Source organism: Rhodococcus sp. P4_F5 (assembly GCF_056401315.1).
The window spans coordinates 279484-337154 of sequence record NZ_JBFUJP010000001.1; the positions used below are offsets into that span (position 1 = coordinate 279484).

Sequence of the window (57671 nt, forward strand, 5' to 3'; positions counted from 1 at the left end):
GCCGCCCGCGACGAGCTGGTCGAGCGAATAGTTCACAGCTTCAACGAGTTCCGGTCGGGGGAACCCGTGCGCGGCCTGCGCGTCGTCAACGAGCGCCAGTTCGACAGGTTGGCCGGCTACCTGGCGAACACCGAGGCCACAGTCGCGCTCGGCGGTGGCACCGATCGGGCCGCGCTGACGGTCGAACCCACCGTGCTGGTGGACCCGAGCCCCGAGGAACCGGTCATGCGGGAGGAGATCTTCGGGCCGATCCTGCCGGTGCTCTCCGTCGACTCGCTCGACGAGGCGATTGCCTTCGTCAATGCACGGCCGAAACCCCTGGCCGCGTACGTCTTCACGAGGTCGGCGCGGACTCGCCGTCGGGTGCTGTCCGAAGTCAGCTCCGGAGGTGCGGTGGTGAACCACCTGATGGTGCACTACCTGACGCCCCAGTTGCCGTTCGGCGGCGTCGGGGCCAGCGGCATGGGGAGATACAACGGCAGGTGGGGGTTCGAGGAACTCAGCCATCGAAAGGCCGTGCTGCTCAAGCCGTTCAAGCCCGATCCCCGGTTTGCCTACCCGCCCTACACCGACCGGGCGGTCAAGCTGATCCGCCGGATGTACCGGTCCTGAGACGACCGAAGACCTCGAGGAGGCTCACGATGACCACCAGCAACGCGTCACCCCGGACCGGGTGCGAGGCCTTTCAGGCCACGGTCGCTCAGCACCCCGACGCCGTCGCCCTCCGCACCCCCGGCGACGGCGTCGTGATCACCTGGCGCCAGTACGGCGAACGGGTCCGCCGGATAGCCGCGGGCCTGGCGAAACTCGGTGTCCGCCACGGTGACACCGTCGGGCTCATGCTGACCAACCGGCCCGAGTTCCGCCTGGTCGACACCGGTGCCGTGCACGCCGGGGCGACCCCGTTCTCGGCGTACAACACGCTGGCCCCCGAGCAGTTGAACTACGTGCTGACCAATGCCGGGAACCGAATCATGGTCTGCGAGGAGCAGTTTCTTCCGGTGATACGCGAGGCGGTGGAGGGCACCGCGGTCGAGCACATCGTCTGCGTGGACGCGGACGCGGAGGGCACGACGAGCCTGCGGGATCTCGAGGCGAACGGTGACCCGGACTTCGACTTCGAGGCGTCTTGGAAGGCCGTCGAGCCGGGCGACCTCCTCACCATCGTCTACACCTCGGGCACCACCGGGCCGCCGAAGGGGGTCGAACTCACGCACGCAAACCTGCTCGCTGCCCGGGATGCAGTCATCGAGTTCGTCCCGGACCGACCGGACCACCGGATCGTCTCGTACCTTCCGGATGCGCATGTCGCGAACCGGGCGATCGCGCACTACTTCGCTGTAGTTGTTGCGGCGCAGGTCACCACTCTGGCGGACATCAAGCAGGCGATCACCGTGCTGCCGGAGGTCCGCCCGACGATATTCCTCGCCGTGCCGCAGGTCTGGTACCAGCTCAAGGCCGCGATAGAACTGGCGCTCGCCGAGGAGTCGAGTCCGATCAAGAAACGGCTTGCGCATTGGGCGATCGACGTCGGGAAACGGAAGGTGCGTCTCGAATCCGACGGCGCACCCCTGCCTCGGACGCTGCAGGTCCAGCATTCGCTCGCGGACCGACTGGTCCTCGGCGCGGTCCGGAAGAAGCTCGGGCTCGATCAGGTGCGACTCGCGGTGACGGGCGCGGCCCCGATCTCACCGGACGTGCTGGAGTTCGTCCTGGGTCTCGGCATCCCGTGCTCCGAGGTCTGGAGCATGACCGAGACGAGCGCCGCCGCGACGATCAACCCCCCGGATTCCCGCCGGATCGGCAGCGTCGGGAAGGTTGTCCGCGGTGCGAAGCTCAGGCTGGCCGAGGACGGCGAGCTCCTGTTCTCCGGTCCGATGGTCATGAAGGGCTACCGAGGCGACCCCGCCAAGACGGCCGAGGCCATCGATGCCGACGGCTGGCTGCACACCGGGGACATCGGGTCCATCGACGCCGACGGCTACGTCACGATCGTGGACCGCAAGAAGGAACTGATCATCAACGCCGCGGGCAAGAACATGTCGCCGTCGAACATCGAGGGCGCCATCCGCGCGGCCAGCCCGCTGATCGGCGGCGCGGCGGTGATCGGGAACGACCGCCCCTACGTCGTCGCCCTGCTGACGCTGGACCCCGACGCCGCGGCCGCCTTCGCGACCCGCAACGGCATCCACAACGGCTCGCCCGGGGACCTCGCGTCGAACCCCTTGGTGCGTGCGGAGATCGACCGCGCCGTCGCGGCCGCCAACGCAAAACTCTCCCGCGTCGAGCAGGTCAAGAAGTTCAACCTGCTGCCCGCGATCTGGGATCCGGGCGGCGACGAGTTCACCCCGACGATGAAGCTGCGCCGCAAGCCCATCGACGCCAAGTACGCCCGCGAGATCGAGGCGTTGTACGCGGGCTGACGACGACGGCCGGGCGTCAGTCCGGCCGCGGGCCGTAGGTGTCGAGCATGACGACGGGCCCGTCGCCGAACCGCCGCTCGACGTCCATCTCCAGCACCGCGGCGAAGGTCTTCGCCGTGTAGACGGGGTCGAGGGTGAGCCCGTGGTCGGCCCCGATCCGCTGCGCGGCGGTGCCCTCGGGGGTCGCGTACCCGTATCCGGGCCCGAGCCATTCCCCCGTCACCACCAGTGCGCCCGGTTCGAACTCGACCGGCCCGATCGCGGCGCCGCGGTCGCGCAGCAGCCGATGCGTCCGGCGKGCGAGCCCGACCAGGTCCCGCTCGGCCAGCGGCAGCGTGTCGTTCACGACCACGCCGACCACCCGGGTGCGCAGGCCCGCGAGCCGCAGCCCCAGCAGCAGTCCCGCCGCGGTGCCGCCCGAGCCCACCGCGGTCACCACGTGCGTCGGCTCAGGCATCACGCCGGCCTCGACCTGGGCGGCGAGCTCGAGGGCGACCTCGACGCACCCGAGGGTCCCGAGCGGCGAGGACCCGCCCGCGGGCAGGTAGTAGGGCAGGTGCCGGCCGCGCACGTGCCGCGCGAACAGCCAGGGCGCCGCCGCGATCGTCCGCGCCTTGGTCCGGGTGAAGTGCAGCGTCGCGCCGGCGCGCCGCAGGCGGTCCACCTGGGCGTGCACGTGCTCGTCCATCGGCTGGTCGATAAGCGCCAGCGCGGTGTCGATGCCCTGCTCGCGCGCGTAGAGGGCGGTGGCCAGGCCCCAGTTGGTGCCCTGGCCACCGACGCTGAGGATCTGCCGGGAACCTCTCGCGAGGACATCGGGGAGGATCCACTCCAGCTTGCGGACCTTGTTGCCGCCCCAGCCGCCCGAGCCGTAGGCGCCCTCGTCCTTGCACCACAGCCGGTTTCCGGTGCCCAGCCCGTCGAGGTGGACGATCGGGGTCGGGGCGGAGCCGAGCCTGCGGTACGGGGTGGTCGCCCCGAGTTCGGGGAACATGCGGTGCAGCGTGGGGGCGGTCGTCTGGTCCATCCGGTCGCCTAGACCGAGCCGAGCCGACGGCGGAGCGCACCGGCCAGGTAGTCGAGGTCGGGCCGACGCGCGGTGACGGGACGGCCGCGGAGACCGAACCCGTCGCCGGGGGTGCGCGGGACGACGTGCAGGTGCACGTGGAAGACCTCCTGGCCGGCGACGGCGCCGTCCGCGAGGTAGAGGTTCACCCCGTCGGCGCGCGGACCGTCGGCGGGCAGGCCCGCCCCGTCGGCGCCATTGTCCCGCAACGCGGCCGCCAGCTTCTGACCGACGGCGAAGATCCGACCGCCGTCCTCGGGATCGAGCTGCGCCAACCCCGAGGCGTGCCGCTTCGGGACCACCAGCAGGTGCCCCGGAGTGAACGGGCGGATGTCCATGAACGCCACGGTGTGCTCGTCCTCGTGTACGAGGCTCGCCTCCGCCTCGCGCGCGATGATGGCACAGAAGATGCAGTGGCTCATGGGGATTGATGATAGGCCCACTGGCCTTCCCGGTGGACGGACATTGCCCTTACCAGCGGCGACGGGGCGGTCCTACAGTGTGCCCACCGACAGTGGATGGGAGTTGCGAATGAGTGCACACAGTCCGGTGACGCCCCTCGATGCGGGCGACGTCGAGCACTTCGACCACGAGACCGACGTCCTCGTCGTCGGCTACGGCTGTGCCGGCGCGGCCGCGACCCTGGAGGCAACGGCCGCGGGCGCCGAGGTCATCGTCCTGGAGAAGGCGAGCGGAGGCGGCGGGTCGTCGGCGCTGTCCGGCGGCGAGATGTACCTGGGCGGCGGCACCGAGATCCAGCGGGCCTGCGGATTCGAGGACACCGCGCAGGACATGGAGGCATTCCTGCTGGCCGCCCTCGGACCCGACGCCGACAAGGAGAAGGTCGGCCTCTACAGCCGCGAGAGTGTCGCGCACTACCAGTGGCTGGTCGATCACGGGGTGCCGTTCAAGCCCTCGCTGTGGAACTCCCCCACCTGGGTGCCGCCGACCGACGACGGACTGATGTGGATGGGCGAGAACTCCTACCCCTTCGCGGAACTCGCGAAGCCGGCGCCCCGCGGGCACCGCGTCACCTCGGACGGGTTCGGCGGCAAGGTGCTGATGCAGAAGCTGTCCGAGGCGGTCTCGGCCACCGACGTTGCGGTGCACACCGACACCTACGCCACCCGGCTGATCGTGGAAGCCGGCGCGGTGGTCGGCCTCGTCGCCCGCCAGTACGGCAAGACGTACACCTACCGGGCGCGCCGCGGCGTGGTGCTCACCACCGGCGGGTTCGCCGACAACGCGGAGATGGTCGCGCAGCACGCCCCGCAGCTGGTGGGCCTCGGCGTCAACAGCGACGGCGGGGACGACGGCCGCGGCATCGTGATGGCCCAGGCCGTCGGCGCCGCCGTCAAGCACATGTCCGCCGGGCAGGTCGGCATCTCGCTGGTCCCGGGGATGATGGTGCGCGGCATGATCGTCAACAGCGTCGGCCAGCGCTTCATCAATGAGGACGTCTATCCCGGCCTCGTCGGGCAGGCGGCGTTGTACAAGCACGGACTGAAGGTGTGGGTGATCCTCGACGAGCAGGCCTACGAGGAGGTCCCGGTCGACGAACGCTGGGGCGTGCAGCCGCATTTCGTGGCGGAGACGCTCGAGGAGCTCGAACAGCAGATCGGCATGCCGCCCGGCGCGCTGGTCACCACCGTCGGCGAGTACAACCGGCACGCCGCCGAGGGCGAGGACCCGTACTTCCACAAGTCCGCGACGTGGCTGCGACCGCTGAAGTCGCCGTTCGCCGCGATCGATGTCCAGCGCGGCATCGCCCCGCCGGAGTACGGCGAGGCGGGCCGCGGCGGCGCGGAGGTGTTCACCATCGGCGGCCTGTGCACCACCGTCGACGGGCACGTCCTCGACCTCGACGGCAACCCGATCGGCGGACTGTTCGCGGCGGGACGGGCCACCTCCGGCCTGCACTCGTGGGGCTACATCAGCGGCACGTCGCTCGGCGACGGCACCTTCTTCGGCCGCCGGGCCGGGGTGTCCGCCGCCGAGCGCTGACGCGGGCGCGCTCAGCCGGCGAGGACCAGCGCGTCCGGTGCGGCGGTGCCCGCCTTCGCCAGCAGCCGCGCGTAGCGGCCGCCGAGCGCGCGCAACTCCTCGTGGGTGCCGCGTTCGGCGGCGTGGCCGTGGTCGAGGACCACGATCTGGTCGGCGTCGCGGATGGTGGAGAGCCGGTGCGCGACGGTGATGGTGGTGCGGCCCCGGCTGACCTGGTCGAGCGCGTCCTGCACGGCCCGCTCGGTCTCGTTGTCGAGTGCGCTGGTGGCCTCGTCGAGCACGAGAATTCTCGGGTTGCGCAACAGGGTTCGGGCGATCGCGATCCGCTGCTTCTCGCCGCCGGAGAACCGGTGACCGCGCGCGCCGACCATGGTGTCGTAGCCCTCGGGGAGCGACTCGATCAGCTCGTGCACCTGCGCCGCCCGCGCCGCGGCCTCGATGTCGGAGTCGCTCGCCTCGGGGCGGGCGTGCCGCAGGTTTTCCCGGATCGTCGCGTGCAGCAGGTAGGTCTCCTGCGAGACCACACCGACCAGCTCGGACAGCTCCGCGAGCGAGATGTCGCGCAGGTCGACCCCGTCGATGGTGACCCGACCGGACGTCGGGTCGTGCAGTCGCGCCACCAGCGAGGCGAGAGTGGTCTTGCCCGAACCGGTCTCGCCGACGAGCGCCAACGAGGATCCGGCGGGCACGTCGATCGACACCGCGGCGAGCGCGTCCCGGTCGGCACCCTCGTACCGGAAGGTGACGTCCTCGAAGGCGACAGCACCGAGCGCATGGTCCATCGCCACGGGCCGCTCGGGGTCGTCGATGTCCACCGGCAGGTCCAGGTACTCGAAGATTCGGCTGAACAGCGCCAGTGAACTCGTCACGGACACACCGACGTCAAGCAGCTGCATCAGCGGCCGGAACAGCGCGCCCTGCAGTCCGGTGAACGCGACCAGGGTGCCGATGGTCATGCCGCCGGAGGTCGCGGGCAGGCCGGCGGCCAGGTAGAGCAGGGCCGGGATCGCCGCGAAGACGATGCTCATGGTGGCCATCCGCCACCGGCCGGACAGGTCCGATCGGACCTCGAGATCCGTCAGGACCTCCGACGTGTCCGAAAAGCGTTGCGACATGGCCGGTCCCGCACCGAGCGTCTTGCCGAGCTGGATGCCGCTGATGGAGAGCGACTCCTCGATCTGGGTCTGCATGTCGGCGAGGGTGCGCTGGCGGAGGCTGGTGATCTTGCGGCGCATCCGGGCAACCTTGCGGGTCAGCCAGATCGCCGGCGGCAGGACGATCAGCGAGAGCAGGGACAGTCGCCAGCTCAGCACCGCCATCGCGACCGCGGTCCCCACCACGGTGGTGAGGTTGGACGCGATCGACGTGGCGGTCGAGGTGACGACTGTCTGCATGCCGCCGATGTCGTTGGTCAGCCGGGACTGGATCTCACCGCCCCGGGTGCGCGTGAAGAAGCCCAGCGACTGCCGATGCAGGTGCGCGAAGACGTCGGTACGCAGGCCGTGCATGATGCGCTGCCCGACCGTGGTGGAGATCCAGGTCTGCACCACCGCGATGACGGAGCTGGCGACGGTCACGGCGAGCATGCCGAGCACCGCCCACACCAGCAGCGGGACGTCCTGATCGGGGATGGCGCGGTCGATCACCTCGCGGACCAGGAACGGGTTGGCCAGGGTGATCACCGACGAGGCGACGATCAACGCCGTGACCACGGCGATCTGCCAGCGGTAGGGCGCGAACAGCGCGCCGATCCGGCGCAGGCTGACGGGTTGTTCGGAAAGTTGGGCGCGGTCTGCCGGGTCGACCTTCGCGCCGCGGGGGCCGCGGCCGGGACCGGGGCCGCCGAAATGGGGGCTTGTCATGCAACCACCCCTCTCGTATGTCGGGGTCAGGCATACTGAGGTTCCCTCACAATGAGGTGAATGTCAATGTCCGGGTACGCTCCGTCACATGACCGAGGGCCACCCCGACCCGCTCCGCGATCTCGTGATGTCGACCGCCCGCGCCCTGCGCCGGCGCTGGTTCGTCGCGCTCGAGCCGTGGCAGCTGTCCCCGCACGAGTACCGCGCGCTGTGGGTGATCGGCCGGGATGCACCGGAGGTCCCGCGGCTGGGTGACGTCGCAAAGGCGCTGCGCATCGCGCCGCGGTCGGCGACCGAGGTGGTCGACCGGCTCGAGCAACGCGGCCTCGCCGAACGGGTGCCCGACGCCGCCGACCGGCGCGCGACCTGCGTCCGGTTGACCGCCGCGGGCCGCCGCGTCATCGGCGAACTGGAGGCCGCGCGGGCCGCCGACGCGGAGGACTTCTTCGCGCCGCTCGACGAGCACGACCGCACCGAGCTGCGCCGCATCCTCGACAAACTGCGCTGACGCGCCTGTGCGCCCTTTAGGAAGATCCCGCAAAGCCGCCGCGTCCGGGTACTGCTCGACGAGCAGCTCGACCCGGCGGACCACCGAGGCCACCTGCGCCTCGGCGGCACCGACGAAGACCGACTTGTCGGCGAGCGCGGCGTCGAGGCCGGCCCGGTCCAGCGGCAGCCGGTCGTCGGCGGCCAACCGGTCCAGCAGGTCCGGCTCCTTGCCCTCCTCGCGCATCGCCAGCGCGACGGCCACCGCGTGCTCCTTGATGGCCTCGTGCGCGGTCTCGCGTCCGACGCCGGCGCGCACCGCCGCCATCAGCACCTTGGTGGTGGCCAGGAACGGCAGGTAGCGGGTCAGTTCCTTCTCGATGACGGCCGGGTAGGCCCCGAACTCGTCGAGCACGGTCAGGAAGGTCTCGATCTGTCCGTCGATCGCGAAGAACGCGTCCGGCAGCGCGACGCGGCGCACCACCGAGCAGAACACGTCGCCCTCGTTCCACTGGGCGCCGGCCAGCTCGGCTGCCATCGAGGCGTAGCCGCGCAGGATCACCTGCAGGCCGTTGACACGCTCGCAGGAACGGGTGTTCATCTTGTGCGGCATCGCCGAGCTGCCCACCTGGCCGGGCTGGAAGCCCTCGGTGACCAGCTCGTGGCCGGCCATCAGGCGGATGGTGTGCGCGAACGACGAGGGGCCCGCGCCCAGCTGTACCAGCGCGGAGAGCACGTCGTGGTCGAGCGAGCGAGGGTACACCTGGCCGACGCTGGTCAGCACGTGCGCGAAGCCGAGGTGCTCGGCGACCTTGGCCTCGAGGAACTCGAGCTTCTCGGTGTCGCCGTCGAGCAGGTCCAGCATGTCCTGCGCGGTGCCCATCGGGCCCTTGATGCCGCGCAGCGGGTAGCGGTCGATCAGCTCACGCAGCCGGGTCAGGGCGACCAGCAGCTCGTCGGCGGCGGACGCGAACCGCTTGCCGAGGGTGGTGGCCTGCGCGGCGACGTTGTGGCTGCGGCCGGCCATCACCAGCGACGAGTACTCGGCGGCCCGCTCGGCGAGCCGGGCCGCGACCGCGACGCCGTGCCCGTGGATGTACTCGAGCGACCGCAGGACCTGCAGCTGCTCGACGTTCTCGGTGAGGTCGCGGCTGGTCAGGCCCTTGTGCACGTGCTCGTGCCCGGCGAGGTCGTTGAACTCCTCGATACGGGCCTTGACGTCGTGCCGCGTCACCCGCTCCCGGTCGGCGATCGAGGCCAGGTCCACCTGGTCGAGGACCCGCTCGTAGTCGTCGAGCGCGGCCGCGGGGACGTCGATGCCGAGCTCGGCCTGCGCCCGCAGGACCGCCAGCCACAGCTGACGTTCCAGCACGATCTTGTGCTCCGGCGACCACAGTTCGGTCAGGTCGGGGCTGGCGTAGCGGGTGGCGAGGACATTGGGGATGCGGGTCACGAGGTGCCAGTTTACGGCTACCTCGGGGCCATCGGCGCCAGGATGTCGATGACCTGCACCAGCATCTCCCTGGCGAAGCCCATCGGGTCCGGATCCGCCGCGCTCAGCGCCCCCACCGCCGCGCCGTCGACCACGCACACCAGCCGCCGCAGGCCCTCCGGTCCGATCACCCGGCCGGACCTCCGCAGCACCTCCACGATCAGGTCCTCGAGCTGCGAACGCAGACGCAGCTGGGTCTCGCGCAGTTCCGGGTGCCGCGCGAACGCGACGAACCGCTCGCACCGGCTGACGAGCTGTTCGCGGCGACCGTCGGCGGATTCGAAGACCCCGATCAACATGTCCACGAGCAGCTCGACGGTGGCCTCGACGCCGCGGTTGCGCTGTGACACCTCCTCGACCCGGGCCCGCATCATGTCCAGCTCCCGGTTCCCGCAGGCCTCTACCGCCGCGGCGACCAGGTCGTCGAGGGACTCGAAGTAGTAGGTGGTCGAGGCGAGCGGAAGTTCCGCGCGCGAGGCCACCGCACGGTGCCGGACGGCGTCGAGGCCACCCTCCAGCAACAGGTCCGCGGCGGCCTCGACCAGCGCGACCTTTCGTCGCTCGCCCTTCGGCGTCACCGCTGCAGTCACCGTGCCATCCTGCCAGCGGTCCCCTCGTTGGGACCGCAGAACCGCGAACTACCCACCCAGCAGCGCACTTCGGGCCATCCTCGCCAGTGCCTCCTCGACGTCCGCCGTCGCCCCCGCGAACGAGAGCCGCATGGTCCGGTCGCCGTGGACGGTGTCGAAGTCGATGCCCGGTGCCACCGCCACCCCGGTCTCCCGGAGCAGGTCCGCGCACCACGCCGTGGAGTCGCCGGTGAGGTGGCCGATGTCCGCGTAGACGTAGAAGGCTCCGTCGGCCGGCGCCAGGTCGGTGATGCCGAGCCGCGGCAGGCCGGCCAGCAGCACGTCCCGGTTGACGGCGTACCGGCGCACATGGCCGTCGAGTTCGGCGACGGACTCGTCGGCGAACGCCGCGACCGCCGCGTACTGGGAGATCGCGGGCGGGCACACCGTCATGTTCGACGCCAGCCGCTGCAGCGGGCGTCGCAGCGCGGCCGGCACCAGCATCCAGCCCATCCGCCAGCCGGTCATCGAGAAGTACTTGGACACCGAGCCGACCACCACGGCCTCGGTCGAGGTCTCCCAGGCGCACGCGGTCGCCGACTGGCCGGAGCCGAACTCGATGCCGTGGTAGATCTCGTCGGAGATCAGCAGGGTGTCGTGCGCCTCGCACCAGCGGGCCAGCGCCGCGAGCTCCGCGGGGTCGATGACGGTGCCGGTGGGGTTGGCGGGGCTCGCCACCACCAACCCGGCCGGCGGCTCGTCGAGCGCCTCGAGCATCGCCACGGTCGGCTGGTACCGGGTGTCCGGCCCACAGTCGAGTTCGACCACCCGGCAGCCGAGGGCGGTGAGGGTGTTGCGGTAGGCGGGGTAGCCGGGCCGGGCCACCACCACGGTGTCGCCGGGGTCGAACGCGGCCAGGAACAGCAGCGTGAACGCCCCGGACGAGCCGGTGGTCACCACCACGTCGTCGGGGTCGACGGCGATGCCGGAGCGTGCCGAGTGGTACCCGGCGATCGCCTCGCGCAGCGGCAGGATCCCGAAAGTCTCTGTGTAGCCCAGCAACTGCGTGTCGATGGCCTCCCGGGCGGCCCGCAGTACCGGCGCCGGCGCCGGTGTCGACGGCTGCCCGGCCGCGAGGGTCAGGACGTCGCCGTGGGTCCGGGCCCGCTCGGTCGCGGCCTTCCAGACGTCCATGACATGGAAGGCGGGGATCTGGGATCGCTGGGACTCTGCTCGCACCTGTCCAGGCTATCGCTCCCGGCTGAGCGGGAGTTCACGGCTCGAATGCGTGCCGCGAACCCCCGCTCGGCCGAGGGTCTAGTGCAGGTCGTTCGCGACGATGTTCGCGATGTTGCGCTCGGCCAGGGCGGTGATGGTGACGAACGGGTTCACGCCCAGGTTGCCCGGCACCAGCGCGCCGTCCATCACGTACAGGCCGGGGTGCCCGTGCAGTCGGCCGTGGTTGTCGGTGGCCTTGTTCAGGATGGCGCCGCCGAGGGGGTGGTACGTGAGGTTGTCGCCCCACGTCTTGTACCCGCCGAACATGTCGGTGCGGTAGATCGTGCCTTCCTTCTGGTTGATCTTGTCGAAGATCCGCTTCGCCATGTTGATGGCGGGTTGGTTCTGCGAGGTCTGCCAGGACAGCCCGACCTTGCCGGTCGACGCGTTGTACTGGAACTGCGCGCGTTCCGGGTTCTTGGTGATCGACAGGTACAGGCTGATGAACAGGTCGGCGCCCGCGGGGAAGGGGGCGATCTCCGCGAACGCCGGTCCCCCGGCGTCATCCCAGTTGTCGATGCCCATGGTGGGGATCGACGCCTGCTTGGTGCCCGTCGCGTCCCACAGGTGGTTGGCCCGGCCGACCATGACGTTGCCGTTGTTGCCCCAGCCCTGGCCGACCTCGCCGGACAGGTTCGGCAGGTGGCCCTGCGCCTTCATCGCCACCAGCAGCTTGCTGGTGCCGACGCTGCCCGCCGCGAAGAACACCTTGTCCGCGGTGACGGTCTTGGTCGCGATCACGTTGCCCTGCTCGTCGATCTGCTCCATCTCGACGGCGTAGCCGGGTCCGCTGGGCGCCACCTTGGTGACCCGGTGCAGCGTGGTGATGGTGACCTTGCCGGTGGCCGCGGCCTCCGCGAGGTAGGTCTTGGGCAGCGACTTCTTGCCCGCGTGGTTGCCGAAGATGACCTCGCCGTCGAGGGAGGACTTGGTGGCCTGCCCCGCGGCCTCCTGCTTCATGTAGTTCATGTCGTACACGTTGGGGACGAACACGGTCTTGAAGCCCGAGCGTTCCGCCGTCTTGCGTCCGGTGCGTGCGAACTTGTACCACTCGGTGGACTCGAACCAGGACGTGTCGATGTTGTTGACGCCGAGGCCGGCGTTCGCCCTGGGGAAGAACGTCCCGTACATCTCGTTGGAGTCGATCGAGGGCAGGATTTCCTCGAAGTAGCCGCGCCTGGGCGTGACGGCCATGCCGCCGTTGACCAGCGAGCCGCCGCCGACGCCGCGCCCCTGGTAGACGTTGATCCCGCCCATGTTCTCGCAGTCGAGGATGCCGACGTACTTCTCGATGTCCTTGTCGATCGAGACACCCATGAAGTGCGAGACCGGCTGCGCCGTACGGTTTCTCAGCCAGAATCCGCGCTTGTCCGGCGAGACGGTGTTGGTGAAGATCCTGCCGTCGGGCCCCGGCGTGGTCCAGTCCTTGCCCATCTCCACTATGTGGGCGTCGACGCCCGCCTGCGCCAGCCGCAGCGCGGTCACGGCGCCGCCGTAACCACTGCCGATGATCAGGGCGGGAACCCGGTCACCGGTGTTGATGGCGCGGCGCGGCGATGCCGCCGCCGCGACGCCGGCCGACGACAGGGCGATGGCACCGGCCGCCAAACCGGTTGCCGCCATAAACCTTCGACGGGAGAGCGGGGGATTGATCGATGCTGACCTGACTCGTGACTGCCGGTATTCGTTCAACGGAACCTCTCTGTTCACGGCCGTGCTGACGCGCTCGTTATACCGTCGTGACCCGACGCCGCGGCCGATTACCGGCGAGTAATTCCATTGAATGATTAATCTGAATTGAATCCGTCGAATTCTGTCCGGTTCGTCACCTGCGCCAGTAATGTCTGGCGACCCAAATGCGAACGGGCGCAGCGGTCTGCACCGAGACGAGCCGACTGCCCGACATGACAACGCCCCCTCCGGTGATTGCCGGAGGGGGCGTTGGAAGGTGTGGGATTCCCCGTCAGATGCCGATTCGTCCCTCGACGGCGCCGAGGCCGATGTCGGTGCGGAAGTGACCGCCCGGCAACCGGACGTCCGCGAGCCGGGCGTACGCGTCCGCGCGGGCCGCGGACAGGTCTGCGCCGGTGCCGACCACGCTGAGCACCCGTCCGCCCGCGGAGACCACCGCGCCGTCCTCACGCAGCGCGGTGCCCGCGTGCAGCACCCCCGCAGCGTCGGCGCCGGAGATCGCGTCCCCGGTGCGCGGGGTGCCGGGGTAGTTCTCGGCCGCCAGCACCACGGTGACGGCGGCGCCCTCGGTCCAGCGCAGCGGCGCGGCCGCCGCGAGGGTGCCGGTGGCGGTGGCGTTGAGGACCTCGCCGATCGGCGACTCCAGCAGCGCCAGCACGGCCTGGGTCTCGGGGTCACCGAAGCGGCAGTTGAACTCGACCACCGCGGGACCCTGGGCCCCCATCGCGAGGCCGGCGTACAGCAGTCCGTTGAACGGGCAGCCGCGACGGGCCATCTCGGCGGCCACCGGAGCGACCACGTCGTCGACGATCTGCTGCACGGCGCCGTCGGGCAGCCAGGGCAGCGGGGTGTAGGCGCCCATGCCGCCGGTGTTCGGGCCCGTGTCGCCGTCGCCGACGCGCTTGTGGTCCTGCGCGGGCAGCAGCGGGACCACCGTCTCGCCGTCGACCAGGCAGAACAGCGAGACCTCGGGGCCGTCCAGGAACGACTCCAGCAGCACCGGGTGACCGCACTCGAGCAACTCGGCGGCGTGGGCCCGAGCCGCGTCACGGTCGGTGGTGACCACGACGCCCTTGCCCGCGGCCAGTCCGTCGTCCTTGACCACCCAGTTGGGGCCGAAGCGGTCCAGAGCCTCGTCCAGGTGCGCCGGGCTGTCGACGATCTCGCTGTGCGCGGTCCGCACACCGGCGGCCGCCATCACGTCCTTGGCGAAGGCCTTGGAGCCCTCGATCCGGGCGGCGTCGGCGGACGGACCGAAGCAGGCGATGCCGGCCGCCCGCACGGCGTCGGCGACGCCGAGCACCAGCGGCACCTCCGGGCCGATCACCACCAGGTCGGCGTCGACCTGCCGGGCGAGGGCCACCACGGCCTCGCCGGAGGCGACGTCGACGGGATGCTGCTCCGCGATCTTCGCGGTCCCGGCGTTGCCGGGCGCACAGATCAGCGCCGTCACGGACGGGTCGCGACCGAGGGCGAGGAGCAGGGCATGTTCACGGGCACCAGAGCCGATAACGAGTACGCGCACGGACCTCAGACTACGGCCCTGCCTGCACCTGGGGCGCGGTCAGGTCGTACAACGTGACCCCGTCGACGGTGCTGGGCGTGAAGTTCTGCGTCACCCACTCGGCGATCGCCGAGCCGGCGCCCTCCCCTCGGCCGCCCGTCGTGCCGCCACCGCCGATGAAGTAGTGGATCCGTCCCGCCGCCACATCCTGCTGGAACTGGGCGAGTGTCGGCGACGGGTCGCTGCCGTTGAACCCGCCGATCGGCATCACCGGCAGCTGCGTCGCCAACTGGTAGCCGGAGGCGCTGTTGGACCCGACGGTCGCCGCCACCCAGGTGTAGCCGTCCCCGCCGGACTCGAGCAGCGCGGTCAGTTCCGGTCCCGGCTCGCTGCCCCGCAGCAGGTTGCCCGCCGCGCCGCCGGCACCGCCGCCTCCCCGACCGTGAGTGCCCGCCCCGGGAGGCCCGCCCGCGAACATCTCGCCCGGCCGCGGACCGCCCCCGGGGGGCGTGCCGCCGGGGAACTCTCCCGGCCCGCCGTGTCCGCCGAACCCACCCATGCCGCCGGCCACCGCCGGTCCCGCGGTGTTCAACGCCCCGGCGTGCGGGGTCCCGACCGTGTCGACCGCGTAGGCCGTCGGGCCGGCCAGCGCCGCCACCACCACCGCCAGGACCGACGCCGCCGCCAGCCGACCGGTCAGCCGGGGCACCAGCAGCGCGACCGCCGCGACCACGCCGACCACCAGCACCGCCCAGCGCAGCCACGGCAGGAACGACGGGCTGCGCCCCAGCAGCTCCCACGACCACCACGCCGTCGCCAGCATGGTCAGCGCCGAGACCACGCGCACCCAGGCGGCGCCGCGGCTGCGCCACGCGAGCACCGCGCCGCCGCCGACGAGCGCGCCGATCTGCGGGGCCAGCGCCACCGTGTAGTAGGAGTGGAAGATCCCGGCCATGAAGCTGAACACCAGGCCCGCGGTGAGCAGCCAGGAACCGAACAGCACCAGCGCCGCCCGTGGCAGGTCCACCCGGGTCAGCCTGCCCCGCAGGACGATTCCCAGGACCCCGAGGATCAGGGCCGCCGGGATCAGCCAGGCGATCTGCCCGCCCTGCGCGGGTTCGAACATCCGGGCCAGGCCGGTGCTCCCCCACATTCCGCCGCCGCCCCCGGGCACCGCGCCGCCGACCGCCGCGTCCGCCAGCGCGCCCACACCGGCGCGCCCGCCGCCGGTGACGCTGCCACGTTCGTCGCCGTTGAGCCGCCCGAGTCCGTTGTAGCCCAGGGTCAGTTCCAGGATCGAATTGTTCTGCGAGCCACCGATCCACGGGCGCGACGAGGCCGGCCACAGCTCCACGGCCAGCAGCCACCAGCCGGCGGCGACCACCGTCGCCGCCAGCGCGGCGAGCAGCTGCGCGATCCGCCGCCCGAGCCGCGGCGGCCCGAACAGCAGGTAGGTCAGCGCGAGCGGCGGCACCACCAGCATCACCTGCAGCTGCTTGGTCAGGAACCCGAGGCCGACGAACACGCCGGCGAGCACCAGCCAGCGGGTGCGCCCGTCTTCGACGCCGCGCAGCAGCGCCCAGGCCGCGGCCAGGGTCAGCAGCACCAGCAGGGCGTCCGGGTTGTTGAACCGGAACATCAGCACCGCAACCGGGGTCAGCGCCAGCACCAGGCCCGCGAGCAGGCCCGCCGCCGCGCCGAAGTGCCGCCGGACGGTGGCCCACAGCAGCCCGACGGAGGCGACGCCCATCAGCGCCTGCGGGACCAGGATGCTCCACGAGCTGAGCCCGAACGCCCGCACCGAGAGCGCCATGATCCACAGCGAGGCGGGCGGCTTGTCGACGGTGATCGAGTTGGCCGCGTCGGACGAGCCGAAGAAGAACGCCTTCCAGGACACCGACCCGGCCTGCACCGCGGCGGAGTAGAAGGAGTTGGCCCAGCCGGAGGCGCCCAGCCCCCACAGGTAGGCGACGGCGGTACCGAGCAGCAGCAGCACCAGCGCCCACGACTCCCAGCTCCGCCGCGGCGTGGGGTCTCCGGCAGCGGGCGACCCGCCGGTCCGGTCGGGCACGGTGGTGTCGGGTTCGATCTCGGTCGTGGTCACAGCGCGGCTTCCTGGTCGTGGCTCCGGAACACCCGACGAAGGGCGACGAAACGGGTCAGTGTGGCAACGAGATTGGCGACGACGAGCACCGCGAGTTCGAGGTGCCGGGATGCGTCGGGCAGGGCGCGGTGCAGGACCAGCAGCGAGCCGCTGGTGAGCAGCAGGCCGAACGCGAACACCGCCAGGCCCTGCAGCTGGTGCCGGGCCGCCCCCTCCCGGCCGCGGATCCCGAAGGTGAAGGCCCGGTTCGCCGCGGTGTTGAACACGGCGGTGACGAGCAGTGCGAGGAGGTTCGCGGCCTGCGCGCCGAAGAGCGGGTGCGCCAGCAGGTAGAGCACCGCGTAGGCCAGCGTGGACACCACGCCGATCACGCCGAACCGGACCAGCTGGCCGACCATCCCGGGTGGCACCCCCGGCACCAGCGGCTCGCGGCCCAGGCTGGTGCGCAGCGCCGCGACCGGCAGCGACCCTGCGGCCAGCGCCCGCCCGACGCGGACCACGCCCTTGAGGTCGGCGGTCGCGGTGGCGACGACGTCCACGGTGGAGTTCGGGTCGTCGCCCCAGTCCACCGGCACCTCGTGGATCCGCAGGCCCACCCGCTCGGCCAGCACCAGCAGTTCGGTGTCGAAGAACCAGCCGGTGTCCTGCACCAGCGGCAGCAGCTGCCGGGCCACGTCGGTGCGGATCGCCTTGAACCCGCACTGCGCGTCGGAGAACTTCGCCCGCAGCGCGCCCCGCAGGATCAGGTTGTAGCAGCGGGAGATCACCTCCCGCCTGGGCCCGCGGACCACCCGCGACGACCGCGCCAGCCGGGAGCCGATCGCCAGGTCGGAGTGCCCGGAGACCAACGGCGCCACCAGTGGCAGCAGCGCGTTGAGGTCGGTGGACAGGTCCACGTCCATGTAGGCGACGACGGTGGCGTCCGAGGCACCCCACACGGTGCGCAACGCGCGACCGCGGCCCTTCTCGTCGAGGTGCACCACCCGCACCGCGTCGATCTCGGCCGCCAGCCGGCGCGCGATGGCCAGCGTCGCGTCGGTGCTCGCGTTGTCGGCGACGGTGATCCGGCTGGGGAAGGGGACGTGCGCGCCGAGGTGCTCGTGCAGCCTGCGCACGCAGCGTTCGAGGTCGCGTTCCTCGTTGTAGACCGGTACCACCACGTCGAGCGCCACGGTCCGGGTGTCCGGTGGCGGTTCCGGTGCCGTCTCGCCCCGGACCAGTGAGTTCGTCATGCGGCCAACCCTCACGGCCGAACCTGTGGTGTTCCTGGACCGCGCCTGGCAACTTCCTGCGGACACATGATGTGACCTACATCACATGGTGGTGGCGATGAGTGCCGGTGCCGACCGCCGTCTCTATTGCTGAACCCACCGCACGGTGAGAACAGAGTTCGACGAAAGGACTCAGATCATGGAATCCATCACCACGCCAGCCGGAATCACGCTCGCCTTCGACCGCTATGTCGGTGGCGATGCCGGAACAGTCATTCTCGTCGGTGGCGCATTCAGCTACCGCACCTTCCCGAAAATGGTGGAGCTGGCCCAGAAGCTGGCCGATGAATACCGTCTCACCGTCATCAATTACGACCGCCGCGGCCGGGGCGACAGCACCGATTCGCCGGGCGTGTACGACGTCGGGAACGAAATCGACGACATCGCCGCGCTGGTCGAGGCGACGGGTGGATCCGCCGCACTGTTCGGCTGGTCCTCCGGCGCGGGACTCGCCCTGCTGGCGGCCGCCTCGGGCCGGGTGCCCGGCATCACCAAGGTGATCGCCTTCGAGCCGCCGTTCGTCGTCAATCACGAGAACTTCGTTCCCGCCGCGAATCTCCATGTGACGCTGCACAAGCTGATCGCCGAGGACCGCCGCGCCGAGGTCGTGAAGTTCTACATGACCCACGCCATGGGCATGCCCCGCCCCTTCGTCGCCGTCATGCGGTTCACGCCGTTCTGGAAGAGCCTGAAGGCGACCGCCCCTGCGACGGCGCATGACTGGGCCGTCATGGGCGACTACATGCGCGGCGAACCGCTGCGCGCGGCGGACTGGTCCGACATCACCTTGCCGACCCTGGTCATCTCCGGCGGAAAGAGCGGCGATCTGCTGCGCACCGCCGCTCGCGCGATCACCGCGGTACTGCCCAACGCCCGGCACGTGGAGCTGGCCAAGCTGAGCCACAACCCGAACATCGCGCTCCTCACCCCGACTGCCGGCGAATTCCTCACCGGTACAGCAAAATACGCCGTCTGATCCGGGCCAAACCCGCACCCGACAACACCGCCAGGAGCACTCCTATGCGCAGAATCACCGCAGGCCTGTTCATTTCGCTCGACGGCGTCGTCGGCGAACCTCAGGACTGGCACTTCCCCTACTTCAACGACGAGATGGGTGCGGCCGTCGGCGAACAGCTCGCGTCCGCCGACACCCTGCTGCTCGGCCGCGAGACCTACGACAGCTTCGCCGGAGCCTGGCCGGGGCGGGAAGCCGCGGGCGGCGAGGACGCCGGCATGGCCAAGGCCCTCGGTGATGCCCGCAAGATCGTCGTCTCCCGTCGGGATCTCGAATTCACCTGGCGCAACTCCGAACAGCTGGCGGGCGATCTGGTCGACGCCGTCACCGAGCTCAAGCAGCAGCCGGGCGCGACGGACATCGCCATGAGCGGTTCCCCGTCGATCGTCCAGCAGTTGCTGGCAGCAGGGCTGATCGACGAGCTGCATCTGCTCGTCCACCCCATCGCACTGCGCAGCGGTAAGCGGCTGTTCGAGGAGGGCACGCCGATCCCGCTGCGCCTCATCTCCGCCCAGACGTTCACCACCGGGGTGCTGCACCTGATCTACACCTCCGCCGAAGCCGCGGGCTCCGCCGGCTACGAAGACGCCCGAGTGCATCTCGCCGCCGAAACGGCTCACCCGGCATAATCGCGGCATGGCATCCGTGTTCAGCATGATCATCGCCGGCGACCTCCCGGGCCGGTTCGTCTGGGAGGACGACGAGGTCGTCGCGTTCCTCACCATCAACCCGATCACCCAGGGGCACACGCTCGTCGTCCCCCGCGCGGAGATCGACCAGTGGCAGGACCTCGACGGCGAGGTCCTCGCCAAGTGCACCCGGGTCGCGCAGGTGATCGGCCAGGCGGTGCGCGCCGGCTTCGACGCACCGCGCGCCGGCCTGCTGGTCGCCGGGATGGAGGTGCCGCACCTGCACCTGCACGTGTTCCCCGCGTTCACCCTCCACGACTTCAACATCTCTGGGGCGGACCCGTCGCCGTCCCCGGAGTCCCTCGACGAGGCGCAGGCGAAGATCAAGGCCGCGCTGCGCGAGGCCGGCCACGGCGCGCACGTCCCCGCCTGACCGAATTCCCCCTCCCCACCCACCACACACCGCGACCCCGCACGGCTGCTGCCGTGCGGGGTCGCGGTGTGTGGTGGGGGCCGGTCGCTTAGGTCACCGACGACATGTCCGCGCGGCCGAGGTAGGCCTCGCGCAGGCTGTCCCGGTTCGTGATCGCCGCCACCGGCTTGTCCATGACGACCTTGCCCATGTCGATCACCGTCACGTGGTCGGCCACCGACAGCGCGGTGTCCACCTCCTGCTCGACCAGGAGCACCGCCAGCCCGCGGGCCTTGAGCGCCTCGACCTGCCGCAGCACGTCCTTGACGATGACCGGGGCCAGTCCGCCGGACGGCTCGTCGAGCAACAGAACCTTCGGCTGCGACATCAGCGCCTGCCCGATCGCCAGCATCTGCTGCTGACCGCCGGACATGGCCCCGGCCAACAGGTTCTTCCGCTCGGCGAGCATCGGGAACATGTCGTAGACGTCGTCGAGCGAGTCCGCCAGCTTGCGCCGGCCCAGCCCGCGGGAGAAGCCCCCGAGCACCAGGTTCTGGTCCACCGTCTGCTCCCGGAAGACCTTCTTGCCCTCCTGCACGTAGGCCAGTCCGGCGCCGACCCGCTTGTGCGCGGGCATCGAGGTGATGTCCTTCCCCTCGAGCCGGACCGTGCCGGCGCTCGCCTTGTTCAGCCCCGTGATCGCCCGCAACGTGGTCGTCTTGCCTGCGCCGTTGCGGCCCAGCAGCGCGGTGATCTTCCCCGGGAGCACCGTCAGGCTCACGTCGGTGACCACCCGGATGTCTCCGTAGCCGGTGGCCAGCCGCTCGACCGTCAATCCCTGTTCCGACATCAGGACGACACCTCCTCCACGCTGATCCCGAGGTACTCGGTGAGCACCCGGGGGTTGGTCTCGATCTCTTCCGGGGGACCCTGCGCGATGACCTCGCCCCGGGCCAGCACGTAGATGACGTCCGCGAGCTTGAGCACGAGGTCGAAGTTGTGCTCGACCAGCACGACCGTGCCGCCGGACGCCCGGATCTGGCGCACCAGCTCGGCCAGGCGAAGGATCTCGTCCTCGTCGAGTCCCGACGCGATCTCGTCGAGCAGCAACAACGCTGGCCGCGCCACCACCGCGCGGGCAAGTTCGAGCAGACGGCGGTTGCCCAGCGGCAGGTCCGACGCCTTCTCGTTGGCCTGGTCGGCCAGACCCACGAGGTCGAGCACTCGCATGGCCTCGGCCCGGTCGTCGCGAACGACCCTGCGGTACTTGGGTAGTCGCAGGATCGCGCTGACCATGGAGACCCGGTCGGTGCTGTACCGCCCGGTCTGCACGGACTCGAGGACGGTGATGTCCTCGGGGATGTTCGGGGTCTGGAAGGTGCGGGCCACGCCGCGACGCGCGACGGCGTCGGAGGTCAGGGTCTGCAGCTCGCCGTCGCCGAGCCGGATGACGCCGGCGTCGGAGCGGTAGAAGCCGCCGATCATGTTCATCAGCGTGGTCTTGCCGGATCCGTTGGGCCCGATCAGCGCGGTCACCTCGCCGGGGCGGGCCGTCAGGTTCACCCCGTTCAGCGCCTTGTTGCCGCCGAAGGCCTTCTCCAGCCCGTCGACCATCAGGAGCTGACCGTCGATCCGCCCACCGCCGGCGCCCGCCGCGGCCGGGTCGACTGCCGGTGTCGCCGGCACGTACCCCGCGCGACGGTCGAGCTTCTCGATGGCCAGCTTGCCGAACTTCGCCAGACCGCCGCTGAGCAGCACCCCGCCGATGATCAGGAAGATGCCGTAGAAGATCAGGGCGTAGTCCTGGAACTCGGTGGACTGGTTGGGGCCGAACTGCATGATCAGCGCGCCGGCCAGCGCGCCGTAGATGCTGGCCGAGCCGCCGAGGATGCTCGCCGCCAGCACGGTCATCGCAAAGGTGAAGCCGAAGGACATCGGCGAGATGTAGAGGTCGGTGTTGGCGAACAGCGCACCGGCCAGGCCGGCCGGGATGGCACCGATGGCGTAGCCGGTCAGCTTCATCCGGTAGACCGAGATGCCCTGCGCCGAAGCGAGAACCGGACTCTGCTTGAGCGTCCGGAATGCCACACCGTGCCGCGAGAGGACCAGGTTCCGCAGCACCGCGAACCACGCGATCATCACCACGACCACGACCACGTAGAAGCCGTCGGAGTCGATCACGGAACCGAAGAGGGTGGCCTGCTCCATCCCGCTGAGGCCGTTCTTGCCGCCCGTGGTCTCGCTGAAGATCGACAGGATGTCGGGGATCAGCAGCACAAGGAAGAACGACGTCATCGCCAACGACCAGCTGCCCAGGCGCAGGCCCGGGATGCCGGTGAGCAGGCCGACGAGCAGCGCGACCGCGCCGGCCGCGACGATCTGGACGATCAGGTCGGTGTGGCCGTGCACGGAGAGCAGTCCGGCGGTATAGGCACCGGCCGCGTACATCGCGGCCTGGCCGAGGGCCAGCTCACCCGCATAGCCGAGGCTGAGGTTCAGGCCGCTGACCACCAGCGCCAGGATGCAGGCCAGCTGCATGTTCCGGGTGGTGCTGTACCCGAGCCCGAAGGCCGGTAGGAAGATCAGCAGTACGCCGATCGCGAGCGGGAAGACCCAGCTGGGAATTCGCCGAATGGCCAGCCACGCGGACATGGTCACACCACCCTTTCCTTGACTTTGCCGAACAGACCGGCGGGCCGGATCATCAGGATCACGATGAGCACCATGAAGACCGTGAGGTTGCTGTACTGCGCGCCGAGCTGATAGGTCGCGACGGCCTCGATGACGCCGACCGACAGTCCGCCGATCAGCGCTCCGTAGAGCGAGCCGAAGCCACCGATGGCCAGGGCCACGAAGCCCTTGAGCGCCAACGACGTTCCGAGCGTCGCGACCGCGAAGGTCTTCGGCCCGACGAAGACGCCGAGCAGACCGGCGATGGCACCGGAGAGCAGGAACGCGGCAAAGATGAAGCCGCGCACGTTGATGCCCTTGAGCTTGGCGGCCTCCTCGTCCTCGGAGATGCCGATCAGCGCGAGGCCGTAACGGCTCATCTTGGTGAAGCGGCTGAGCACCACCACCAGCACGACGGCGACCACGAGCAACGCGATCTCCGCGGGATAGGTACGGCCGCCGAGGATCTCGACGACGTTGTTACCCCCGGCGAACGGGACGGAGAGCGGGTCCCGGCCCCAGATCAGCTGGGTGATCCCGTCGAGCAGGATCGAGACGCCGAGCGTCGTCACCAGCAGCGTGCGGTGATCGGAGACCGGCCGGATCGCCAACACCTCCTCGAGCCCGGCCACCACCGTGACGACGAGCATGGCCATGATCACCACGACCACCACCGGCAGGTCCAGCGTGACCAGACCCGTGTAGGCGACGAACGTGCCGAGCATCATCAACTGCGCGTGCGCGAAGTTGAAGGCCTTCGAGGAGATGTAGACGATGTTGTAGCCGATGGCCACCAACGCATAGACCGCGCCGAGCGCGAGTCCTGACCACAGAAGTGTCATCGGCGGTCAGGCCCCGCCGGCGGCCGGGTTCGCGAACTGCCCGTTGAGCAGCGGCGTGGGAGCGATGTAGGTGAAGGTCGAGGCGTCGGGGTTCGAGCTGTGGCTCTCGGCGCTGTAGTTCGGGACCGGGATCATCGCGGTCTTCGCCTGCTTCTGCACCTCGACGTCCTCGATGGCGTCGACCAGCTTGTCGAGGTCGGTGCCGCCCGCGCTCTCGGCGGCGGCGGCCACCAGAGGGATGGCGTCGTAGGAGGTCGCGACGATCAGCGTCGAGGCGATGGTCCCCATGCCCGCCATCGTGTCGACCGCGTTGTTGACCAGCGCGTCCGCCGGGTCGTACGCGGTGCTGTGGAACATCTGCATGACCATGTCCTTGGTCTGCGGGACGCCGAGGAAGCCGCCGGGGGGCGGGGTCGCGATCGACGACGTGCCGGCGACGGAGTTGTTGCCGACCAGCGGGACGTCCCAACCGAGCCGTTCGAGGCTCTGGATCAGGTAGCCGAGGGGCGCGCCGTACGCGTCGACGATCAGGGCCTTGGTGCCGGCGTTCTTGAGCGACTGCAGCTGCGCGGTCATGTCCAGCGCCGCGGTGTCGTACTCCTTGCTCTCGGTGACCTTGACGCCGGCGGAGCCGAGCGCCGCGACCATCGCGTTGCCGAAGTTCTCGCCGTAGGTGCTGTTGCCGTGGATGATCCCGACGTCCTGGTACTGCTTGCCGGCGACGAAGTCGGCGATGCCCTTGGCGTACACCTCGGCGCTGGGCGAGATGTCGAAGTTGTACGGCGCGGTCTTGGGGTCGGAACCCGACGCCGTGGGGCTGAGGGTGAACGACAGGATCCGGTTCTGCGTCAGGATCGGGACGGTCGCGGTGCCGACGGTCGAGGACCCCGTGTTGATGTAGAGGTCGGGCTTGGTCTTGCCCGAGGCGATCTCCCGCAGCTTGGAGACCGCGATGGTCGGGTCGCCGCCGTCGTCGAGGACGGTCACCTTGATCTGCCTGCCGCCGATGCCGCCGGACTCGTTGGCGATCTTGGCGCTGGCCTCGACCCCCAGCGCGGCGGTCTTGGCGTTCTTCGCCAGCTGGTCCGGACCGCTGATGGCGGCCGCCACGTAGACATTGAACTCACCGTTCGAGCCCGCGTCGGCGCCGCTCGAACAGCCGRCCAGGGTCAGCGCACCGGCCCCGATCAGGGCGAGCGTCGAGACTCTCAACTTCTTCACTTCGGACTCCTACCTGGTATCCGGGGCCGCAATACGGCCGACTCCGGAGGGCAACTGGACGTGGCGCGCCTGGCGACCACTCGGCCGATTCGCGCACCCCAAGCAAATGATTGGCAGACCACCAATCAAGCGCTTGGTAGATCTAAGCGTATGATCTACGTCATATCAACCGGTTGCCCGGGACCAGAGCCGCCGGCAACCAGAAGCACCGCGACTGACCAGGAGAAACAGTGACCGGAACCGGATCCGATCCCACCGAATTGGCCGGCCAACTCGCCGATGTCGAGGCCATCAAGCGGCTCTTCGCGGCCCGACTGCGATGCATGGACACCAAGCAGTGGGACCGCTACGCGTCGTTCCACACCGACGACATCGTCAGCCAGTCGTGGGGCGGGCTGCCGGCGGACAAGCAGCCCGGGACCGACGGCGAGGTCAACCGGGTGGTCGGCGGCGAGGCGCTCACCCGCGCCATCAGCCGGCTGCTCGACGGCCCGGTCTTCGTGACCACCGTCCACCACGCCCACTGCCCGGAGATCACCCTCACCTCGCCGACCACCGCGACCGGGATCTGGTCCATGGAGGACAAGCTCTGGTGGTCCGACGAGACCACCGAGCACCACCTGCACGGGTACGGCCACTACCACGAGACCTACCGCAAGGTCGACGGCGAATGGCTGATCAGCTACCGCAAGCTGACCCGCCTGCGCGTCGACGAGACGCCCGGGTTCTGGTCGTTCGTGGAGGAGTTGTGAGCACCCCGGGGCGAGCCTCGCGAGGGCTGACGCGTGGGTCACGCGTCGACGTCCGACCGGCCTCGGGTCCCGCTAACCGGGATTCGGGATGCAAACGCAGCGCACGAGCGATTGGTTGTTAGCGTGACCACCACTGCATCCCCGCTCCACCAGCCCCTGCGCATCCGTGGGCTCGAGCTGCCCAACCGCATCGCCATGTCCCCGATGACCCGCACCTTCTCCCCCGGTGGGGTGCCGACCGAGGACGTCGCGCAGTACTACCGCCGCCGGGCTGAGGGCGGCACCGGGCTGATCGTCACCGAGGGCGTCGGCATCGACCACCCCAGCGCGATCGACCACCCGGACGTGCCGAACATGCACACCCCCGCGGCCCGCGACGGCTGGCGGCGCGTCGTCGACCAGGTGCACGAGGCCGGCGGGCGGATCGTCCCGCAGCTCTGGCACGTCGGGCCCCTCTTCGGCGCGATGACCGACATGCCGCACATCGCACCGATGCGCCCGTCCGGGGTGTGGGGCACGCCCGGCGTCACCTCGTACCCGCAGGGGTACGTCGACCGGGCCGTGCCGGAGACCGCCGCGATGACCGAGGACGACATCGCCGCCGTCATCGCCGCCTACGCCGACGCCGCCCGCACCTCCGTCGAGCTGGGCTTCGACGGCATCGCGATCCACGGCGGCCACGGCTACCTGCTGGACTCGTTCCTGTGGTCCTCGACCAACCTTCGCGACGACGCCTGGGGCGGAGACCTGCAGCGCCGCACCGCGTTCCCCGTCGCCGTGGTCCGCGCGATCCGGGAGGCCATCGGCGACGACCTGCCGATCGTCTACCGGTTCTCGCAGCACAAGCAGCAGGACTTCACGGCCCGGATCGCGGAGACCCCCGAGGAGCTCGGCCTGATCCTGGGCGCCCTCGTCGACGCCGGCGCGGACGTCCTCGACGCCAGCTCGCGCCGGTTCGACGCGCCCGCGTTCGAGGGCAGCGACCTGTCGCTGGCCGGCTGGGCGAAGAAGACCACCGGGGCGATCACCATGAGCGTCGGCTGCGTCGGCCTCGGCAAGTCGCTGCGTGACGGGCGACTGGCCGGCGGCAGCGTGGAGAGCGTCGACAACATCGCCGAGCTCGAACGCCGAATCGGGACAGGCGAATTCGACCTCGCCGCCATCGGCCGTCTGCACCTGGCCGACCCGCGGATCACGGAGACGCTGCGCAACGGCGGCCCGCTGCCGACCTTCGACCGCGCGGTGCACGAGTCCGTCCTAACCTAGGCGGCTCCGCCGCCCGTGAGTCCTTCTGTCCCCATGCGGACCAGAAGGACTCACGGGTCAGGCCGGGCGGGCGGTCCTAGATCGTGTTGATCCAGGCGACCCGGTCGGAAGACAGGGAGAAGGTGTCCTTGAACAGCACGACATAGGTTCCGGACGCGGCACCCTGGCGAGCGTCGAAGCAGACGCTTCCCGATGCCTGTCCACCCGGCGCCAACTGTCCGGACTCCAGCAGTTCGTGGTCGGGGGCGTAGGTGGCATCGCGGATCGCGCCGTTCGCGTCCTGCATGCTCCAGTCCATGTAACCGTTGAAGTCGTTCTGCTTGTCACCGACGTTCTTGATGGTGACGGTGCTGCACATGTAGTCCCCGATGACGCTGCTCCCCTGCTCGAGCGGCGTCACGGTGTAGGCGAGGCCATCCCGGGTGATCGTGTCGCCGGCCAAGGCGGAGGTGTCCTTGGCGAGCTTGCCCGGGAAGTCCGGACCGCTGTTCGCCGCGGGAGCACCGCCGCCGTTGCTCGATCCCGAACTGACGGTGGCGCTCTCGTCACCGCCGACTGCGGAGACCATCGCCGCGGTGCAGCCACCGAAGAGCAGCACCGGGATGCCGATGACGATCCACGGCCAGATCCTGCGCTTCTTCTTCGCCGGCGGCTGCGGCGGGTAGGGGTGATTCGGGTCGGTCATCGGTGAGCTCCTTCGCGGCGGATTCGGTAGTGCTCACAGCTCACTCGACCAGCGGGCGCGGCGCCTCGTCCGATCGGACGGAGTGGGTCGTCCTTTCGGTCTGACCTCGTCCCGGAACTCCACCTTTCGGGTCCTGCCGGACCGTCGTGGTCATTGCGTAGCCTCCATTCGGTGACTGCGAACACCGAGATCATCCGTCGCCGCGCCTGGACGACGGGCGCGGTGACACTGAGCGTGTTCTGCACCCTGATGGCCCTCGGGCTGTCCGGCGACTCGGGTAACGTCCACACCCTGAACCTCGGCCTCGGGTTCCTGCTGAACCTCGGTGCCGCAGCAGCGTTGGTGTGGCGCCATGAGCGCCCCTGGCTGGTCCTCGCGCTGGCGCTGGTGGGGCCGCTGTTCTTCTCCACCGACGCCACGGCGGCACTGATCGTGCTCTACGCGATTGCGAAGACCGAGCGGGGCGAGCGACTGGCTGCCGCAACGATCGCGGTGTTCCTGGCGTGCGGCGCCTCGCTGACCTACGACGCCCACCGCACCCGCGACAACTCGGTTCTGACGATGGCCGCCACAAGGCCAGAGGAGGGTGCACCGAAGCCGGAATGGGATATCGCACTGTGGATTCCATGGTTTGTCGCCGCATTGCTGGTCGCGCTCGTGGTCGGCGGGGCGATGCTCAAACACACTCGGTCCGAGTTGGCCGAAGCCGAGTACAGCCGCGACGTCGCGACCGAGCAGACCTCCGTGATGCGCGATGAGGTGATCCGGACCGAGGAGCGCACCCGCATCGCCCGGGACATGCACGACACCCTCGCCGCGAGCCTGAGTCGTATCTCGTTGTTCGCCGGCGCGCTCCAGGTCAACGGCGCCGACAACCCGGAGAAGGTCGCCAACACCGCCTCGATGATCCGCTCCACCGCGCACGACGCACTCGACGATCTCAAGCACATCGTCGGAGTGCTCCGTGGATCCGCGTCGGCCGGCGCCCGGCCGAGCGGACACCAGGGCATCGACAGCGTCGCTGAGCTCGTGCAATCCGCGCGCGCCGCAGGCCTGCACGCCACCCTGTTCACAGATCTTCGACCCGGCGACGTCGGGACGGTATCCGGCCACGTCACCTACCGCGTGGTGCAGGAATCGCTCACCAACGCCCAGAAGTACGCGAGCGACCAGACCATCCGCATCGCAATCAGCGGCGCCGCCGAGCTCGGCATCCGAATCGACATCCGCAACACCCTGAGCGCACAGCCCCCGACTGTCCCGCCCGGGTCAGGGTCTGGCCTGCGCGGGCTCTCCGAACAGACCCGCGACATCGGCGGCACCCTCAACGCCGGAGTACTCGGCACCGAGTTCGTCGTCGACTGCTGGCTCCCCTGGTACGCCTGAACAGAACGCACCCGCCCTCCTGATCAGCCTGTGCCGCCGGGTAATAGCCTGACGGCACCATGACTGCATCCGACGTCATCACCGTGCTCATCGTCGACGACGACCCGTTCGTGCGTCGTGGAGTGGCCGACATCTTCGCCGCCGCCGACGACATCACCGTCGTCGCCGGCGTCGATGACGGGGACCAGGTCCCCGCCGCTGTCTCGGCCCACCGCCCCCGCGTGGTGCTGATGGATCTGAAGATGCGGCGCGTCGGTGGTCTCGAGGCCACCCGCCACCTGATGACCCTTCCGGATCCGCCTCGTGTGATCGCGATGACCGCGATGGACGTCGACGACCTCGTCATCCAGGCAGTCACCGCCGGAGCCCACAGCTTCCTCTCGAAGGACGAAGCCCCCGAGACCTTTCACCAGTCGGTGCGCGCGGTGGCCGCCGGCAACACCCTGTTCAGCCAGGAGTCACTGCGGCGCATCGTCGTCGGGACACCACCGTCACCCACGATTCCAACGGCGGCGCCGGTCAATCTGGGAACGCTCAGCGAGCGTGAACGTGAAGTACTACGGGCCCTGGCAACCGGTGCGTCGAACGCCGACCTCGCCGCCGCCCTGTTCCTCAGCGAAACCACCGTCAAGACCCACATATCCTCGATCTTCACCAAGCTCGGCACCCGCAACCGAGTCGAGGCGGCACTCACCGCGTTCCGGGCGGGCCTGGTCACTTGAGCTCCGGGTCCGCCGACCGCGAGGCCGTACGCGAAGGCGACGCCGCCACGTCGGCGTCAGCGCCTCCATCGGCACGCGGCAGCAGCACCCGGAACACCGCGCCGCCCGCCGCGGGCGAGTCCACGGTCACGGTGCCGCCGTGCGCGGCGACGAGGGCCGCCACGATCGACAGGCCCAGGCCGCTGCCCCCGGACTCCCGGGTGCGTGAGGTGTCCGCGCGGTAGAACCGCTCGAAGACCCGCTCGCGGGCCTGCTCGTCCAGGCCCGGACCCGTGTCGGCGACCTCGAGCAGCGCGTGCGGCCCGACGGTGCCGACGCGCACGGTGACCGAGGCCGAGTCCGGGGTGTGCCCGAGCGCGTTGCTCACCAGGTTGGTCAGCACCTGCCGTAGCCGCGCGTCGTCACCGAGCACCTGCGGGCAGCCCGGCCCGTCCACCACCTCCAGCGCGATCTCCCGGTCCGGGGCGATCGCGCGGGCGTCGTGGACGGCGTCGGAGGCCACCGTCAGCAGGTCGACGTGCTCCCGCGCGAGCGGTCGCTGCGCGTCCAACCGGGCGAGCATCAGCAGGTCCTCGACGAGCAGACCCATCCGCGACGCCTCCCCCTCGATCCGCGCCATCAGCATGTCCGTGTCGGTGGTCGCGCCCTGCCGGTACAACTCGGCGAAGCCGCGGATGGTGGTCAGCGGGGTGCGCAGTTCGTGGCTGGCGTCGGCGACGAACCGGCGCATCCGGTCCTCGGAGCGCCGGGCCGACTCCTCGGACGCCTCGGTCGCGGCGAACGCGGTCTGGATCTGGGCGAGCATCCCGTTGAGCGCCACCGACAGTCGGCCGACCTCGGTCCGCTGGTCGCGCTCGGGGACCCGGCGGTGCAGGTCCCCCGCCGCGATCGCCGCCGCCGTGTGCTCCACCTCCACCAGCGGACGCAGGCTGCGGCGCACCACCAGGTAGCCCGCGACGCCGAGCACGCTGAGCACCACGACGCCGATCCCCACCTGCAGTCCGACCAGCCGTTCCACGGTCTGGTCGACGTCGGCGAGCCGGATCGCGACCGTGACGGCGCCCTCGGGGGTGACGGCGGTCAGGGCCCGCCAGTGCTGGTCGGGGTGCCCGATCGAGCCGACCGTCACCGGGTCCGGGCCGGGGTCCGCCGGCAGGTCCGGGTCGAGCTTGCCGTCGTTGATCGGCGGGTTCACCGTCCCGTCGTTCGTCACCGTGCGCACGTAGAACTGGGTGGGCGGCCGGGCGGGTCCGGCCTCGCCCGGCGGCGGCAGGGGCCGGTCCCCCCGCGGCTTCGCCCAGCCGTGCGCGGCGTCGCGCAACGTCGCGTCGGTGCGGGCGATCAGGGAGTTCTCCAGGGCCGAGGTCACCGCGACACCCGACGCCAGCAGGCCGAGACCGGCGAGCACCAGCAGCGCGGCGACGAGGGTGAACCGCAACGGCATCCGGCGCAGCGGACGCATCACGCCGCCTACCTGGGCTCGCGCATGACGTACCCGACGCCGCGCAGCGTGTGGATCAGCCGGGTGTCCCCGGTGTCCACCTTGCGCCGCAGGTACGACACGTAGGACTCGACCACCCCGACCTCGCCGCCGAAGTCGTAGTGCCACACGTGATCCAGGATCCGCGGCTTGCTGAGCACCACGCCCGCGTTGACCATGAAGTACCGCAGCAGGGTGAACTCGGTCGGCGAGAGCGCCACCGGCTCGCCGGCCTTCCACACCTCGTGGGTGTCGTCGTCGAGTTCGATGTCGGCGAACCGGATTCGGGACGGCGGGGCGACGTCGCCGTCCCGGGAGGCGCGGCGCAGGATCACCCGCAGCCGCGCGACCACCTCTTCGAGGCTGAACGGTTTGGTCACGTAGTCGTCCGCGCCGAGGGTCAGCCCGGTGACCTTGTCGTCGACGGCATCCCGCGCGGTGAGGAACAGCACCGGCGCCTCGACGCCGTCCGCGCGCAGCCGGCGCAGCAGGCCGAAGCCGTCCATGCCGGGCATCATCACGTCGAGGATCAGGGCGTCGGGCCGGAACGCCCGCGCCCGGTCCAGTCCCTCCGCGCCGTTGGACGCGGTCGCCACCTCGAATCCCTGGAAGCGCAGGCTCACGGACAGCAGTTCGACGATGTTCGGCTCGTCGTCGACGACCAGCACCCGGGCTTCGGTTCGGTTGGCACTCACGTTCCCCATCATCACCGCGGGCCCTGTCCGCCGGCTGATGGTTCGCTGGGAACTTCCTGTGAGCCGCGCGGCGACCGCCGGGACAGATTGCTCACAGTGGCTTCGGTTCGACCGTGAGCTGTTGCTACGGTGGTGGCGTCACTCTGACACCCCGGACGAGCGCACCGTACCCGGACAGCGACAAGACGGTGCCTTGGGAGAATCAGTCACCATGGCATGGATCATTCTCGTCATTTCCGGTGTCCTCGAAGCCGTCTGGGCCACCGCCCTCGGCAAGTCCGACGGCTTCAGCCGTCTCGCACCCACCGCGGTGTTCGGCGTCGCGCTCGCCGCCAGCATGGTCGGCCTCGCCTACGCCATGCGCACCCTGCCGATCGGCACGGCGTACGCGGTCTGGGTCGGCATCGGCGCCAGCCTCACCGTGGCCTACGCCATGGTCACGGGCAGCGAGTCCGCGTCGGTGGTGAAGGTCCTGCTGATCCTCGGCATCGTCGGCTGCGTCGTCGGGCTCAAGGTCCTGCACTGACAGGCCCTGCGTCGGCGCCGCTCGGAGCCCGAATTGTCCATCGGCACCGGGCTACAGTTACCGCATGAACCTGGTGGCGCTCGTCACACTGCCGGTCCGGGCGAGTCTCTCACTCGCCGACTCGGCGCTCGGCGTTGCCGAGACCGCGCTCAGTGCCGCACGGCTGATGTTGTCGGCGTCCTCGGGCGGCGGGGCATCCTCGGCCAACCCGTCGGGCCCGTTGAAGCTGCTGCAGCAGGTCGCCGAACTGGCCTCCGACCAGCGACCGCTGGGCCAGGCGATGCGGCCCGGCGGCCCGCTGGACCGGCTGCTCGAACCGGGCGGCGTGGTGGACCGGCTGACCGCCCCCGGCGGCACCCTCGAGCGGATCATCGAGCCCGGCGGGCCGCTCGAGCGGGTGCTCGCCACCGGCGGGCCGGTCGACCGACTGCTCGACGAGGACGGCCCGGTCGAGCGCCTGCTCGCCCCCGGCGGCCTGCTCGACCGGCTCACCGCGGAGGACGGCCCGCTCGAACGGCTCACCGCCAGCGCCGGACCGCTCGAGACCCTCACCAAGGAGGGCGGCCTCATCGACCGCGCGCTCGAGGAGGGCGGCATCCTCGAGACGCTGCTCGCCGAGGACGGCGCCGTCGAACGCATCATCGCCGAGGGCGGCCCGCTGGACCAGATCGTGTCGCTGTCGGAGACGCTGGCGGCCCTGGCCCCGAACCTGGAGAAGATGGGCGACAGCATCGAACTGCTCCGCGAGACGGTCGGGGTGCTCAGCTCCGCGGTCGGGCCGCTGGGCGACCTCGCCGGCCGACTGCCCGGGCGGTGGCTCAAGGGCGGCCGCGCCAACGGGACCGAGCTGACCTAGCTGCCGGGTTCCGCCGGCGGCGACGGCAGGTGCGCGTCGAGGAAGGCGAAGACCCGGCGCCAGGCGTCCTCGGACTGCTCGGCGCCGTAGCCCATCCCGACGACCCGCAGCAGCGGCGCCGCGGACCCGACCGGGAACTGGTTCGCGAAACTGTGGCCGACGCCGGGGTAGGTCGCCACATCGTGCGGCACGTCCAGGCGCTCGAGCGCGGCGGTCAGCTTCGGCCCGGCGGCGCGCAGGATCGGGTCGCGGGCGCCGAAGCTCGCGACGATCGGGCAGGCCCCGCCGAGCGCCTCGTCGAGATGCCGGGGCAGCGGCCCGTAGAAAGGTGCCGCGGCGTCGAAACCCTTGGGCGCCATGACCAGCGCGAAACCTCCGCCCATGCAGAAGCCCACCACGGCGACCGCCCCGTCGCAGTCCGGTCGGGCGAGCAGCATCTCGCGGGCGGCGTTCAGGTCGTCGATCGACCGGCCGTGACGCCGGATCAGCTCCCGGAAGGTCCGCGTCACGCAGCGGACCATGCCGCCACGCGAGTAGAGGTCGGGCGCGAGGGTCAGGTAGCCGCGGTCGGCAATCCGGCGGGCGATGCCCCGGATGTCGCGGCTCAGCCCCAGCGCGTCGTGCACCACCACCACGCCGGGCCACGGACCGGCCCCCGCCGGGACCTCGAGCACCGCGCCGATCGGCCCGCCGGGTGCATCGATCGTGGTCTCAGGCATCACGGGTCTCGGACCTCTCGCTCCTTCGCCGAAAGGCGGTGTCCGACAGAGGGTAGTGCCCGAATCCGCGTTCCGCGGCTCAAGGCTCCCGGTCGACCGACCCGGGCGGCGCGGCACGCAGCTCGGCCAGTTCGGTCTCGACCGCGACGAGACGCCGGTAGAGCGCCTGGACGCTGGCCATGCAGACGCCGTTCGCGTCGACGACCGCGATGGTGCGATCGCTCGACCCCAGCCCGAAGGTGTCGGCGAAGTCCTGCGCCATCGGACCGAGGTGCCGCACCGAGTCGTGGTCGAAGCGGTAAGTCCACACGCTGACGGGCAGGGTCGCCAACCGCTCGAGGACCTCGTTTGCGCCGACGGGGACGGGCCGGGCACCCGTGACCCCGCGCCTGTGGGTCAGGTGCGAGTGCAGCCAGGCCAGCGGGTGCCGCGCGAGGGCGGCACCCGAATCTCGGTCGGCGTCCTCACCACGATCGGGGAGGATCGCCGCATCGGTCACCACGTACCCGGTCAGGGTTCGAGCGGGCGAATGTGATGCTTGGCCTTCACGTCACTGAGCAGGATTCCGACGCCGGCACCGAGCAGTCCGATTCCGACACCAACCGCCGCACCGGCAAGCCCGAGTCCGATGCCGATCGCGGCACCGCCGAGTCCGATCACGAGTCCCAGCATGATTCCTCCAGAGATACCGTCGGGACAGATGCGGAACGACCTCGACGGGTTGCTCCGCAAGAGTGGAGCACTGTCCACGCTCGTCTTCCCACCTGCCGAATGCAACAGACCGGGGCCGGGAAGTGCCCGACGGCCGATTCTCGGCAGATGTGCACGACTCGGAGAGTGTCGACCACCGACCGGCGACCGCGCCCACCGAACCCGCCGTCCGGGCACCCCAGAAGAGTTGGACGTCCGTATAGTGGCTGGTCAAAGCGATTTACGCTATCGTCACCGACTGCACCGCCCGCCTCCTGCACGGGCGGTGCAGCCCCGGCCGGTCCAGCCCTCTCTGCGGCCCGCCGGGGCCTCAGACTAACTCCGCCGCCCCGCCGGTGCGAGGCCAAGAATTGACCGCCCGGCGTCCCGCTCCCGGCCGCGTTCGACCGCCGCGTGGCCACCGGAATCGACGAAAACGGGCGCCCCAGCATTTCTACTGGCAGACGCCCGTTTCCGGTGGAGCCTCCTGTCGGGATTGAACCGACGACCTTTCGCTTACAAGGCGAGTGCTCTACCACTGAGCTAAGGAGGCGGACAAAGCGCGCCCATCATATCTGCCCGACCCCACGGCGGGTTAACCGACGGCCATAGGCGCCGATCCGCCCGGGCGTCGTCGCCTCAATCAGCGACGCGGGACGGACAGGCTCGGATACCGTTACACGACGCATGCCCTCGACGGGAGCGCTCCGATGGACCTGAACAGCATCACCGAAGTCGTCCGGCGACCGTTCGATCGCCCCGGCTCGCAGTGGCGGGGCGGGGACACCTGGCTGGCCGGCGGGACGTGGCTGTTCTCCGTCCCGCAGCCCGACTGCCGCCGGCTCGTCGATCTCACCACCCTCGGCTGGGACGCCCTGACGGTCACCGACGCCGGCCTCGAGATCGGTGCGACATGCACCATCCGCGAGCTGTATGCGTTTGCGCCGCAGCGTGACTGGCCCACGGCCCCGCTGCTCGCCACGAGCTGCGAGGCGTTCCTGTCCTCGTTCAAGGTCTGGAACGCGGCGACGGTGGGCGGCAACATCTGCCTGTCTCTGCCCGCCGGCCCGATGATCACGTTGACGGTGGCACTCGAGGCCACGTACACCCTGTGGGCGGCCGACGGCACCGAGCGCACCGTCGACGCGGCCGACTTCGTCACCGGCGACCACCGGAACGTCCTCGAGCCCGGCGAGATCCTGCGGCGCATCGACATTCCGGCGGCGGCCCTGCGGAGACGGCACGCGCACCGCCGCTTCACCCTGACCCGGCTGGGCCGTTCGACGGTGTTCCTCGTCGGCACCCGGGCGACCGGCGCCGACGACCTGCGGCTCACCGTCACCGCCGGCACCACCCGGCCGCTGCGGCTGGCGTTCGAGGCGATGCCCGACGCCGCGGAGCTGCGGCGGCGCATCGACGCGCTGCCCGGCGACGTGTGGTTCGACGACCCGAACGGCTCCCCCGACCACCGCCACCACCTGACCACGCACTTCGCCGAGCAGATCCGGGTGGAGCTCGCCGCGGGAGACCGGCCGTGACGTACACGGTGAACGACCGGACCTTCGACGAGCAGCCCGGGCCCGGACAGTGCCTGCGCACCTTCCTGCGCGCGCTCGGCCACTACGGCGTAAAGAAGGGTTGCGACGCAGGCGATTGCGGGGCCTGCACGGTATGGCTCGACGGCGATCCGGTACACAGCTGCATCACCCCCGCGTTCCGCGCGGACGGACACCCGGTGACGACGATCGAGGGCCTGGGCACTCCCGAGAATCTGCATCCGATGCAACGGCAGTTCCGCGACGCCCCGGGCTTCCAGTGCGGCTTCTGCACCGCCGGCATGATCATGACCTGCGCGAGCCTCACCGACGCGCAGAAGGCGGACCTGCCGCGCGCACTCAAGGGCAACCTCTGCCGCTGCACCGGCTACCGGTCGATCGAGGRCGCCGTGCACGGGGTCGCCGCGATCGAGGTCGCGGAGCCCGGCCGCGCCGTCGGCACCAGCGTCGGCGCCCCGGCCGCCACCGACGTGGTGACCGGCCGCGCCGAGTTCACCATGGACACCCAGATCGAGGGCCTGCTGCACCTGAAGGTGCTGCACTCGCCGCACGCGCACGCCCGGATCGTCTCGATCGACAAGTCCGTGGCGCTCGCGGTGCCCGGCGTGCACCGCGTCTACACCTGGGAGGACGTGCCGCGGAAGCGCTTCACCACCGCGATCCACACCGACCACCTCGTCGACCCGGACGACACCTACATCCTCGACCACACCGTGCGCTTCGTCGGGCAGCGGGTGGTCGCGGTGCTGGCCGACACCGTCGCGGCCGCAGAGGAGGGCTGCCGCCGGGTGGTCGTCGAGTACGACGTGCTGCCCGCGGTGTTCGACCCCGAGCAGGCGATGGCCGACGGCGCGCCCGCGCTGCACGGCTCGCACGACCCGTTCGTCCGCGATCCCGTGCACAACGTCCTGCTCGAACTGCACGGGCACGTCGGCGACGTCGAGGCCGGGTTCGCCGAGGCCGACGTGATCCACGAGGGCACCTACTTCTCCCCGCGCGTGCAGCACGCGCACCTGGAGACGCACGGGTCCATCGCATGGATGGAGCAGGGCCGCCTGTACGTGCGGACCGGCTCCCAGTCGCCGTCGATCGCGAAGGTCAAGCTGGCCCACCTGTTCGCCCTGCGTCCCGACCAGCTGCGGGTGTTCTGCAAGCGGGTCGGCGGCGGATTCGGCGGCAAGCAGGAGGTGATCTCCGAGGACCTGGTTGCCCTCGCCACGCTGGACACCGGGCGCCCGGTCTGCCTCGAGTTCACCCGGGAGGAAGAGTTCACGACGGCCTCGCCACGACACCCGATGACGCTCACCGTCCGGCTCGGCGCGAAGGCCGACGGCACCCTCACTGCGCTGCAGGTCCGCAACGTCTCCAACACCGGCGCCTACGGCAACCACGGTGGCGAAACGCTGTTCGCGGGCGGGGCGGCAGTCTCGATCTACCGCTGCCCCAACAAGAAGTACGACGCGTACTCCGTCTACACGAACACCGTGCCCAGCGGCGCGCTGCGCGGGTACGGCATGACCCAGCCCGCGTTCGCGGTGGAGTCCGCGATGCACGAGCTGGCCGTCGCGCTCGGCATGGACCCGCTCGAGCTGCGCCGCCGCAACATCGTGCGCCCCGGCGATTCGCTCGTCGCGTTCGAGGACGGGCCCGACGACGTCGTGTTCGCGGAGGACGGGCTAGGCAAGTGCATCGACCTCGTCGACGGGGCGCTGCGGGCCGGCGGCCTGGAGCCACCGGACGGCGACGACTGGCTCGTCGGGACCGGGACCGCGAGCTCGCTGCACGAGACCGCTCCCCCGACCGAGCACATCTCCGAGGCCTGGGCCACCCTCGGCGACGACGGTGTCTACGAGCTCGCCGTCGGCACCGTCGAGTTCGGCGAGGGCACCTCCACCGCGCACGTGCAGATCGCGGCGAACCAACTCGGGACCACGCCGTCGCGGGTGCGTCTGGTCCAGTCCGACACCGACCGAACGGGTTTCGACACCGGCGCCTTCGCCAGCGCGGGCCTGTTCGTGTCCGGCAACGCCGTGCTGCGGGCGGCGGACGCCCTGCGCGACCGGATCCTCGCGTTCGCGGCCGCGCGGGCCGGCGTCGACGTCGCCTCCTGCGCGATGGACGACGACGGCGTCGTCTGCGGCGGCACCCGCCTGTCGCTGGCCGAACTGGTGGATGCGGGCCGCAGGCGCGGCATCCGGTTCACCGCGGCACGCAAGGCGTACGGGTCACCGCGCAGCGTCGTGTCCAACACGCACGGATTCCGCATCGCCGTGCACCGGGTGACGGGCGAGGTCCGGATCCTGCGCAGCGTCCACGCCACCGACGCCGGGGTGGTGATCAACCCGGCGCAGGTGCGGGGCCAGGTCGAGGGCGGCGTCGCGCAGGGCATCGGGTTCGCGCTGACGGAGAACTTCCACGTCGACGGCGGCGGGGCGATGGCCAACCCGAACCTGCGCAACTACCGCATCCCCACCTACGCCGACGTGCCCCGCACCGAGGTGCTGCTGGTCGACTCGGCGGACTCCGTCGGGCCGATGCGCGCGAAGGGCATGGCGGAGTGCTGCATCAACCCGGTGGCGCCGGCGCTGGCCAACGCCCTCGAGAACGCGACCGGGGTGCGCTGCCGGGCGCTGCCGCTCACCCCCGAGCGCATCTACGGCCGACTGGGCGGGGCGCCGTCCCACCGCCCGCCGGCGCAACCGTAGGAGAGCGCGATGACGGCCGAGGAACGCGTCCGCGACACCGCAACGGTGATCATCGGGCAGCGGGTGCGACCCGGCTTCGAGTCGGAGTTCAAGGCCTGGCAGGAGGAGATCAACGTCGCCGCGTCGCACTACGCCGGCTTCCTCGGCGCCCAGATCGCCGCGCCCACCGCCGTGCAACCCGACTGGGTGGTGGTCTACCGCTTCGACTCCGTCGCCAACGTGCAGGCCTGGATCAACAGCGCCACCCGCCAGGCCTGGCTCGACCGGGGGCAGCAGTACCTCGACGGCCCCGCGACGCAGCAGGTGATCACCGGCGGATCCCGGCCGACGGATCAACTGGTGACGGTCGTCGTGACCCACCGCGTGGCGCCCGACAACATCGACGCCTTCCTCGAGTGGCAGAACCGGATGCGGCTGGCGGAGTGCAAGTTCGAGGGCTTTCGCGGCAGCGAACTGTTCCGCCCCATCGAGGGGATCCAGGACGAGTGGACCGCGCTCTACCGCTACGACAACGCCTCGAACCTCTTCACGTGGCTCACCTCGGACAAGCGGCAGCAGCTCCTGACCGAGGGCGAGCGGTTCCACGAGTTCTCCTCCCGCACGGTCGACAACTCCTTCGGCAGTTGGTTCGCGTTCGACGAGAAGGGAAACGAGGCGCCGCCGCCGTCGGACACCAAGACGTCCGTCGCCGTCTGGGTGGGCCTCTACCCCACCGTCGTGCTGCTCACCCTCGCGCTGTCGCCGCTGAAGATGCCGCTCTGGCTCGGGCTGCTCGTCGGAAACCTGTTGTCCAGCTTCGCCATGACCTTCGTGACGATGCCGTACTACGTGAACCGACTGCTGAGGCGCTGGCTGCGACCGCCCCCGGACGTGCCGGAGGCGAGGACGAACCTCCGCGGGATCGCGATCGTCGCGGCGGCCACCACGTTCTGGGTGATCGTCTTCTACCTGGTGACCAGGCAGTTCTGGACGCTGCCGTGACGACCCGGGAGATCCTGCAGCAGGTCGCCGCCTGGCAGGCGGCCGGAACCGACTGCGCCCTCGCGACAATCGCCTGCGCGGAGGGGTCGACCCCACGCCCAGTCGGCACCGTCATGGCGGTCTCGCGGGGCGGTGTGGTGGCCGGGAGCATCTCCGTCGGCTGCGTCGAGAGCGACCTCTTCCACACCGCCGTCGAGGTGATGGACACCGGGCGGCCCGTCGTCCGCCGGTACGCCGTCGGCGACGACGAGTTCGGCGGGGCGGACCTGATGTGCGGCGGATCGATGGCGGTGCTGGTGCAACCGGCCGGGCCCGGTGCACTCCCGGGTCTCGCGCTGGCGGCCGACGCGGTCGCGGCAGGGCGCCCCGTCGCATTCGGGACGATCGTCTCCCGCGGCCCCCGCCTGGGCGGGACGGTCGCCGTCACCGCCGACTCCTGCGCCGGGTCCTGCGGCGATCCGCTCCTGGACGCCGCGGTGGTGGCCCGGGCCAGGACCCACCTCGACGCCGGCACCCCCACCACCGTGCGCCTGGGCGAGAACGGCGAGTGTACGGAAACCGGCCTGGTCGTGCTGATCTCGTCGGTCACCCCGCCGCCGCGGATGCTGGTGTTCGGGGCCATGGAGTTCGCACACGCGCTCACCCGGGCCGCGAAGACGCTCGGCTACTCGGTGACCCTGTGCGACGCCCGCCCGGTGTTCGCGACCAGGGAGCGGTTCCCGGACGCCGACGAGGTGGTGGTCATGTGGCCACACCAGTACCTCGGGCAGGCGACGATCAGCCCCTCGACGGCGATCTGCGTCCTCACCCACGACCCGAGGTTCGACGTGCCGGTTCTGACGGTCGCGCTGCGGTCCGGTGCCGGCTACGTGGGCGCGATGGGCAGTCGCCGCAGCCATCTCGACCGGGTGGACCGACTCCGCGCGGCCGGTGTCACCGACGCCGAACTTGCCCGCCTGTCCGCACCGATCGGCCTCGACCTGGGCGCCCAGACCCCGGAAGAGACCGCCGTCTCCATCCTCGCGGAGATCATCGCACTGCGCCGGGGCGGCTCCGGGCGCCGGCTCGGCGGGCTGACCGGCCCGATTCATGGCCGGAGCGCGTCGTGAGCGAGGTGCTGGGCCTCCTCCTCGCCGCGGGCGCAGGCAGGCGGTACGGGTCACCCAAAGTCCTGGCACGCCAGGGACTCTGGCTTCAGCTTGCCGTCGACGCGCTTCGCGGCGGCGGCTGCGAACGGGTCCTGGTGGCGCTCGGCGCCGCCGATGTGCCGCTGCCCGAAGGCGCCGAGGCTGTGCACGCGAGGCGCTGGGCCGACGGGATGGGCGAGTCACTGCGCGCCGGGCTGACCGCAGCCGCCGGGGATCCCGACGCGCGGTTCGTGGCCGTACACCTGGTCGACCTGCCGGACGTCGACGGTCGCGTCGTGGCGCGGGTGATCCGGGCCGCGGAGCGGGCGCCGAGCGGGCTCGCCCGAGCATTCTTCGGCGACCGCCCCGGCCATCCCGTAGTCGCGGCCCGGCCGCACTGGGCGCCGTTGCGCGACAGCGCCACCGGCGACGAGGGGGGCCGGGAGTACCTCCGGCGCCAGGGCGAACTGCTCGTCCGGGTGCGGTGCGATGACCTCGCCTCGGGGAGGGATCAGGACACGCCCCGCTGAGCCGCTGCCCACCGATTCGCCCCGCCGTGCCGAACCGGCGCACACCCTTGCGCATCCCGCGTTGGTTTACGAATTCTTCTGGTGGACAATGACTTCGATGCCGCGGTGCTGCCGTACGCTGTTCGGCAGGGCCATGCCATCGATCGAATCGAGGACTCATCATGACCACCAGAATTGCGAAATGTGCGCGCCTGCTCCCCATCGCCGCGGCCTCGGCACTGATGCTGGCGGGATGCGGATCGGATGACGACGACACTCCCCCTGCCCCGACCAGCACCGCCGTGGCGTCCATGTCCATGCCCCCGGGCACCGGCACCGGCACGGCGGCGATGCCGGCGGTCGGCAAGGAACAGGCCGAACAGGCCGCCGTCGCCACCGTCCCCGGCGGCACACTCGTCTCGTCCCAGCTCGAACAGGATGACGGGAGAACGGTGTGGCACGTCCACGTCCGCAACACCGACGGCTGGGACTACGACGTGGACGTCGATGCGGCCAGCGGCGCCGTCGTACCGGACGACGACGATCGGAACAACGAGGGCTCGCCGCCTCCTGCCACGCCGAACGCCGGCGTGACGGTCACCAAGGAACAGGCCGAACAGACCGCCGTCGCCACCGTCCCCGGCGGCACCGTCGCCCAGTCCAACCTCGAACAGGAAGACGGAAAGACGGTGTGGCACGTACACATCCGCAACGCACAGGGCTGGGACTACGACGTGGACGTCGATGCCGCCAGCGGTGCCGTGGTGCCCGACAACTGAGTGGCACTGCCCGACGCGAGGGACGGAGCACTCCATGGACGACGACCTGATCGCGGGCGCCGGGGCGGAACTCGTCGCGATCTGCGACGACTGGTACGAAGCGATCGTCTCCAACGATGCCGAACGGATTGCCGCCTTCATGGCGGACGACTGGGTGATCGTCTCCGAGTCGGGGATCTCACCGAAGTCGCAGTTCCTGGGATTCGTCAGATCGGGCGAGTTGACCCACTCCGCCATGGACCGGGCCGGCGGGGCGAGGGTCCGGGTCTACGGTGACACCGCGGTGTTCACGGCGCGGGTGACGAACACCGCGCACTACGGGGGCCAACGCTTCGACGCCGACGAATGGACGTCGGACATGTTCGTCCGACGCGACGACCGTTGGCTGTGCGTGCTGACCCACATCACGGCGGCTCGCGTGCCGGCCGAGGGGCGGGCAGTGACGCAGTCCCCCGCGACCTCGACATCTCCCGGAGGCTGACACCATGTGCCGCACAGCAGTTCGTCGTTCGCTCGTCGCGCGGGCCGCGGCATCCGTGGCCGCGCTCGCTCTCCCGCTCTGCGCGGCCGCCGCGGCGACGGCGAACCCGCCGCCGGCGCCGGCGGCGACGACCACGGCGTTCCAGGTCCCGGTGCGGTTCCTCGTGGGATGCGTGGGCAGTACGTTCCCGTGCTGGAACCTGCCGCCGCTGACGACCGTGTCGCCGTCCGCAACGCCGGGTGCACCCGGCGTGGTGACCTTCGCGACGGAGCGTGCCCCGGACTGGACCTACTGCTTCGACATGGCGGTGAACTGGCGGAACCTGACCACCGGCGCCGCCGGCACCACCATGCTCCGGTTGGTGGAGCGGGACTACACCCGGGACCCCGCACCGGACGACTTCTGCCGATACGCCCCCGCGACGGCGGTCACCGGCAGCGGCACGGTCGCCGCGATCGCCGCCGTCGACACGGTCGTCCCCTACGGCATGTGGGGGTACAAGATTCTGGTCAATCCGGGGCTCGGCACTTTTCAGGTCCCCTAGTACCGCCGACGGACATCGGCCAGACCTCCTTCTCGGACCGTGATTTCACCTCACGCCTCCCTCGCGCCGAGGATGTCGAGGTAGTGCTGGTTGTACATCACCCCGAGGATGTTGCCGAACGGGTCGACGACGGAGGCGGTGACGAATCCCGGTCCGCGTTCGACCGGCTTGTCGTGGACGGTGGCGCCGAGCGACAGCAGCCGCTCGAAGCTCGCGTTGACGTCGTCCACGTGCCAGTAGGTCACCTGGCCGGCGGCCTGCTCCGATCGGGCGTGCGGCGCGAACCGGGCGTCGACGATGCCGAGCTCGTGCTGGAAGTCGCCGATGCGGAACTCGACGTACGCGGTGTGCCCGTCGATCTCGCGGGCGAAGTACGGCTCGATGCCGAGCACCTCGGTGTACCAGTCCTTGGCAGCCGCGACATCGTCGGCGAAGAAGCTGACGGTCGTGAGTCCTCGCAACATCGGTGGTTCCTTCCCTCGTTCGGTTGGTGACAGGAACCATCTTTCCGACCAAAGTGCTCACCAACTGAGCACTTTTAAGGGGAACCTGAAAACATGCGCGCAGACCGACTCGTCGCCACCCTCCTGCTCATGCAGTCCCGCGGCCGGGTGACGGCCGCCGAGCTGGCCGACGAGCTCGAGGTGTCCGTGGCCACCGCGCGCCGCGACCTGGAGGCGCTGTCCACCGCCGGCATCCCGGTGTACCCGCAGCCCGGTCGCGGTGGCGGCTGGGCGCTCGTCGGCGGCGCCCGCACCGACCTGTCCGGCCTGTCGTCCAACGAGGCGCAGGCCCTGTTCCTGCTCGTCGGCCCTGCCGCGGCGGTGTCAGGCGAGGCCAAGGCAGCACTGCGCAAGCTCGTACGTGCTCTGCCCCAGACGTTTCGGGCCGAGGCCGAGGCCGCCGCAGGCGCCACCATGATCGACCCGACCCGATGGGGCGAGCGGGATCGCCGCCGACCCGAGATGGTGGACCAACTGCAGTCCGCCGTGGTCCGCCGGCGCAGGGTCCGTCTGGTCTACGTCAGCGGCGCCCGGGAACGCAGCGAACGGCTCGTCGAGCCATGGGGTCTGGTCGACAAGGACGACACCTGGTACCTGATCGCCGGGACCGACCGCGGCCGGCGCACCTTCCGGGTGGACCGCATCGCCGAGGCCGAGACCACCGACCAGCCCGCCGACCGCCCCGACGACTTCGAGCTGGCTGCCGCCTGGGAGGAGGTCACCGGGAAGATGGAGGAGCGGCGCTCGGCCACCTGGGCGACCGTGCTGATCGAACCGAGGTTCGTGCCGATCCTGCGCGACCACTTCGGCCGCCACTGCCACCACGACGGCGAGGCCGACGACGGCCGCGCCCGGATCCGCCTGGCCGCGCCCACCGCCCTGGACATCGCCCGCAACCTCGCCGGCTGGGGAGCTGCCGTCGAGGTGCTCGAACCGGAGTCGGTGCGCAGCGAGCTGGCACGGATCGGCGCGGATCTTGCCGGTCTGTACGCCGGCGGGCGGTGACTCGGAAAGGCCGTCGCCGAGTCACACCGAAGCGCGACGACTGCCGCAAAGGCCTACAGCCCTCGAAACTATCTGCCGCCCAACGGAACCGAACCCGACACTCCCGGCAGCGCGGGCAGCGCACCCACCACCGTCGGCACCACTGTGCCCGCCTGCGGGTCCGCCCGGCCGAGCGCAATCTTGCGCACCTCGGCGCCGACCGCACCCATGCCGCTGACCAGCAGGTCCGCGCCGGCGGTGGTGCTGGTGGCCGCCACCCGTACGCCGCCGCCCGCGAACGGCTCGAACGACGCGATCTGCCGGAAATCCACTGCGCCCGAGTGGCGGTCCGGGCTCTCGGTGTACACCCCCGGCTCGCCGTCGAGGCGCGACCCGCTCGACCACGCCCGCACCGTGCCCGACCCGCCGGCCATGCCGGTGACGATGCTCTTCGCGCCGCCCTCGGCGCCGGCCACCCAGCCCGTTGCGAGCGAGACACCCCCGGTGTACCCCTCGCCGAAGGCCAGGAACTCCGACGTCATCGTCGGCTCGCCCGGGCTGACGCCGACGGCGCCGTGCCCGCCGTGTGAGCCGTGCCCGCCCCTCGCCGACGCGGCGGCGGTCGGTTGGAACAGGTCGTAGCGGAACGTCTTCACCCACGGCGCCTCCCCCGGCCCCGGCGCCGTGACGATGCTGGCCCGTCCCGAGGCGGTGTCGACCAGACCGGTGGCGACCGTGACCCCGGCCTCGGATCCCGGGTAGGGCGCGAAGCTCGCGAACACCTCCGGCGCCGTTCCCCCCTCCGCCGGCAGCTTCGAGGAGAAAACCTTAACCAGCGACGGGGCGCCCGGGCCGGTACCCACGATGACGTTGTCGGCCAAGGCGTTTGCGTCGATGTCCGCGCCGGCCACGGTAACCCCGCCACGGAAGTCGGCGTCGAACGGCGCGAACCGCGCCAGCTCGGCGGTGAACGGTCCGACGGCGCGGTCGGCGCCGTCGTAGACCACCACCTCCGGGGCCACGCCCGCACCGGTCCCGGCCACGAGGTCGAGCACCATGTCGCCGTTGACGTCGGCCATCGCCACCGTCGGGGTTCCCTCGAAGGACGGGAACGGCGTCACGGCGGCAATCACCTTGTCGCCGTTGCCGTCGTGCACCCGCACCGTCGCGGGGGTGCCCGGCGACCCCGGCACCGCGACCGCGTACGTGGACACCTCCGGGATCACGCTGACGAGGGCCATCAGCCCGTTGTCCTCGTGGTTGAGGCGGTGGCAGTGGATCACGAAGGTGCCGGTGTACTCGGTGAACTTGGTGCGCAGCGTCACCGAGGCCGGCTCGAGCGCGGCCTCGTTCTCGTCGGTCACCGGCGCGGGCACGTTCACGTTGTCCATTCCCCACGGCTGCACCCCGGTCCTGGTGCCCGCCACCGGGTCCACGACCTCCATCACCTGAAAGTCGTTGACGTGGATGTGCATCGGGTGTTCGTCGTTGTTGAGGTTGGTGATCGTCCACTCCTCCACCGAGTTCAGCCGGGGCTGGATCAGCGGGATGTTCGGGAAGGTGTTGTCGTCGAACTCGTAGGTGAAGGCCTTCGGGTCGCTCTTGCTGGCCTTCTCGTTGCCGAAGCCGCCCGAGACCGTGAGCGTGCGCTTCACGTCCGGTGTCATCACCGAGGTGTCGACGAAAGACGTGTAGGCGTCGAGGTTCTGGCCGGGCTCGAACGCTGTCGTCCGCCCCTGGCCGCTGCCGGGGGTCGCGTGCAGCAGCGTCTGGGTGGGGAAGGTGAAGAAGCCGTCGGCGTAGCTGATCACCGACGGGTCCACGGTCACCGTGCCCAGCACCGCGGGCGGGTTGTCGGTGCCGTTGTTGGTGTAGAGAACGCCCGGGTTGGTGACGGGCTCGGCCCCTTCCAGCGGCGGTATGTCCAGGACGAGGTCACCGGCCTTCGGCATCGTCACCGCGATCGCGAACCTCGACCCGGGCGGGACGACGAGCCGGGTGCCGTCCCCGCCGACCGGCGGCTCCACCCGGGTGAAGGGATTGCCGTCCTGCCCGACGACCGCGAACGTCGGGTGGTTACCGGTGGCCGTCTCGGTGAGACGCAGTGGCAGGTAGGCGAAGTCGCTGATGTTCGCCAGCACCCAGATCTCTGTCTGGCCGGGATCGAGTTTCAGCTCCGGCTGGAACTGTCCGTTCACCGTGTACTGCATGTCGCGCTCGTTCTCGGGCAGCGACGGGTCCGCCGGGACGGTCGTCGAATCACTCGTGAAGGTCTGCAGGTTGCCCGGCACGAACTGGTTCTGCCCACGGTGGTTGGCCGGCGAGAGTGGTCCGCTGTACCAGTTGGTGACGTACCGGGAGCCCTCCGTCGTCTCCGCGAAGTTCACCGGGGCCAGGCTCGGCCGGTAGCTGCCGTCGGCGAGCTGCGAGCCGGTCGGCGGTGTCAGCGTGCTCACGTACTGCGGCCAGTTCGGGTCGTTGAGCTGGTGGCCGCCGCCCTTGCGGTCGAAGACGAAGTTGTACTGCAGCGCCATGTCGCGGATCGGGATGTCGTGCTGCGTGACCAGCGGCAGGTTGCCGTCGGGCCGCCCTATCTCGAGGAGGCCGGCGAGCCCCAGGTAGGTCTGCTGGGCGGTGAGCGTGTGGCGGTGACTGTGGTACCAGTACATGCCGTTCGGCATGTCCGTCGGCACCGCGTAGTCGTAGACGTTGCCCATCCCTGCCGGGATGTCGAGCAGGACGTTGTCCGCGTTGCCGTCGGGGCTCACGTGCAGCCCGTGGGTGTGCAGGTTCAGCGGCGCGGACGCCAGCGTCGGCGGGTAGATCGGCACCTCGCCGCCGGCGGGGGTGAAGGCCGGGTCGTAGAAGTCCTCGATCGTCAGGTCCTGCAGGTCGTTGTCGTAGTGGATGATCAGGCGCTCGCCCGGATCGACCCGCAACGTCGGCGCGGGGTAGATGTCGTCCCCCCTCGTCGAGCCGTCCGACGCCGTGCCCCTGATCACCTCGTACCCGAAGAGCAGGAAGTTCGAGACCGGCGCCGCGGCGGTGTCGAGCGCGACCGTGCCCTGGTGGGCCGACAGTCGCACCTCGAGGACGCCGTCGCTGCTCGACAGCCGGACCGGCTCCCGGTACGCGACCGGGGCGCCGCCGGCGCCGGCGTTGCCGCCCGACCGGGGTGCCGGGCCCGAGGTGCACCCCGCGAGGACCAGCAGCAACGCCGCGAAAAGGCATGCGAGGACGGTGACCGGTCTCCCACGATTCGCGACCATCGCCGCTACTCCGTTCGACGAACACCGCACACGCCGGCGCACGGGCGTCGTCGCCTTCGCAGCATAGATCCCCGACCGGCGGGAGGTCATCCGATCTCGGCCGGAGCCCGACGCGCGAGGGCGGTCCGCAGCCACCCTCAACCGACGGAAACGGCTAGCGTTGCAGGCATGAGCACCTCCGAGATCGCCACGGTCCTTGCGTGGCACGATGCGCTGAACGACTCCGACCTCGACACCCTCCTCGCGCTGTCCAGTGACGACGTGGAGATCGGCGATCCGACGGGCGCCCGCCAGGGGCTGTCCGCGCTGCGCGACTGGGCTTCGACCGCGGGACTCACCCTGAACCCGGGGCGGATGTTCGTCCACGAGGGCGTGGTGGTCGTCGAGGAGGAGGCAACCCTCGCCTCCAATCCCGGCGAGACATCGACCTCGGCGGCCGCCTTCCGCGTGGTTCACGACCAGGTGACGTCGATGTTCCACCACGTAGACCTCGAATCCGCTTTCGCAGCAACCGATCTCAGCGAGCAGGACGCGGTGTCCTGACGTGCGGGCGTTRCGCCCGAGGGACGTGTTCGCCTGGCTGAACCGGCTGATCGGCGAGGAACGGTCGGTGGTCGACGCGCCCACCGCCGCACCCGCGCCGCTGCAGCCGGTCGACCTCACCGACGACGCCCAGGTGGCCGAGGTGCTCGACATCGCGGTGCGCTCGGGCGAGGTGCTGCTGGCGTCGGGCACCTCGGCGATCGACACCACGGCGCAGGTGCAGTTCGTGGCGGCCACCTACGGCCTGGCCCGCTGCGACGTCGACGTCACCTACAACTCGATCCGCATCAGCGCCTATCGCGGCCCGACCATGCCGCCCGCCACCAGCATGCGCATCGTGCACTACCGCTCCCTCGACTTCACCCGCCTGGCCGCGGTCGACGCGCTCACCCGCCGGCTGCGCACCGAGGCGGTGAGCCCCAGCGAGGCGCACGACGCGCTCACCACGATCAACGACGCCCCGCACCCCTACAACCGCTGGACGGCGACCTTCGCCTGGGCCTCGATGGCGGCGTCGGCGTCCGTCCTCCTCGGCGGCGGGGTCCTGGTCGCGATCGTCAGCTTCCTCACCACGATGGTGATCGACCGGGTCAACCGGATGCTCAACGGGATCGGGCTGCCGTTCTTCTACCAGCACGTGGTCGGCGGGCTGATCGCCGCCGCGCCGGCCAGCCTGCTCTACACCTTCCGAGAGCAACTGGGCATCAGCATCCGTCCGTCGCTGGTCATCGCCGCCGGGGTGATCGTGCTGCTGTCGGGGTTGTCCCTGGTGGGGTCGGTCCAGGACGCCATCACCGGCGCCCCGATCACCGCGGTCGCCCGCTTCTTCGAGGTGTTGATGATGACCGGCGGCATCATCGCCGGTGTCGCGCTGTCGCTGCGGATGGCGGCCGCGCTGGGCTCGACGCTGCCGCTGACCACCGCGCCGGAGGCGCCGGCCTTCGCGCAGGCCTCGATCCGGGTGGTCGCCGGCGCCTTCACGTCGCTGTTCTTCGCGGTGGCCTGCTACGCGGAGCGTCGGGCGCTGACGGCGGCCGGTCTCGGCGGCGCCGCGGGGATCCTGGTGTACTCGCTGAGCCAGACCATCGACATCGGGACGGTGGTCGGATCGGCGATCGCGGCGACGGTGGTCGGCTTCGTCGGTGGCCTGATGGCGCGGCGGGCGTTGACACCGCCGCAGGTGATCGCGGTCGCGGGGATCACCCCACTGCTTCCCGGTCTCTCGCTCTACCGGGGCCTGTACTCGTTGCTGAACAACCAGCTGCTGCTGGGGCTGAGCGCTTTGCTCTCCGCCTTCGGAATCGGCGTCGCGCTGGCCGCGGGCGTCACGCTCGGCGAATGGGGAGCCCGGACGCTGCGGCGGCCGCGGATACTCGGCCGGACAGGCTCGCTCCGGCGCCCGACGCTGCGTCCCCGCAGGCCGGGCGGCCAGGAGCGAACTGCCTGACTAGTTGTTGCCGGCCGCCTTGTCCTTCTCCATGGCCTCACGCAGGCTCTTGGGCCGCATGTCGGTCCAGTTCTTCTCGACGTACTCGACGCATGCCTGACGGCTGTCCTCGCCGAACACCACACGCCACCCCTGCGGCACGTCAGAGAAGGTCGGCCACAGCGAATGCTGGTCCTCGTCGTTCACGAGGACGTAGAAACGGCCGTCTTCGTCGTCAAAGGGATTGGTGCTCATCTGGCCTCGCTTGTCGCAAACTCGTTCTTCGAATGATCCACCAGCGTGGAAACCCCGACACTATCAAGATCGAGGCCAGCGGTTCGATTTTGCAGCAGGGAAGTAAGAATTTCTCCCGAACGGACTGCCACGTTGGACAGCAGCGACGCCGTCAGCCCGTGTGTCTTCTCGGTCCCGCCCTGCAAGTAGATGCCGCCGCGCACGTCCGGCGAGGTCACCAGCCGGTAGTCCCGCTCCACCTCGGTCACGGCGCCGTCGGCCGGGGCCAGGTCGCCGATCAGGCTGCTCAGCGGGGTCGGCGTGAAGCCGGTCGCCAGCACCACCGCGTCGCACATCAGGGTGTCGGTGAGGTCGTCGAGGCGGCTGCGGACGCTGACCTCGATGCCGTCGGGCCCGTCCACCACGCTCGAGATCTCCGAGGCCCGTCGCATGAACAGGCGCCGCTGTCCGCGCACCAGTTCCTGGTATTCGGTGGTGTACAGCTCGTTGATCAGCTCGATGTCGACCACCGAGTAGTTGGTGCTCCGATGCAGCTCGAGCACCCGCTCGCGTTCCTGTCGCTCGGCGCCGTGCAGCTCGTCGACGGTGGACGGGTCGAAGATCCGGTTCGCGTACGGGCTGTCGTCCGCCGGGCTGTAGCCGTAGCGGGAGAACACGCTGTGGACCTCGGCCTGCGGGTAGTGCCGGTGCAGGTACTGCACCACCTCGGCGGCGCTCTGGCCGGCGCCGAGCACCACGAAGCGCTGGTGCACCAGCTCCGGGAGTTCCTCGATCCGGAACAGGAACTGGTGGTTGTGGAAGCACCGCGGCGACGGGGTGGCCCAGTCCGGGATCTGCTCCTGCAGCCCGGCGCCGACCGCGAGGTTGCGGGTGCGCACCGTCCGGCCGTCCGCGGTCTCCACCTCGAACTCGTCGACGGCCCCGTCCGCGCCCCGCACGCCGCCAACCCGGGTCACCGTGGCGCCGTAGTGCACGTCGGCGTCCACCCGGTCTGCCGCCCACCGGAGGTAGTCGTTGAACTCGTGCCGGGTCGGGAAGAAGGTCTGGTGGTTGACGAAGTCCACCAACCGGCCCTTGTCGAACAGGTAGGAGAAAAAGCTGAAGGTGCTCGCCGGGTTCCGGAACGTCACCAGGTCCTTGGGGAAGGCGATCTGCATGGTGGCGCCGTCGAGCAGCATGCCGGGGTGCCAGCGGAACGTGTCCTGCCGTTCCAGGAACCGGGCCTCCACCCGCTCGCCGGGGGCGCACGTCGCGTTGTGCTCCTCGATGGCGATGGCGAGCGCCAGGTTGGACGGGCCGAACCCGACGCCGACCAGGTCGAGCGGCCGGGACGGGCCGTCCGCGGCGTGTGTCGGTTCCATGGCTGCCATCCATCCTCGCCGGTACGGCCGGCGGCTTCGGTACGTGCGGAAGTGCGTGCGGTCCAGAAGATCGAACCGAGGTGAATAGTAGCGCAGCCTACCCTAAATCTGCACCGCTACCTGGTCACCGCCCGATCTGTCCGAGTCTGCGCCCCTCGTCCGCGCACACCGCGCCGATCAGCGCCGACAGCCTGTCGGCGAGTTCCGCCACCACGTCGGCGTCGAGCACGTCGGTCCGGTACCCCAGGTAGGCGTGCACCGGCCCCGGCCCCACCGGCTCGTAGAAGCTCAGCGTCAGGTCCGCGACCGGCACGCCCACCGGGACCGGCAGCAGCGGGCCGAAGACACCGTCGACGGCGTCCAGGCTGGCCTGCTCGTGGTGCACGATCATCACCTGCGGTCGCATCACCTCGCCCCCGAGAGCCGTTACCACGTCCTCGAATCCGATGTCCTGGTGATCCAGCGCGGCCAGGTTCGACGTCCGCACCCGGCCCAGCAGTTCCGCGAAGGTCGGGTCCCCGGAGGTGTCGGTGCGCAGCACGACGGTGTTGAAGAAGCATCCGATCAGCCCGGACAGCGCCTCCTCCGGCCGTCCCGCGACCAGCGATCCGATCGGAAGGTCCTCGCCCACACCGAATTCGGTGAGCACCGCGGCCAGCGCCGCCTGCAGGACCATGAACATCGACGTCCCGGTCCGGCGGGCCAGCGCGTCGATGTCGGCGTGCAGGGCCTCGTCGATGGGCAGGCCCACCAGGTCGCCGCCCGCCGGTCGCGCCGGCCGCTCCCCCGGCAGGCTCAGCCGCTCGGGGAGGCCGTCCAGTCGCTCTCGCCAGTAGCCGAGCTGGGTTGTGTACCTGCTGGACTCGTCGTCCGCGTCGCCCAGCACGGAGTCCGTCCACGCGACGTAGTCCGAGTAGCCGACCGGCAACGCGGGCAGCTCCGGCTCGGACCCGGCGACCAGCGAGACGTAGCCCGCCAACAGCTCGCCGAGGAGCGGCACGACCGACCACTCGTCGACGRCCAGGTACTGCATCACCAGCAGCAGCGCCTGGCGACCGTCCGCCGTCTCGACCAGCGTGACCCGCAGCGGGGCGTGCTCGGTCAGGTCCGTCGGCCGCTGGGCGAGCTCGAAGACCAGGGCGGCCAGGTCGCCGTCCCCCGCGTCGAATACCTCCAGTCGTGGCCCCGCCACCGGCACCCCGCGGACCTCGCCGCCGTCGGCGGCGAACGCCGTCCGCAGCGGCTGGTGCCGGGATACCACCAGCTCGAGGGCGCGCGCCAGCGCGTCCGCGTCGAGGCGGTGGTGCGGGTACAGCGAGAGGGCGTGACTGGCCGTGCCCGTGTCCCGGTACACCGACCACTGCCGACGCTGCACCGGTGCCAGCGCGTCCGTGGCCGACGCGGCGGGCGTCAGCGCCGGACGACCGCCGGCATCGACGACCGTCAGCTCGGCCAGCTCGGCCACGGTCGGCGCGTCGAACACCTCGCGGATGCTCAGCTGCGCACCGAGTTCGGTGCGGACCCGGCCGACCAGCTGCATCGAGGCCATCGAGTGCCCGCCGAGGTCGAAGAAGTTGTCGTGCACGCCCACCGACGGCAGGTGCAGGATCTCCGCGAACAGGCCGGCAATCACCCGCTCCCGCTCGGTGCGCGGCGCGACGTCGCCGGTCAGCTCCGTCCAGTCCGGCGCGGGCAGCGCCTTGCGGTCCAGCTTCCCGTTCGGGGTGAGCGGCAGCGGGCCGTCCAGCACGATGACCACGCTGGGCACCATGTAGTCCGGCAGCGACGACGCCACGTGGGCGCGCACCGCGGCCGGGTCGACGGCCGCACCCTCCAGCGGCACCACGTACCCGATCAACCGGGCGATCGACCCGTCCCGGTCGGCGACGACGGCCGACTGGTTGACGCCCGGGCTGTCCGCGAGCGCGGCGATGATCTCGCCCAGCTCGATGCGGAAGCCCCGGATCTTCACCTGGTCGTCGACGCGGCCGAGGAAGTCGATGTTGCCCTCCGGGCGCCAGCGCGCCAGGTCACCGGTGCGGTACATCCGGCCGGGGCCGAACGGGTTGGAGACGAAGCGGCCCGCCGTCAGCGCCGGCTTGCCGAGGTAGCCGCGGGCCAGACCGCGGCCGGCGATGTACAGCTCGCCCGCGACCCCGACCGGAACCGGCCGCAGCCGCGCGTCGAGGACGAACGCCTGCTCGTTGGGGTCCGGGATGCCGATCGGCACCGCCTGGTTCCAGCCCGGCTGCGCCTGCCACAGCGTGTTGTTCACCGTGGCCTCGGTGAGGCCGTAGGCGGCCAGCAGGTTCAGCCGCTCCGCCCACCGTCCGATCAGGTCCGGCGGCACCGTCTCGGTGCCGACCAGCACCGTGCAGCCGGCGGGCACCAGGGCGCCCGGCGGCAACGCGGCCATCAGCGACGGCGGGATGATCGCGTGCGTCACCTCGTGCTCGTGCATGAAGTCGGTGAGCTCCGGGCCCGCGACCCGCGAGCGGTCCGGCACGATCACCAGCCGCGAACCGGTGCACAGCGCCATCGACAGCTCGAACACCGCGACGTCGAATCCGACCGAGGCGAACTGCAGCACAGTCGAACCCGGGACCAGTTTCATTCGGTCCTCGGCAGTGGCGACCAGGCTGGAGATGCCCTCGTGCGAAACCACCACGCCCTTGGGCCTGCCGGTGGACCCGGAGGTGTAGATGACGTAGGCGGCGTGGTCGATGCCGTCGGGCACCGTGGTCGCAGGCTTGACTGCCGCGGCGAGTGCCGCGACTGTCCCCGGCTCGTCAAGCAGCACCCGGCCCAGGCCCGGCGCCTCCTCGATCCGCGCGGACTCCTGGGCGGTGCTCAACAGCACCCCGGCGTTCGAGTCGGCCAGCATGTAGGAGATCCGGTCGGCGGGGTGGCTCAGGTCCAGGGGCAGGTACGCGGCCCCGAGCTTGAGCACCGCCAGCACCGAGGCGACCATGTCCACCGAGCGCGGGACGGCAAGGCCCACCACCGATTCCGCGCCGACGCCGCGGCCGGCGAGCACCGCGGCGATCCGGTCGGACCGCTCGTCGAGCTCGGCGTACGTCATGCTGCCGTGCTCGTCCAGCGCGGCCGTCGCGGCCGGCGTGGCCGCCACCCAGCGCGCGAACGAGGCATCGAGGGTCTCCTCCGGCACCTCCCGCCGGGTGTCGTTGAACTCCACCAGCACCAGGTCACGCTCGCCGGGCAGGAACACGTCGACCGCGCCGATCGGGGTCGACGGGTCCTGCGCGACGGCGTCGAGCAGCGCCAACTGGCGGCGGGCGATCGCGTCGGCCGTCGACTCGTCGAACAGGTCCGCGCCGAACTCGAGGCGCAGCGCGATCCGATTCTCGTCCAGAAATTCGGTGAAGTTGAACACCAGGTCGAACTTCGCGGTCCGCTCCTGCAGGGGCACGGGTTCGAGCGTCAGCCCGCCCAGCTCCGTGATGTCGGCAGCCCGGCTGTGGTAGCCGACCATCACCTGGAACAGCGGGTTCCTGGCCAGCGTGCGCGCCGGGTTCAGGCGCTCGACAACGGATTCGAACGGGACGTCGGCGTGGGTGAACGCCGCGAGGTCGAGCTCGCGGACCCGGCCCAGCAGCTCGCCGAACGTCGGGTTGCCACTCACGTCGGTGCGCAGCACCAGCGTGTTGACGAAGAACCCGACCAGCTCGTCGAGACCCTGCTCGGTGCGGCCCGCGATGGGCGCGCCGAGCGGCAGGTCGTCGCCCGCGCCGATCCGGTGCAGCAGCGCCGCGGCGGCGGCGTGCAGCACCATGAACATGCTCGCCCCGCTCTCGGCGGCCAGCGCCCGCAGCGCCGTGGTGGTGCGCGGATCCAGGTCCAGCTCGATCGCGCCGCCCGCGAAGCTCGGCCGCGCGGGCCGGGCCCGGTCGGTGGGCAGCGTCAGTTCCTCCGGCGCACCGGAGAGCATCCGCTCCCAGTACGAGAGCTGCTCGCTCAGCACCGATTCCGGGTCCGCCGCATCGCCGAGCAACTCACGCTGCCAGAGCGTGTAGTCCGCGTACTGCACGGCCAGCGGCTCCCACTGCGGGGCCTGGCCGTGCGCCCGGGAGGCGTAGGCGAGCATCAGGTCGCGCAGGAACGGCCGGTCGGACCACTCGTCGGTGGCGATGTGGTGCAGCACCAGCCCGAGGACGTGGTCGCCCTCTCCGATTCGGATCACGGTGCCGCGCACCGGGATCTCACGGGTCAGGTCGAAGGGCCGCAGCACGGCGCCGCGGACCAGGCCCGCGATCTCGGCCTCGGTCCCGTCCACCACCGTCAGCTCCGGGGTCGCCTCGTCGAGGACCCGCTGCACGGGCCGGCCGTCCACCTCGCCGAACACGGTGCGCAGCGACTCGTGCCTGCCGACCACGTCCGCGAGCGCGGTCGCGAACAGCCCGGCGTCGAGTTCGCCCTTCAGGCGCAACACGATCGGGAAGTTGTAGGCGGCCGCGGCGGGCACGCCGTCCGGCGACACCGAGCCCCCCTCGATCTGCTGCATCAGCCAGAGTCGCTGCTGCGCGGAGGACATCGGCAGGTGCTCGGGCCGGACCGCGGGGGCCAGCACCGGGCGGACCGCGTCACCTCGGTCGCGGACCCGCGCCGCGAGCTCGGCCACAGTGGGGGCCTCGAACAGGTCCCGCATCGTGAGCTCCGTCGACAGCGCCGACCGGGCCCGGCTGATCAGCCGGGTCGCCAGCAGCGAGTGCCCACCGAGGTCGAAGAAGCTGTCCTCGACGCCGAGTTCCGCGACGTCGAGCACCTCGCCGAACAGCTCGCACAGCACCTGCTCGATGTGATCCTCCGCGCCGCGTGAGCCCGAGCCGACCGCGTCCGGCACCGGGGGCAGGGCCCGCACGTCGAGCTTGCCGTTGACCGTCATCGGCAGGGTGTCGGTCGGCACGAAGGCCGCCGGAACCATGTAGTCCGGCAGGCCGGCGCGCAGCGCCTGTGCGTACTTCTGGCCGTGCTGGCTACCGAAACCATTCACGGGCCCGGAGGGCACCACGTAGGCGACGAGCCGCTTGACGCCGCCGGGGCCGGGCGCCGCGATGACGGCGCACTGCCGCACGCCGTCGAGGCCGGCGAGGACCGACTCGATCTCACCCAGTTCGACGCGGTGACCGCGGATCTTGACCTGGTCGTCGGTACGGCCCAGGAAGTCGATGACCGCGCCGAATTCCCCCGTCGCCCCGCTCGCATCGTCGACCCGCCGCCGCACCAGGTCGCCGGTGCGGTACATCCGGCCGCCCGCCGTGAACGGGTCGGCCACGAAGCGCTCGGCGGTCAGCCCGAAGCGGTCCAGGTAGCCGCGGGCCAGGCCGATGCCCGCGATGTACAGCTCGCCGGCCACCCCGTCCGCGACGGGACGCAGCCACGAGTCGAGGATGTGGGCCCGGGTGTTCCAGATCGGCCTGCCGACCGTGGGGGTCACGGAGTCCGACGTGCCGCCGCCGAGGGTGTTGATCGTGTACTCGGTGGGGCCGTACAGGTTGTAGCCGAACGTGCCGTCCGTGTCCCGCAGCCGGCTCCACACCGAATCGGGCACCGCCTCGCCGCCGAGCAGCACCAGCGGCGGCCGGTGCTCGCCCGGACCGTCGTCGAGCAGTCCCTCCTCGAAGAGGTGCTGGGCGTAGGTGGGCGTCACGTTGACGACGTCGATGCGGTGGGTGTTGCAGTACGCCACCAGCGATTCCGCGTCGCGCCGCAGGTTCTCGTCGCAGATGTGCACCTCGTGTCCCTCGACGAGCCAGAGCAGCTCCTCCCAGGACATGTCGAAGGCGAACGACACGGTGTGCGCGATCCGAAGGCGTCGGCCGCCGGTCATCTCGATCGTCGGGTCGAAGATCTCGGCGCGGTGGTTGAACTGCATGTTGGTCAGGCCGCGGTACCCGGTGACCACGCCCTTGGGCTTGCCGGTCGAGCCGGAGGTGTAGATGACGTACGCCGGGTGGTCCAGCCGCCCCGGGGTGCCGGGGGCGAAGCCGCCCAGCTCGGCATCCGTCAACGGTTCGGTGCCGTGGTCCTGTGCCTCGTCGCCGTCGAGCGCGATCGCCGCGCCCTCGAAACCGGCGAGGGTCTCGCCGACCGCGACGGTGGTCACCAAGACCACCGGCCGGGCATCGTCGAGCATCCCGACCAGGCGCTCCGCCGGGTGGTCAAGCTCGAGCGGCAGGTACGCGGACCCGGTGCGCAGCACCGCGAACAGCGCGACGACCATCTCCACCGACCGCGGCAGGCCAAGCGCCACAATCCGTTCCGGACCGGCGCCGTGCGCCAGCAGCAGCCGGGCCATGGCGTTGATCCGGCC

Annotated in this window: 48 protein-coding genes, 1 tRNA gene, 1 pseudogene and 1 riboswitch (2 of these 51 only partly in view); of the genes and pseudogenes, 24 read left to right on the forward strand and 26 right to left on the reverse strand. The window is 70.6% G+C overall.

What is annotated here, in order from left to right; genetic code table 11:
• Together AC1DU4_RS01440 and AC1DU4_RS01445 are read left to right on the forward strand one after the other, a co-directional pair.
• Nucleotides 1–612, forward strand: the final stretch of a protein-coding gene (locus tag AC1DU4_RS01440) for an aldehyde dehydrogenase family protein (protein ID WP_477837262.1). The gene continues 804 nt to the left of window position 1, outside the view; only the last 612 of its 1416 coding nucleotides appear in the window; the start codon falls outside the window, past its left edge; the stop codon is at nt 610–612.
• A 29-nt stretch (nt 613–641) separates the two neighbouring features.
• Nucleotides 642–2423 (forward strand): AMP-dependent synthetase/ligase, encoded by a 1782-nt coding sequence (locus tag AC1DU4_RS01445; protein ID WP_477837264.1) that lies wholly within the window; start codon nt 642–644, stop codon nt 2421–2423.
• Between the two features lie 16 nt (nt 2424–2439).
• Here AC1DU4_RS01445 and AC1DU4_RS01450 read toward each other — a convergent pair whose 3' ends face one another.
• Together AC1DU4_RS01450 and AC1DU4_RS01455 are read right to left on the reverse strand one after the other, a co-directional pair.
• Nucleotides 2440–3450: a 1-aminocyclopropane-1-carboxylate deaminase/D-cysteine desulfhydrase gene (locus tag AC1DU4_RS01450; RefSeq protein ID WP_477837266.1), complete on the reverse strand. Its 1011-nt coding sequence runs from the start codon at nt 3448–3450 to the stop codon at nt 2440–2442.
• An 8-nt stretch (nt 3451–3458) separates the two neighbouring features.
• Nucleotides 3459–3911: an HIT family protein gene (locus AC1DU4_RS01455; protein ID WP_477837268.1), complete on the reverse strand. Its 453-nt coding sequence runs from the start codon at nt 3909–3911 to the stop codon at nt 3459–3461.
• A 109-nt stretch (nt 3912–4020) separates the two neighbouring features.
• On the opposite strand from AC1DU4_RS01455, the gene AC1DU4_RS01460 reads away from it, so the two are divergent.
• The gene (locus AC1DU4_RS01460; protein WP_477837270.1) at nt 4021–5493 is read left to right on the forward strand and encodes an FAD-dependent oxidoreductase; all 1473 of its coding nucleotides are present in this window, start codon (nt 4021–4023) and stop codon (nt 5491–5493) included.
• An 11-nt stretch (nt 5494–5504) separates the two neighbouring features.
• On the opposite strand, the gene AC1DU4_RS01465 is transcribed toward AC1DU4_RS01460, so the two are convergent.
• The gene (locus tag AC1DU4_RS01465) at nt 5505–7355 is read right to left on the reverse strand and encodes an ABC transporter ATP-binding protein (RefSeq protein WP_477837272.1); all 1851 of its coding nucleotides are present in this window, start codon (nt 7353–7355) and stop codon (nt 5505–5507) included.
• Nucleotides 7356–7443: 88 nt separating this feature from the next.
• On the opposite strand from AC1DU4_RS01465, the gene AC1DU4_RS01470 reads away from it, so the two are divergent.
• Nucleotides 7444–7863 carry a MarR family winged helix-turn-helix transcriptional regulator gene (locus AC1DU4_RS01470; RefSeq protein WP_477837437.1) on the forward strand — a complete coding sequence of 140 codons (420 nt, stop codon included), beginning with the start codon at nt 7444–7446 and terminating at the stop codon, nt 7861–7863.
• Nucleotides 7864–7881: 18 nt separating this feature from the next.
• Here the strand turns inward: AC1DU4_RS01470 and purB are convergent.
• The 7 genes and pseudogenes from purB to AC1DU4_RS01505 form a co-directional block, all read right to left on the reverse strand.
• Nucleotides 7882–9294 (reverse strand): annotated as a pseudogene (purB, locus tag AC1DU4_RS01475) (adenylosuccinate lyase); the annotation flags it as partial.
• Nucleotides 9295–9311: 17 nt separating this feature from the next.
• Nucleotides 9312–9923 (reverse strand): TetR/AcrR family transcriptional regulator, encoded by a 612-nt coding sequence (locus AC1DU4_RS01480; RefSeq protein WP_477837274.1) that lies wholly within the window; start codon nt 9921–9923, stop codon nt 9312–9314.
• A 48-nt stretch (nt 9924–9971) separates the two neighbouring features.
• A complete protein-coding gene (locus AC1DU4_RS01485; protein WP_477837276.1) occupies nt 9972–11141 on the reverse strand; it encodes a pyridoxal phosphate-dependent aminotransferase in 1170 nt (389 codons plus the stop codon).
• A gap of 78 nt (nt 11142–11219) precedes the next feature.
• The gene (locus AC1DU4_RS01490) at nt 11220–12803 is read right to left on the reverse strand and encodes a GMC oxidoreductase (protein ID WP_477837278.1); all 1584 of its coding nucleotides are present in this window, start codon (nt 12801–12803) and stop codon (nt 11220–11222) included.
• Nucleotides 12804–13143: 340 nt separating this feature from the next.
• Nucleotides 13144–14397 carry a phosphoribosylamine--glycine ligase gene (purD, locus tag AC1DU4_RS01495; RefSeq protein ID WP_477837280.1) on the reverse strand — a complete coding sequence of 418 codons (1254 nt, stop codon included), beginning with the start codon at nt 14395–14397 and terminating at the stop codon, nt 13144–13146.
• Nucleotides 14398–14407: 10 nt separating this feature from the next.
• Nucleotides 14408–16480, reverse strand: a complete 2073-nt coding sequence (locus tag AC1DU4_RS01500) for a glycosyltransferase family 39 protein (RefSeq protein ID WP_477837282.1) — start codon at nt 16478–16480, stop codon at nt 14408–14410.
• Entirely contained in the window at nt 16477–17712 is a 1236-nt protein-coding gene (locus AC1DU4_RS01505; protein ID WP_477837284.1) for a bifunctional glycosyltransferase family 2/GtrA family protein, read from the reverse strand. The genes AC1DU4_RS01500 and AC1DU4_RS01505 overlap by 4 nt, the downstream gene beginning before the upstream one ends.
• A gap of 178 nt (nt 17713–17890) precedes the next feature.
• On the opposite strand from AC1DU4_RS01505, the gene AC1DU4_RS01510 reads away from it, so the two are divergent.
• The 3 genes from AC1DU4_RS01510 to AC1DU4_RS01520 are packed head-to-tail and all read left to right on the forward strand — an operon-like array spanning nt 17891 to nt 19828.
• The gene (locus AC1DU4_RS01510; protein WP_477837285.1) at nt 17891–18727 is read left to right on the forward strand and encodes an alpha/beta fold hydrolase; all 837 of its coding nucleotides are present in this window, start codon (nt 17891–17893) and stop codon (nt 18725–18727) included.
• A 44-nt stretch (nt 18728–18771) separates the two neighbouring features.
• On the forward strand, nt 18772–19395 hold the full coding sequence (locus AC1DU4_RS01515) for a dihydrofolate reductase family protein (protein ID WP_477837287.1): 624 nt from the start codon (nt 18772–18774) through the stop codon (nt 19393–19395).
• Nucleotides 19396–19402: 7 nt separating this feature from the next.
• Nucleotides 19403–19828 (forward strand): HIT family protein, encoded by a 426-nt coding sequence (locus AC1DU4_RS01520; RefSeq protein ID WP_477837289.1) that lies wholly within the window; start codon nt 19403–19405, stop codon nt 19826–19828.
• Between the two features lie 88 nt (nt 19829–19916).
• Here the strand turns inward: AC1DU4_RS01520 and AC1DU4_RS01525 are convergent, their stop codons facing one another.
• From AC1DU4_RS01525 to AC1DU4_RS01540, 4 genes are read right to left on the reverse strand one after another with little or no spacing between them, the layout of a single operon-like run.
• Nucleotides 19917–20657, reverse strand: a complete 741-nt coding sequence (locus tag AC1DU4_RS01525; RefSeq protein ID WP_477837291.1) for an ABC transporter ATP-binding protein — start codon at nt 20655–20657, stop codon at nt 19917–19919.
• Nucleotides 20657–22459 carry a branched-chain amino acid ABC transporter ATP-binding protein/permease gene (locus tag AC1DU4_RS01530; protein WP_477837438.1) on the reverse strand — a complete coding sequence of 601 codons (1803 nt, stop codon included), beginning with the start codon at nt 22457–22459 and terminating at the stop codon, nt 20657–20659. The genes AC1DU4_RS01525 and AC1DU4_RS01530 overlap by 1 nt, the downstream gene beginning before the upstream one ends.
• A gap of 2 nt (nt 22460–22461) precedes the next feature.
• On the reverse strand, nt 22462–23319 hold the full coding sequence (locus AC1DU4_RS01535) for a branched-chain amino acid ABC transporter permease (RefSeq protein WP_477837292.1): 858 nt from the start codon (nt 23317–23319) through the stop codon (nt 22462–22464).
• A gap of 6 nt (nt 23320–23325) precedes the next feature.
• The gene (locus tag AC1DU4_RS01540) at nt 23326–24540 is read right to left on the reverse strand and encodes an ABC transporter substrate-binding protein (protein ID WP_477837294.1); all 1215 of its coding nucleotides are present in this window, start codon (nt 24538–24540) and stop codon (nt 23326–23328) included.
• 230 nt (nt 24541–24770) lie between these two features.
• On the opposite strand from AC1DU4_RS01540, the gene AC1DU4_RS01545 reads away from it, so the two are divergent.
• Both AC1DU4_RS01545 and AC1DU4_RS01550 read left to right on the forward strand, forming a co-directional pair.
• On the forward strand, nt 24771–25292 hold the full coding sequence (locus AC1DU4_RS01545; RefSeq protein ID WP_477837296.1) for a nuclear transport factor 2 family protein: 522 nt from the start codon (nt 24771–24773) through the stop codon (nt 25290–25292).
• 123 nt (nt 25293–25415) lie between these two features.
• On the forward strand, nt 25416–26558 hold the full coding sequence (locus AC1DU4_RS01550) for an oxidoreductase (protein WP_477837297.1): 1143 nt from the start codon (nt 25416–25418) through the stop codon (nt 26556–26558).
• A gap of 76 nt (nt 26559–26634) precedes the next feature.
• On the opposite strand, the gene AC1DU4_RS01555 is transcribed toward AC1DU4_RS01550, so the two are convergent.
• Nucleotides 26635–27243 (reverse strand): DUF4352 domain-containing protein, encoded by a 609-nt coding sequence (locus AC1DU4_RS01555; protein ID WP_477837299.1) that lies wholly within the window; start codon nt 27241–27243, stop codon nt 26635–26637.
• A 249-nt stretch (nt 27244–27492) separates the two neighbouring features.
• On the opposite strand from AC1DU4_RS01555, the gene AC1DU4_RS01560 reads away from it, so the two are divergent.
• Nucleotides 27493–28629 carry a sensor histidine kinase gene (locus AC1DU4_RS01560; RefSeq protein ID WP_477837439.1) on the forward strand — a complete coding sequence of 379 codons (1137 nt, stop codon included), beginning with the start codon at nt 27493–27495 and terminating at the stop codon, nt 28627–28629.
• Nucleotides 28630–28688: 59 nt separating this feature from the next.
• Nucleotides 28689–29351, forward strand: a complete 663-nt coding sequence (locus AC1DU4_RS01565) for a response regulator (RefSeq protein WP_477837300.1) — start codon at nt 28689–28691, stop codon at nt 29349–29351.
• Here AC1DU4_RS01565 and AC1DU4_RS01570 read toward each other — a convergent pair.
• Together AC1DU4_RS01570 and AC1DU4_RS01575 are read right to left on the reverse strand one after the other, a co-directional pair.
• The gene (locus AC1DU4_RS01570; protein WP_477837440.1) at nt 29344–30813 is read right to left on the reverse strand and encodes a sensor histidine kinase; all 1470 of its coding nucleotides are present in this window, start codon (nt 30811–30813) and stop codon (nt 29344–29346) included. The genes AC1DU4_RS01565 and AC1DU4_RS01570 overlap by 8 nt on opposite strands.
• Nucleotides 30814–30821: 8 nt before the next feature.
• Nucleotides 30822–31538 (reverse strand): response regulator transcription factor, encoded by a 717-nt coding sequence (locus tag AC1DU4_RS01575; protein ID WP_477837302.1) that lies wholly within the window; start codon nt 31536–31538, stop codon nt 30822–30824.
• A 118-nt stretch (nt 31539–31656) separates the two neighbouring features.
• A riboswitch (guanidine-III (ykkC-III) riboswitch) is annotated at nt 31657–31721 on the forward strand.
• Nucleotides 31722–31737: 16 nt separating this feature from the next.
• Between AC1DU4_RS01575 and AC1DU4_RS01580 the strand changes: the two genes are divergently transcribed.
• Together AC1DU4_RS01580 and AC1DU4_RS01585 are read left to right on the forward strand one after the other, a co-directional pair.
• Nucleotides 31738–32052: a DMT family transporter gene (locus AC1DU4_RS01580; protein ID WP_477837303.1), complete on the forward strand. Its 315-nt coding sequence runs from the start codon at nt 31738–31740 to the stop codon at nt 32050–32052.
• Nucleotides 32053–32116: 64 nt separating this feature from the next.
• Complete coding sequence (locus AC1DU4_RS01585) at nt 32117–32908, forward strand: ABC transporter (RefSeq protein ID WP_477837304.1); 792 nt, start codon at nt 32117–32119, stop codon at nt 32906–32908.
• Here the strand turns inward: AC1DU4_RS01585 and AC1DU4_RS01590 are convergent.
• From AC1DU4_RS01590 to AC1DU4_RS01605, 4 genes are all read right to left on the reverse strand, one after another.
• On the reverse strand, nt 32905–33627 hold the full coding sequence (locus tag AC1DU4_RS01590; RefSeq protein ID WP_477837305.1) for a dienelactone hydrolase family protein: 723 nt from the start codon (nt 33625–33627) through the stop codon (nt 32905–32907). The genes AC1DU4_RS01585 and AC1DU4_RS01590 overlap by 4 nt on opposite strands.
• Before the next feature lie 79 nt (nt 33628–33706).
• On the reverse strand, nt 33707–34126 hold the full coding sequence (locus AC1DU4_RS01595; protein WP_477837306.1) for a tail fiber domain-containing protein: 420 nt from the start codon (nt 34124–34126) through the stop codon (nt 33707–33709).
• A gap of 11 nt (nt 34127–34137) precedes the next feature.
• A complete protein-coding gene (locus AC1DU4_RS01600; protein ID WP_477837308.1) occupies nt 34138–34299 on the reverse strand; it encodes a hypothetical protein in 162 nt (53 codons plus the stop codon).
• Between the two features lie 496 nt (nt 34300–34795).
• Nucleotides 34796–34870: transfer RNA gene (locus AC1DU4_RS01605), tRNA-Thr, on the reverse strand.
• 157 nt (nt 34871–35027) lie between these two features.
• On the opposite strand from AC1DU4_RS01605, the gene AC1DU4_RS01610 reads away from it, so the two are divergent.
• From AC1DU4_RS01610 to AC1DU4_RS01645, 8 genes are all read left to right on the forward strand, one after another.
• On the forward strand, nt 35028–35855 hold the full coding sequence (locus AC1DU4_RS01610; RefSeq protein WP_477837309.1) for an FAD binding domain-containing protein: 828 nt from the start codon (nt 35028–35030) through the stop codon (nt 35853–35855).
• The gene (locus AC1DU4_RS01615; RefSeq protein WP_477837311.1) at nt 35852–38578 is read left to right on the forward strand and encodes a molybdopterin-dependent oxidoreductase; all 2727 of its coding nucleotides are present in this window, start codon (nt 35852–35854) and stop codon (nt 38576–38578) included. Before AC1DU4_RS01610 ends, AC1DU4_RS01615 begins: the two co-directional genes overlap by 4 nt.
• A 9-nt stretch (nt 38579–38587) precedes the next feature.
• Nucleotides 38588–39559 (forward strand): antibiotic biosynthesis monooxygenase, encoded by a 972-nt coding sequence (locus tag AC1DU4_RS01620; RefSeq protein WP_477837312.1) that lies wholly within the window; start codon nt 38588–38590, stop codon nt 39557–39559.
• Nucleotides 39556–40668, forward strand: a complete 1113-nt coding sequence (locus AC1DU4_RS01625; RefSeq protein ID WP_477837314.1) for an XdhC family protein — start codon at nt 39556–39558, stop codon at nt 40666–40668. Before AC1DU4_RS01620 ends, AC1DU4_RS01625 begins: the two co-directional genes overlap by 4 nt.
• Nucleotides 40665–41216, forward strand: a complete 552-nt coding sequence (locus AC1DU4_RS01630) for a nucleotidyltransferase family protein (protein WP_477837316.1) — start codon at nt 40665–40667, stop codon at nt 41214–41216. Before AC1DU4_RS01625 ends, AC1DU4_RS01630 begins: the two co-directional genes overlap by 4 nt.
• Nucleotides 41217–41377: 161 nt before the next feature.
• A complete protein-coding gene (locus AC1DU4_RS01635) occupies nt 41378–41974 on the forward strand; it encodes a PepSY domain-containing protein (protein WP_477837317.1) in 597 nt (198 codons plus the stop codon).
• A gap of 34 nt (nt 41975–42008) precedes the next feature.
• Nucleotides 42009–42455, forward strand: coding sequence for a nuclear transport factor 2 family protein (locus AC1DU4_RS01640; protein WP_477837319.1), 447 nt, complete (start codon nt 42009–42011; stop codon nt 42453–42455).
• Nucleotides 42456–42459: 4 nt separating this feature from the next.
• Nucleotides 42460–42999, forward strand: coding sequence for a hypothetical protein (locus AC1DU4_RS01645; RefSeq protein ID WP_477837321.1), 540 nt, complete (start codon nt 42460–42462; stop codon nt 42997–42999).
• A gap of 50 nt (nt 43000–43049) precedes the next feature.
• Here AC1DU4_RS01645 and AC1DU4_RS01650 read toward each other — a convergent pair whose 3' ends face one another.
• The gene (locus AC1DU4_RS01650; RefSeq protein ID WP_477837322.1) at nt 43050–43463 is read right to left on the reverse strand and encodes a VOC family protein; all 414 of its coding nucleotides are present in this window, start codon (nt 43461–43463) and stop codon (nt 43050–43052) included.
• A gap of 93 nt (nt 43464–43556) precedes the next feature.
• Between AC1DU4_RS01650 and AC1DU4_RS01655 the strand changes: the two genes are divergently transcribed.
• Nucleotides 43557–44507: a helix-turn-helix transcriptional regulator gene (locus tag AC1DU4_RS01655; RefSeq protein WP_477837324.1), complete on the forward strand. Its 951-nt coding sequence runs from the start codon at nt 43557–43559 to the stop codon at nt 44505–44507.
• 68 nt (nt 44508–44575) lie between these two features.
• Here the strand turns inward: AC1DU4_RS01655 and AC1DU4_RS01660 are convergent, their stop codons facing one another.
• Nucleotides 44576–47755, reverse strand: a complete 3180-nt coding sequence (locus AC1DU4_RS01660; protein ID WP_477837326.1) for a multicopper oxidase family protein — start codon at nt 47753–47755, stop codon at nt 44576–44578.
• Nucleotides 47756–47923: 168 nt separating this feature from the next.
• On the opposite strand from AC1DU4_RS01660, the gene AC1DU4_RS01665 reads away from it, so the two are divergent.
• Nucleotides 47924–48298, forward strand: coding sequence for a nuclear transport factor 2 family protein (locus tag AC1DU4_RS01665; protein WP_072843116.1), 375 nt, complete (start codon nt 47924–47926; stop codon nt 48296–48298).
• Between the two features lies 1 nt (nt 48299).
• Nucleotides 48300–49745: a threonine/serine exporter family protein gene (locus tag AC1DU4_RS01670; protein WP_477837328.1), complete on the forward strand. Its 1446-nt coding sequence runs from the start codon at nt 48300–48302 to the stop codon at nt 49743–49745.
• Here the strand turns inward: AC1DU4_RS01670 and AC1DU4_RS01675 are convergent, their stop codons facing one another.
• From AC1DU4_RS01675 to AC1DU4_RS01685, 3 genes are all read right to left on the reverse strand, one after another.
• Nucleotides 49746–49979, reverse strand: a complete 234-nt coding sequence (locus AC1DU4_RS01675; RefSeq protein WP_072843117.1) for an MbtH family protein — start codon at nt 49977–49979, stop codon at nt 49746–49748. It lies immediately after the preceding gene.
• Complete coding sequence (locus tag AC1DU4_RS01680; RefSeq protein WP_477837330.1) at nt 49976–51340, reverse strand: lysine N(6)-hydroxylase/L-ornithine N(5)-oxygenase family protein; 1365 nt, start codon at nt 51338–51340, stop codon at nt 49976–49978. The genes AC1DU4_RS01675 and AC1DU4_RS01680 overlap by 4 nt, the downstream gene beginning before the upstream one ends.
• A gap of 124 nt (nt 51341–51464) precedes the next feature.
• On the reverse strand, nt 51465–57671 hold the final stretch of the coding sequence (locus AC1DU4_RS01685) for an amino acid adenylation domain-containing protein (protein WP_477837332.1). The gene runs 10662 nt beyond the window's last position; the window shows 6207 of its 16869 coding nt (coding positions 10663–16869); its start codon lies beyond the right edge, outside the window — the gene reads right to left on this strand; it ends in the stop codon at nt 51465–51467.

Bases quoted from the DNA above. Each gene is read 5' to 3' on its own strand.
- AC1DU4_RS01445 (WP_477837264.1), top strand. From the start codon at position 642: ATGACCACCAGCAACGCGTCACCCCGGACCGGGTGCGAGGCCTTTCAG.
- AC1DU4_RS01610 (WP_477837309.1), top strand. From the start codon at position 35,028: ATGGACCTGAACAGCATCACCGAAGTCGTCCGGCGACCGTTCGATCGC.
- AC1DU4_RS01470 (WP_477837437.1), top strand. From the start codon at position 7,444: ATGACCGAGGGCCACCCCGACCCGCTCCGCGATCTCGTGATGTCGACC.
- AC1DU4_RS01465 (WP_477837272.1), bottom strand. From the start codon at position 7,355: ATGACAAGCCCCCATTTCGGCGGCCCCGGTCCCGGCCGCGGCCCCCGC.
- AC1DU4_RS01520 (WP_477837289.1), top strand. From the start codon at position 19,403: ATGGCATCCGTGTTCAGCATGATCATCGCCGGCGACCTCCCGGGCCGG.
- AC1DU4_RS01455 (WP_477837268.1), bottom strand. From the start codon at position 3,911: ATGAGCCACTGCATCTTCTGTGCCATCATCGCGCGCGAGGCGGAGGCG.
- AC1DU4_RS01665 (WP_072843116.1), top strand. From the start codon at position 47,924: ATGAGCACCTCCGAGATCGCCACGGTCCTTGCGTGGCACGATGCGCTG.
- AC1DU4_RS01560 (WP_477837439.1), top strand. From the start codon at position 27,493: ATGGCCCTCGGGCTGTCCGGCGACTCGGGTAACGTCCACACCCTGAAC.
- AC1DU4_RS01565 (WP_477837300.1), top strand. From the start codon at position 28,689: ATGACTGCATCCGACGTCATCACCGTGCTCATCGTCGACGACGACCCG.
- AC1DU4_RS01585 (WP_477837304.1), top strand. From the start codon at position 32,117: ATGAACCTGGTGGCGCTCGTCACACTGCCGGTCCGGGCGAGTCTCTCA.
- AC1DU4_RS01640 (WP_477837319.1), top strand. From the start codon at position 42,009: ATGGACGACGACCTGATCGCGGGCGCCGGGGCGGAACTCGTCGCGATC.
- AC1DU4_RS01660 (WP_477837326.1), bottom strand. From the start codon at position 47,755: ATGGTCGCGAATCGTGGGAGACCGGTCACCGTCCTCGCATGCCTTTTC.
- AC1DU4_RS01600 (WP_477837308.1), bottom strand. From the start codon at position 34,299: ATGCTGGGACTCGTGATCGGACTCGGCGGTGCCGCGATCGGCATCGGA.
- AC1DU4_RS01575 (WP_477837302.1), bottom strand. From the start codon at position 31,538: ATGATGGGGAACGTGAGTGCCAACCGAACCGAAGCCCGGGTGCTGGTC.
- AC1DU4_RS01580 (WP_477837303.1), top strand. From the start codon at position 31,738: ATGGCATGGATCATTCTCGTCATTTCCGGTGTCCTCGAAGCCGTCTGG.
- AC1DU4_RS01460 (WP_477837270.1), top strand. From the start codon at position 4,021: ATGAGTGCACACAGTCCGGTGACGCCCCTCGATGCGGGCGACGTCGAG.
- AC1DU4_RS01525 (WP_477837291.1), bottom strand. From the start codon at position 20,657: ATGTCGGAACAGGGATTGACGGTCGAGCGGCTGGCCACCGGCTACGGA.
- AC1DU4_RS01680 (WP_477837330.1), bottom strand. From the start codon at position 51,340: ATGGAACCGACACACGCCGCGGACGGCCCGTCCCGGCCGCTCGACCTG.
- AC1DU4_RS01515 (WP_477837287.1), top strand. From the start codon at position 18,772: ATGCGCAGAATCACCGCAGGCCTGTTCATTTCGCTCGACGGCGTCGTC.
- AC1DU4_RS01490 (WP_477837278.1), bottom strand. From the start codon at position 12,803: ATGGCGGCAACCGGTTTGGCGGCCGGTGCCATCGCCCTGTCGTCGGCC.
- AC1DU4_RS01535 (WP_477837292.1), bottom strand. From the start codon at position 23,319: ATGACACTTCTGTGGTCAGGACTCGCGCTCGGCGCGGTCTATGCGTTG.
- AC1DU4_RS01505 (WP_477837284.1), bottom strand. From the start codon at position 17,712: ATGACGAACTCACTGGTCCGGGGCGAGACGGCACCGGAACCGCCACCG.
- AC1DU4_RS01590 (WP_477837305.1), bottom strand. From the start codon at position 33,627: ATGCCTGAGACCACGATCGATGCACCCGGCGGGCCGATCGGCGCGGTG.
- AC1DU4_RS01555 (WP_477837299.1), bottom strand. From the start codon at position 27,243: ATGACCGACCCGAATCACCCCTACCCGCCGCAGCCGCCGGCGAAGAAG.
- AC1DU4_RS01620 (WP_477837312.1), top strand. From the start codon at position 38,588: ATGACGGCCGAGGAACGCGTCCGCGACACCGCAACGGTGATCATCGGG.
- AC1DU4_RS01645 (WP_477837321.1), top strand. From the start codon at position 42,460: ATGTGCCGCACAGCAGTTCGTCGTTCGCTCGTCGCGCGGGCCGCGGCA.
- AC1DU4_RS01530 (WP_477837438.1), bottom strand. From the start codon at position 22,459: ATGTCCGCGTGGCTGGCCATTCGGCGAATTCCCAGCTGGGTCTTCCCG.
- AC1DU4_RS01570 (WP_477837440.1), bottom strand. From the start codon at position 30,813: ATGCGTCCGCTGCGCCGGATGCCGTTGCGGTTCACCCTCGTCGCCGCG.
- AC1DU4_RS01650 (WP_477837322.1), bottom strand. From the start codon at position 43,463: ATGTTGCGAGGACTCACGACCGTCAGCTTCTTCGCCGACGATGTCGCG.
- AC1DU4_RS01510 (WP_477837285.1), top strand. From the start codon at position 17,891: ATGGAATCCATCACCACGCCAGCCGGAATCACGCTCGCCTTCGACCGC.
- AC1DU4_RS01655 (WP_477837324.1), top strand. From the start codon at position 43,557: ATGCGCGCAGACCGACTCGTCGCCACCCTCCTGCTCATGCAGTCCCGC.
- AC1DU4_RS01675 (WP_072843117.1), bottom strand. From the start codon at position 49,979: ATGAGCACCAATCCCTTTGACGACGAAGACGGCCGTTTCTACGTCCTC.
- AC1DU4_RS01635 (WP_477837317.1), top strand. From the start codon at position 41,378: ATGACCACCAGAATTGCGAAATGTGCGCGCCTGCTCCCCATCGCCGCG.